Below are 50,170 nucleotides of genomic sequence, written 5' to 3' on the forward strand. Positions count from 1 at the left end.
AATGAAAAGTGTACCACCCCGGAACCGTGGTATTCCTCCTTGAGGAAAGGAGGGATGCCGATGATCGCCACGGAGGTGTACATGGACATTATTGCTCTCAAACGCCAAGGGCACAGTCTGCGCTGGATCGCCAAAAAGCTCGGCATCCACCGCAAGACGGTCAAGAAGCACCTGGAAAGCGAATCCTTTCCAGCCTACTCCCCCAGGACGGCCAAGCCGTCCGTCCTTGACCCGTACCACCAGGTCATCCGAGATTTCCTCGACGAGGACGATTACCAGGCCACCTGGATCTTTTCTCGCCTCAAGCGCATGGGATACGCCGGCAGTTACGAGACCGTCAAAATCTTCGTCCGCTCCATCAAGGAGCAGAAGTGCCGCATTGCCTATGCCCGCTTCGAAACGGAACCGGGCCTGCAGGCTCAGGTAGACTGGGGCGACTTCAAGATCGTGGAGGATTCCGGTGCCCTCTCCACAATCTACGCCTTTGTCATGGTACTCGGCTTTTCCAGAGCCATGCATGTCGAGTTCGTCGAACGCTGCACCCTGGAGACTTTCATGGACTGCCACGTGCGGTCTTTTCGGCGGCTGGGCGGTGTGCCGGCCGAGATCCTCTACGACAACATGAAGCATGTGGTTGTCGGCCGGGATCACGGCAAGCCAGCCTTCAACGTCGAATTCCTGCACTTCTCCAAGCACTATGGCTTCACGCCCCGGCTTTGTCCGCCGTATAGCCCTTGGGTCAAGGGGAAGGTGGAGCGCCCCATGGACTACCTGCGAGAAAGATTCTGGCGCGGATATGCGTACCGTTGCCTCTCCCAGGTCAATGAGGATGTCGCCACCTGGATTGCCGAAACCGCGCATCCACGGATTCATGGCACCTATCGACAACCGGTTCAGCTCCGGTGGGAACAGGAGATTCCTCATCTGGGGCGACTCCCGGCGGCCGATTATGACACGTCCCTCAAATGCTTCCGCAAGGTGTACAAGGATTGCCTGATCGCCTTCGACGGCAACCGCTACTACGTCGCACCGCAATTCGTCGGCACCAAGGTGCTCCTCAAGGTCAAGAACGGCCTTTTGCGCCTGTATCACGATGCCGATCTGCTCGGCACCTATAGGATTCCGGAGGGCAAGGGGCAAACCCTCGGCCTGCCGTTGCGGCCGTCCCGGACCTCCCAGCAGACTCCACGCTACGGGCGAGGCAAAGGCAAGGCAACCCGAGGCCTGGTTACCGGCACCCTCTATCCCGAGGTCGACCGTCGCCCGCTAAGCGAGTACGACCGCTACGCCGCCGGAGGTGTCTCATGGAACAACTGACCTTCGATCGCCTCCAGGACAATCTCAAGCGGCTCAAACTCTTCAAGGCGGTGGAGATCCTCGACGATGTCGCCACCCTGGCCCAGCAAAACGGCGGCTCCTACCTTTCCTTCCTCGACCAGCTTCTGGAGGAAGAAGTGGCGGCCAAGGACAAGCGCCGTGTCGATACCGCCATGAAGATCGCCGGCCTGCCCATGGCCAAGACCATCGAGGAGTACGACTTCACCTTTCATCCCCATCTGGACAAGAAGTCGGTCATGGAGCTTTTTGACCTGAGCATTCTCCCCAAGCACGAGAACGTGATCTTCCTTGGGCCGCCGGGTGTCGGCAAGACCCACCTGGCTATCGCCCTGGCCATCAAGGCCTGCTACCACGGCTCCCGGGTCTATTTCACGACCATGCATACCCTGATTGCCAAACTCAAGGAGAGCCAAGCCAAGGGCAAAGCCTATCTCAACTCCAGTCTCGTCATCGTCGATGAGGTCGGCTATCTGCCGGTCACCAGCCAAGAGGCCTATCTCTTCTTCCAATTCGTCAGTTACCGCTACGAGAAGAGCTCGACCATTATCACCTCAAACAAGAGCTTCGCCGACTGGCAGGAACTCTTTGGCGATCCGGTCATCGCCTCGGCCATTCTCGACCGCCTGCTGCACCATTGCCGGGTCATCAACATCAAGGGCCACAGCTATCGACTTCGGGACCATGCCTTTGCCAAACAGCTCTCTCAAAAAGGAGGTGACTCTACGATTTCCGCTTCTCCGGACTGAGTACGTTCTCTGCCGGGCAGTGGTACACCTTTCAATTACCGAAACTGGTACACTTTTCCGTTACCATTGACATTTTGGCGGGCCGGTTTTCGTTCCGGCGCCCGAACCCACCCAGGAAATCCGCTACCAGCGGCGCAAGCCGGTCAAAAACCGCGGCGCCGACACCCTGAGCTACCCCGACGACCTGCCGGTCAAGCGCGTGGAACTCGATGTGGCGCCGGAAGAGAAACTCTGCCCGGAAACGGGAGAGCCGCTGGTGCGTATCGGCGAGGAGGTCAGCCGCAAGCTGGCCCGCAAGGCCGAACAGTTCTACGTCATCGAGTATGTCCGGCCCAAATACGCCTCCCGCAAGAATCCCGACCTGGGTGTGCGCACCGCCGCCTTGCCCGATGCCATCATCGAGCGCTGTCCGGCCGATGAAAGCCTGCTGGCCTATGTGCTCAATGCCAAGTTCGCCGATCATCTGCCCCTGTATCGTCTGGTGGAAATCCTGGGGCGCGCGAAGGTCCGCATCAGCCGCCAAACCTTGTCCAAGTGGGTGGTCACCTTGGGCACGGCCCTGTCCCCGCTCTACGAGGCCATGAAGGGGGGCAGTGGGGTCAGGATAACTTGATTCAGAACCTACCGACCCCACTGCTCCTCGTATTACTGCTCCCCTCTACCCCCGAACACGGAAATTCAAGAACGACGAGCAGCGGTTGCCAGCCGTCTAAACACTCTACTATCAGCCAGGCTGGGAGCAACTGTGCGAACGTGAGCAAGCGCATCGGGCAAATCATGGGGAATAACAGCTCCTTCTGCTGTCCCAACCGTCAGATCGAGTAGGCGTAGAAACGCCTCTGCTTTTTCGAAGTTATCGATCCCATTAAGTGTGGGATTGTCATCGATTAAACCATAAAACCCATAATCGCTCATTGACCAGCAATTGAAGGGAACGAGGAAGCGTTCAACCGAAGATACAGCCTCCACAAAGGCCTCCCCAGTTAACGCTGGGAGACCAGAAAAGGCCTCGCTGACACTAGGTGTCACAAGGGACCGCTCCTGGGGCCAAACTTGTTCTAAGAATGGTTTAGCCGCAAATCGAAAAAGTGTCTCGGGTGCCGAGATAGGCTGCTCGCCATTCTCGGCTCTTGATAGGTCACGAACAAAGCGCTGAACTGCTTCCGCGGCAAATGCCCGGACTTCATTATCAAGAGCTCTGAGCATCTGTTGGACTTGAGAATATTGCACTGCAGGGCTGCGGGTCTCACGAAATGCATGGAGACACTCAACCACAAGGCTAAAAACAAGTGAACGCCTGCTCTCGCGATCAAGCCGTTGATCGGTCGTCCTTTCTGGGATTGAGTCGCCAACAATATGGAGCACATCTGAAAACAAAGTACGAAATGCAACCGCGCGCCAAAGGAGAATTGCTTCCAAACTGTCTGACATTAACGGAATAATCAAATTATTCCGAGTCCAAATATTATCAGCACTCAAAAAATAAGGTAATTCTTCAATCAAACAATGCTGAGCAATCAACAATGAACGCTCAGCTGTTGTAAAAATCTCAGATCGCATTCGATAAAGTTCGATATTGCTATCAAAAGGATTATTATCTATCTCAAGGCTTGGACAGGCGGATACAAAAACACGAACTAGTTTGCCTGCTGGTGTATTTAGCGTGTCAAGCTCCGGTATTTCGGAATCATCATCTAACTTCACAGCAGTGTTAAGTCGAGCCGATTCTTCAAGATTTTCCTGAGCATTGGTAACTTCGACTGCAATGGGCCAAAGCTTGAACCAAACCCCGAAAAATTCAGGGAATTCGACAACCTGCTCTCGCCAAGAAAAAAACCAGCTTGAAACTCCTTGAATGGCTGAACGGATTGTTTCAATTGGAAGTTTAAGTATAAGCTTTAGAACACGAAAAGCCTCTGGAAGAAAAACACTCTCAGATAAAGCAGCCCTTTGCCCAATGGGTGAGTGCGCCCAACCGAACCTCTCCCAGACTCTTGCATAAGCCCCACCACCATCAGCGGTCGATTCAAAATCGGCAAGAACTTTGAGGTCATTTCCGGCCTGCCGAATCCAATCCGAAGCACCCACAGCAGGATCGTTATTCCAGTCCCGTCCCGTTGAAAGTGCCATCTCTAAAGCTTTCAACCGTACAATTCCTCTCAACATGTCGTATTTTTCATCTGGACAGGGTGAGATAAACCTTGCCTTCGGGGATTCCGGAAATCCTTCATCAATTCGAGCCATTTGAACCAATTCAGGGAATTGATCAAATTTTTCCTCCAGCCACCTTTTATCCTTTTCCGTTAGATTGGCGCCGGCAACCTCTATGCGTCGCAGTTCTCGAAGGGCCCAGAAAAGCCGTGCGCTTTTTACACGATGGGCCTCTGCTTTTTTAGGCCATTGATTGCGGGGAGGGCGTTTGCGAATTCTATTTATTATTTCTGTTTTGTCATGCGAAGCGAACTCAACAAACCGTTTTGCTCGCAGCTCAGCGATCTCCGGATACGCGTACACATCCCAGAAAAACCAATCATCCAAGGCCAAAAGAAAATCCGCAACTTCGTCGGCTTGGGTTATATGAGGGTGATGTGACAGGGCCGCCCAAAGGCGCAAATGAACACAAGAATCCATTAATTTCCATTGCCCTGCAAATTCATTCGCGCACGCAAGGTCGATCTCAAGAATCCGAGAGACAACCTCGTACAGAAGCTTTACAGATGGGGCAAGCCCACGGTTATACTGATCAGGCTCATCTTGACCCTGTTGCCGCTGGTTTGCTGGTACATAATAAACACGGTTGAGTCGGCCAATTTTCCACGATAATTTCTCACCATCCCATCCTATGCGCCGAGCGATATCTAGCCCTTCATGAAGAGTTGCCTCGAGGGTATGGGCCAATGACAATAAAAAAGGCTTATCAGACAGAGTTGCCAACTTGAGCACGCCAGGATCTAATATTTTCCCACTAGTAAGCGATGAGGAGAAAAGATCCCCAATGTCTTTCGGTCGTTTAGGTGGCTTTCGATAAGCTAGATGCACTGAAGAAAACGGTTCCAACTTAAGCCGTGGCCTGACAAGATTAACTATTTTTTCGACAAGGGATCCCGTACGTTCTCCTGTGTTTAGCCGTATCTTAACTTCGTTTTCGCCATGTGATAAGTTCTCTTCATCTGCTGAATAATTCCAGCTCTCCGCTATCAGTAGCCAAGCAGATCGCCATGGCTCATTGGTTTTTACGCCAGAATGATTATCGATTATTTCGAGCAGAGCTAGACGCTTAACCGTTTCCTCAGGCTTGAGCCGCAACGCCCAGTCAACTGTTTCGCGCTCTTCAAGCCGGCCTTTCAAAAACTCTATTGTGACTCGGAAAGCCTCCCAATCCCTCTTGTTGAGTATTGCCCGGCGCGGCTTCACTAGAGACTCTCCAACTCTTTTTCTGTTGCAATTGTAGTAATTGCATCAAGCCACCCCAGATCAGCGCCCTGTTGGGAAACCAAGGCCGCAAAACGAACCCGTTCGTTATGGTCGCTTCGCCTTATCAAGTGGTCAAAGAGATCCCGCTCTGCATCGCTTGCTGCGCTTCGTCTTTTACGAACAATTCCCTTCATCTCAGTATCGACCAGGCTTCTTTTGCCGTTGTTCGGTGACAATTTTGCCCAGCGCTCCAGGGTACCAAGAAGGGCCTCATGCCCATTTTCTTCATCGTAAGGGATGGGTGTGATGCCCCGCCCCCTCCAATCCTCCAATGAAACGGAATCCGGGACGACTTTTCCTCCGATAAAAGTAAATCTCTCCTTCAGGTCTTTGAAGCGGGTTCCGTCTGCTGCAACAGCGTTGAAAAGATACCTCATAGGTGGATCATTTGCGCTATAACCGACAAGAACGATGTTGAACAGACGTGCGGAATCGTAGATAAAATCTGGCACAACACGCCTACGTAAATAAAACTCACCAAAGTCCTGATCAGTTAAAATCAGATTGGACGCCCGGGAAGGATCACGACCCAATGCCCCATGAATATGAAGTACACCAGAAAAATCCTCGCTATGTCCTGGTCTTGGAATCCCTCCAAGGGCATAAGACTGAACTGATTGTTTCAATGATCTGGCCGCATCTTCCAAAAGGAGATCAAAGTTGGTTGTTGCAATCGTGACTGTGCTACCACGGTCAGCGAGCCTAATCAATGCTCTATGAATAGACGCAGGCTTAGGAGAAGGTGTCCGAAATTCATCTGCTAACGCCTGCCTAACACGGCTCTTACCATGAGACTGCCCGTCCATTCGCCTTTCGAGCATACCCAGTACGACGTCATAATCACCGCTGATAAACCTATTGACCTCTGCGGATTGTTGATTTGTCAATCCGGAGTGGTTGGCTTCATATTGATTGTGGGCTCCAAGGGGAACTATAGATATGACAGCGTGGACAGCCGAGTCGAGTTTTTTATATATTTTAATAACCAGCTCACGAAAATTAGGCAATTTTGAAGGTTGAGAGATTCCAGCACCGGCAACGATGAGTACCTCTCCACGTGCATGCGCCAATAGGAGCCGCTCTGGGACAGAGGCGAGACCGGGCCCAAGGGATATGTCGCGATCACTACTCACAGTAATTTGAGATAATTGGTTTTTTGATGCTCCCATTGCTTCTTTGGTTACCTCAGCCAAATAATCCTGCCCCATTCTCCACTTTTTTTCGTGGTCGGCGTTTGCCTTTACCGACTTCTTTTACTCTGCGTTTCCCCCAAATCCCCGGCAAAACAGCATCCAGCCTTCCGAAGAACTATGCGAGCAGGAACAACGCCGCCGCATTCCTTTCCAACCAAAATCCAATTTTGCGCCGATAGAAAAATTAGTCAATCATTTTAATGTTCATGGCTTTAATGTTTACACCAGCGCCTCCTAAACCTTGCCTTCCCCGCCGAATTCCCGTATAGAAAACAGAGCCGTTTTGCCCGCCCCGAGGAGCCCGTAGCTACCCATGTTTGCCACCCCCCTGGAAACCCTCCGGAAAGTTTTCGGCTATAGCGCTTTCCGCCCCTATCAGCAGGAGATTATCGAGGGTCTGATCGCCGGGGAGGATGCCTTTGTGCTCATGCCGACGGGCGGCGGCAAATCCCTCTGCTACCAGATTCCGGCCCTGCACCGGCCCGGTACCGGCATCGTCGTTTCGCCCCTCATCTCCCTGATGAAAGACCAGGTGGATGCCCTGCTGGCCAACGGCGTGCGCGCCGCCTGCTACAACTCCTCTTTGGGTGCCGTGGAGGCGCGGCGGGTGCTGGCGCGGTTGCATGCCGGCGATCTGGATCTGCTCTATATCGCGCCGGAGCGCCTGATGAGCGAGGAGTTCCGGGCGCGTCTGGACGATTTGGACATCGCCCTGTTCGCCATCGACGAGGCCCATTGCGTCAGCCAGTGGGGGCATGACTTCCGGCCCGAATATATCCAGCTCGGCCGCTTGCGGGAACTGTATCCCGACGTGCCCATGATCGCCCTGACCGCCACCGCCGATCCCCAGACCCGGGACGATATCCGGCTGCGCCTCGGTCTGCAGAGGGCGGCCTGCTACGTGGCCGGCTTCGACCGGCCCAACATCCGCTACCTGGTGGTGGAGAAGCAGAAGCCCTTCGCCCAGCTGACGGCCTTTCTGGAGGGACACGCCGGGGAGGCCGGCATCGTCTATGCCCTGAGCCGCAAGCGGGTGGAGGAGATCGCCGGTCGTCTGGCGGCCCAGGGGGTGCCGGCGGCGGCCTATCATGCCGGACTGGCGGACGGCGAGCGGCGCCGGGTGCAGGAGGCATTTCTGCGCGACGACGTGCAGGTGGTGGTGGCGACGGTGGCCTTCGGCATGGGCATCGACAAGCCCAATGTCCGCTTCGTGGTGCACTACGATCTGCCGAAAAACATCGAGAGCTACTACCAGGAGACGGGCCGCGCCGGCCGCGACGGTTTGCCGGCCGAGGCTTTGCTGCTGTTCGGCTACGGGGATATCGCCATCTCCCGGGGGCTCATCGAAAAGGGCGGCAACGAGGAGCAGAACCGCATCGAGCTGCACAAGCTCAACGCCATGGTCGGCTTTGCCGAACCTTTGACCTGCCGGCGGCGGGTGCTGCTCGGCTATTTCGGCGAAAGCCTGGAGCAGGATTGCGGCAACTGCGATATCTGCCTCAATCCGCCGCAGCGCTACGATGCCACGGTGGCCGCCCAGAAGGCTTTGTCCTGCGTGTTCCGGGTCGGCCAACGCTTCGGCATGGGCCATGTCATCGAGGTGTTGCGCGGTTCGCGCAGCGAGCGGATTCAGAAGCTCGGCCACGACCGGCTGTCCACTTACGGCATCGGCGCCGACCTGAGCGGCGAGGCCTGGGGGCATCTGATCCGGCAGCTGGTGCATCTCGGCTACCTGCGCCAGGATGTGGGCAACTATTCGGTTCTGCAACTGACGGAAGCCGCCCGCCCGCTGCTGCGCGGCGAGCAGCGGCTGGAACTGATCCAGCCCCGGGTCAAGGCCCGGCCGGTGAAGGGGCGGGGGCCGCGCCGCGCCGGGGATATCCCCTGTGACGAGGGGCTGTTCCAGGCCCTGCGCGCCCTGCGCAAACGGCTGGCCGAGGAGGAAGGGGTGCCGCCCTTCGTGATCTTCGGCGATCAGACCCTGGCCGAGATGGCGGCCGTCAAGCCCGCCGACGAAGGGGCGCTGCTGGCCGTCAACGGCGTCGGGCAGCACAAACTGCGGCGCTATGGCGCCGACTTTCTGGCGGCCATCGCCGCCTACGAGGAATCCTGATTGCGCGTCGCGAAGCTGACCCTGGTCTCCATCCATCTCGAACCGTCCCCCCGCGCCGTGCCCCTGGCCGCCGGCCTGCTGAGCGCCGTGTTGAGGGAAGCCCATCCGGGCCGCATCGAAACCCGCCTGGTGGACGGTTTTCTGCAGCAGTCGGAGGGTGAACTGGTGGCGGCCATCCTGGCCGAGGAGCCCGATTGGGTGGGGTTTTCCATGTATGTCTGGAACCGCCACCGCATGCAGGCCGTGGCCCGGCGGCTGAAACGGCAGCGACCGGAGCTGATCCTGTTTGCCGGCGGCCCGGAGCCGACGGCGGCGCCGGACGGCCTGGTGGCTCCGGACGGGCTCGATTTCATCCTGCCGGGGGAAGGGGAGCGGGTCATCGCCGAGGCCCTGGGCATCCTGCTGGAGGGCGGCGCGCCGGCGACCATCGCCGGGCGCATCACGCCCGGTCCGATTCCGGATCTGAGCGGGCTGCCGTCGCCCTACCTGGACGGCAGCCTGCCGCCGGAGCAGCTGCCCGGCATCGTCTGGGAACTGTCCCGCGGCTGCCCCTTCCGGTGCGATTTCTGCTATGAATCGCGCGGCAGTCGGGGCGTGCGGCGCTTTCCCCGCCAACGCCTGGAGGCGGAACTGCGCCGCTTCGTATCCGCCGGCATCGAGGAGATTTTCGTCCTCGATCCGACCTTCAACTTTGAGCCGGAACAGGCCAAGGAGCTGCTGCGCCTGTTCCGGGATCTGGCGCCCGGCATCCGCTTCAGCATCGAAATTCGCGCCGAGTATGTGGACCGGGACATGGCGGAGCTGTTCGCGGCCGTCCACTGCTCCCTGCAGATTGGCCTGCAGAGCGCCGATCCGGCGGTTTTGGCCAACATCCACCGCAGCCTCGACCGGGAGGATTTCGAAAACCGCCTCCTGCTGCTGCACGAGGCCGGCGTCAGCTACGGCCTGGACCTGATTTACGGCCTGCCCGGCGACACCCTGGGCGGGTTTCTGGACAGCCTGGATTTCGCCCTGGCGCTGCTGCCCAACCATCTGGATATTTTCCCTCTGGCGGTTCTGCCGGGGACCCGGCTGGCGGAAACGGCAGCCGGCTTCGGTCTGGAATACGAGCCCCAACAGCCTTATCGGCTGCTCGCCTCGCCGACCTTCAGCGCCGCCGACCTGGCCGAGGCCGACCGGCTGGCCCGGGCCTGCGACCTGTTCTACAACCGGGGCCGCGCCGTGCCCTGGTTCGGGCTGGTGCTGGAGAACCTGGCCGTGGCGCCGTCCGTCCTGCTGCGTCGCCTGGCGGACTGGCTGGATGCCGCCGGCGCCTGGGCGGACACGGACCTGACGGCCCTGCAGCAGCGGTTCGTCAGCGACCGGTTCCTGGCCGAGGAACGCCCCGCCGTGGCTGCCGTGGCCGCCGATGTCATCGCTTATTTCGGCCACTCCGCCGCCCTGCTCAGCGGCGATTGCGGTTTGGATGGGGAGCCGCCGGCGCCGAGCGGCCTGCGCCTCCATCCCGACAGCCGCTGGGTGGACTTCAACCATGACCCTTCGCTGTTGTTGGAGAACCTCGAAATCGGCGTCACGGATTTCCAGATTCTGACCTGCCTGCTGCCGCCGGAGCCCTGCCGGGCCCTGCTGTACCTGTGCCGGGGCGAGGTGTCCCTGGGGGTGTTCGCCGACGAGGAAAGGGAACTGCTGGAAGCCATCGCCGAAGGGCGCTGCCAGGGGGCGCCGACGGGGCCGCTGGGCGAGTTTTTCGAGGCCGCGGTCGCGGAAGGGATTATTGATGATAACTATTCAGCATCGTGGAGCAGGGGCTCGCGCCGCCCACCCCGAGGGCCGCATGAACCCATCCCTGGGGCTTGACGGTTGCCATCCGGGCGCCAGACACCCTCGGGGAGGGCGCCCCGAGCCCCGGTGCTGAATGGTTACTATTATTGTAGACTGAACGGGAGGATCAAAGGCTGCCGCCGGGATGATGGTGCATCATGGCCGGGGCGGCAGGCCGGCGCGGCCAATGGGTGGCCGGACGGTGCTGTGTATTGGGGAAGACGGGGAAAGGAGCGAGGTATGTTTGCAGTGGTGGTCAAGGTACAGATCAAACCTGAAAATCGAACCGAATTTCTGGAAGCCATGTTCGACGATGCCCGCGGCTCGGTGGCCAACGAGCCCGACTGTCTGCAGTTCAACATCGTCCAGGATCAGAACGACATCAATCGGCTGTACCTGTATGAAGTCTACCGGGATGCGCAGGCCTTCGAGACCCACAAGCAGACCCCCCATTTCACCCGCTGGCTGGAGACCACCGCCGACTGGCTGGCCCAGCCCCTGGAAATCGCCACCGGCAGCCACCTGTTCCCGGCGGATGCGGTCTGGCAGAAACAGGGCTAGGAGGCTGTCGGACTATCCGAATTTGCAGCCAGCGCATGGATAGTCCGATAGCCTCCTGAGTTCCGAATTGTCACGGATTTGACGAAAAAAGGGCCGTACCCAGGGGGTGCGGCCCTTTTTCGATGTGCCTTAACGGTTCAACGCAGCGGGCCGGACCCCTGCGCCACCGATGCTGAACAGGTGCGATGGACCTGCTTCAGGCGCTCTTGACCCGGACCAGGTAATCCCGGGTTTCCCGGGGCAGGCGCTCCATGCCGTGGCGGTCGACGTTGCCCATGCCCCAGTTGTAGGCCGCCAGGGAACGATCCAGGTCGCCTTGGTAGCGGTCTAGCAGTTGGCGCAGGTAGCGGGTGCCGGCCATGACGTTCTGCTCCGGGTCGAAGGGGTTGCTCACCCCGAGATCCCGCGCGGTGCCGGGCATGAGCTGCATCAGGCCCTGGGCGCCGGCGGGGGACACGGCGCGCGGATTGAAGGCGCTCTCGGTACGGATCACGGAGCGGATCAGGCCTTCCTCGACGCCGTGGGCGCGGGCTGCGCGGCTGATGATGGCATCCAGATCGGCGGGGGCGTCGGCCCGGGTCGGTCCTGAAGCCGCGGAAACGTTGCGCTCCGCATCGGCCCCGTCGCGGCCGCCAATGTCAAAGTTCTGACCGGTGGGGGCCAGGGAGGGCAGGTCGGGCAGCGCGAAGCCGGCATCTTCCTGCTCGCTCTCGGCGGTCATGGCAAACAGTTTGCGGGCCACCTCGAGTTGCCGCAACTGCACCTGGAGCCCGGCCAGACGGGCGGCGCGGGCCTGTTCTTCCACGGGCTGTTCCGCCTGGTCGAGGTGGTCGGCAAAGGCGGGGGCGGACCCCGCCCTGGCCGGGGCCGAGGCGGCGCTCGGCCGGATGGTGTGGGCCGGGCCGCTGATCTTGATGCTCATCGGTGCCTCCGGAGCTCGAATGTTCTTCCTGCGAAACTATTCAGCATCGTAGAGCAGGGGCTCGCGCCGCCCACCCCGAGGACCGCATGAACCCATCCCTGGGGCTTGACGGTTGCCATCCGGGCGCCAGACACCCTCGGGGAGGGTGCCCCGATCCCCTGTGCTGAACAGTTACCTTCCCGCAAGGTTTTGCAGGGACCGTGCCGAACTATTCACCGGCCGCCGGCCGGATTTCGATCAGGGTGATTTCCGGCGGGGCGCCCAGGCGCATGGGCGGTCCCCAGCTGCCGGTGCCGCGACTGGTATAGAGCCAGCCGCCGCCGGCCAGGGGGTAGAGGCCGTTCTGCAGGGGGTAGACCAGGCGGGTGACGAGGTTGAAGGGGAAGATCTGGCCGCGATGGGTGTGGCCGGAGAGCTGCAGGTCGAAGCGACCGGCGGCGGCCGCATCGATGTGCGGGCGATGCTTGAGCAGGACGATGAACCGCTCCCGGGGCAGCCCGGCGAGGAGGGGGGCTTCTGCCTGGCCGGCGCCGCCGGCGGGATCGTCCACTCCGACCAGGATCAGGTCGGCGCCGACAGCGGCGGACTGGCCGCGCAGCACCGTAAAGCCGCTGGCTTCCAGGTAGGCCAGGGACGGCTTGAGTCCCGCATAGTATTCGTGGTTGCCGGTGACGGCAAACTTGCCCAGGGGCGGCTGGATCTCGTGCCAGAGGGAATGCAGACCGTCCAGATGATCGAGCTGGGCATCCACCACGTCGCCGGTGGCCACCAGCACATCGGGCTGCAGTTCCCGAATGCGGCTGACCACGGGCGCCAGGGTCTCGTCGCGGTGGAGCAGGCCGAGATGCAGGTCGGAAACCTGGACGATGCGCAGGGGCGGGCGGCCCGGCGCAAGTTTGTCGGAAACCAGGACGACCCGTTCCAGGCGCAGGTCGGTGGCTTCGAAGAACCCGTACAGGGCGCCGCCGAGGGCCAGCAGCAGCACCACGGCGGCACAGACCGGGCCATGCACGCTCAACAGGGGCATTCCGGGCCGCACGGCCCGCAGGCCCAAAGCCAGCAGGTGCCAGGCGGCCACCACGCTCAGCAGGCTGAAGGCCAGGAAGATCAGACCCATCCAGCTATAGCCTAGCCAGGCCAGGCCCCGCGCCATGGCCGGATAGCCGTTGCGATCCAGCAGCCGTATCAGGATTGGGGCGAGGATCATGACGCCCATGCAGACCTTGACCAGGCCCGGCAGCAGGGCGTGGCCGGCCAGCAGGGGCTGAATACCCCAATAAACCAGGGCGTGCATGGCGGTGTAGAGGATCAAAAACGTCAGCACGAACAACATGGTCCCCCCTTGCTTCCGGCGGTTTGGCCCCGCTCTCCGTTTCAGAGGGCTTCGAGGCCGGATACGAAGGCTTTGAACAGGTCTTTCCAGCTTAGAATGCCGGCCACGGTGCCGTCAACCGTCACCACCGGCAGGCAGGATACGCGGTTTTGCACCAGCAGCCGCGCGGCATCCTCGATGGAGGTCTCCGGGGTGACGGTGACCAGGGCGCGGGTCATGATCTGGTGGGCCTTGCGGTTCATGAGGGCCAGGTCGCGGGCCTGTTCGTTGACCGTATTCAGAAACGGGCTGCTGGCCTTGAGCAGGTCCCGGTCCGAGATGATCCCGCACAATTGTTTGCCTTCCACCACCAGCAGATGATGAAACCGGGCATTCTCGAAGATTTCGGCGATGATGCGCAGGGAGTCGTCCATATGGACGGTTGCCACCCGCGTCGTCATGATGGTTGCAATGGTTGGAGGCATGTGCTTTCCTTCCTTTGCGGAGAGTCACTATTCAACATCGGTGGAGCAGGCGCCCCGAGACCCTGCGATGAGCAGTGGCTGCGAATGAACGGTTGCCGGCGTCGTCCCCGGGCAGGAATGCAAGGCATGTTCCGGATTTTCCGGAGTTGGAGGTGGAATGCTGTCTGAACTGTTGCAGATAGTGCTGCGGGTAGTGCTGGTCCTGGTCGGGCTGCTGTCGGCCCTGCATGCCCTGCTCAACAAACGGGATCCGCGCTCCGGGCTGGGCTGGATCGTGACCATCCTGGCCCTGCCCGGTTTCGGAGCCCTGCTGTACTGGCTGCTGGGGGTCAACCGCATCCGTTCCACCGGCCGCGGCTGGCAGGAGCGCGGTCTCGGTCTGACCTGGCGCAATGCGCCGGTGTGCTCCTGGTCGGCCGAATTGGCGGCCACGGATCTGCCCTTTCGCCGTCACGGCTTTGCCAGTCACCTGGCCCTGGCCGATGCCGTGACGCGCCGACCGCTGGTGGGCGGCAACCGGGTGCGGCCCCTGATCAACGGCGAAGAGGCCTATCCCCCCATGCTGGCGGCCATCGAGGCGGCCCGGCACAGCGTTTACCTCTCGACCTATATTTTCGAAAGCAACGTCACCGGGCGGCGCTTCGTGCAGGCCCTGGCCGACGCCCGGCGTCGCGGCGTCGCGGTGCGGGTGCTGGTGGATGCCCTCGGCGCCCTCTATTCCTGGCCGCTCAGCCATCGCCTGCTGCGCCGGGCCGGGGTGCCGACGGCGCGCTTCCTGCCCCTCAGCCTGAGCGGCCGGGGCGCCTATTTCAACCTGCGCAACCACCGCAAGCTGCTGGTGGTCGATGGCCGCCTCGGCTTCACCGGCGGCATGAACATCGGCGACCGGCATCTGCTCTCCGGCAGCAATCCGCGCCGGGCCCGGGATCTGCATTTTGAGTTGGCAGGGCCGGCGGTGGCCCAATTGCACGCTTCCTTCTGCGAGGACTGGCAGTTCACCACCGGCGAGGTATTGCCGGAACCGTTCGGGGCGGAGGCCGTCGGCAGCGCTTTCTGCCGGGGCGTCAGTGCCGGACCCAATGAGGATTTTGAAAAGCTGCACTGGCTGATCCTGGGCGCCCTGGCGGCGGCCCGCAACCAGGTACGCATCATGACCCCCTATTTCATCCCCGATCGCAGTCTGATTGCAGCCCTCAACACCGCAGCTTTGCGCGGCGTCAATATTGAACTGTTGCTGCCGGGCTGCAACAACCTGCCCTACGTGGCCTGGGCGAGCCGGGCCTACTTCTGGGAACTGCTCCAGTACGGGGTGCGCATCGGCCTGCAGCCGGCGCCCTTCGATCACAGCAAGCTGCTGCTGGTCGACGAGGAGTACGTCATGGTCGGTTCGGCCAATCTCGACCCGCGCAGCCTGCGGCTCAATTTCGAATTCAACCTGGAAATCTATGATGCCGAACTGAACCGGAGTTTGAGCCTGCATTTCGACCGCTGTCAGCAGGCGGCGCATCCGGTCACCCTGGCGGAGGTGGACGGCCGGCCGTTGCCCGAGCGGTTGCGGGATTCCTTTGCCAAGCTGTTTTCGCCCTTTTTGTGAGCCGGCGGGTTCAGTCGCGCAACAGGGCGATGCGCAGACCGAGGGCCACCATCAGGCTGCCGAACAGGCGTTCCAACAGCAGGTGGCCGCGGGCCAGGGCCCGGCGCACCAGGCCGTTCTGAACCAGCAGCACGAACAGGGACCAGCCCAGCAGGGAGGTCAGGACAATCACCAGGCCGAAGCCCCCTTTGCGCCAGAGGGAGTCGCTGGGCGCGATGAACTGGGTGAAGACGCTGAAGATGTAGAGGGTCACCTTGGGGTTGAGCAGGTTGCAGAGAAACCCGTCCCGCAGCCCCTGGCGGCCGGTCCGGCCGGCGGCGGCCGACAGTGGGGACAGTTCCAGGCTGCCGCGGCAGCGCAGGGAGCGGATGCCGATATAGATCAGGTACAGGGCGCCGAGCAGGCGCAGGGCATGGTAGACGTAGTGGTTGCCGGTGAGCAGCCAGGCCAGGCCGGCCACGGACAGGGAGACATGGATCAGCAAACCGCCGACGATGCCCAGGACCGTGGCCAGTCCCGCCCGACGGCCGCCGGTGAGGCTGTTGCGAAGCAGCAGCAGCATGTCCGGACCCGGGCTGGCCATGGCCACCAGGGTGATGCCGGACAGAAGCAGATAGGTTTGCATGGTTACCTTCCCGTTTGGAACGTGGCCTGTCTTGCAGCAGAGGTCGCGGGTGGGCCGTCAGTCCTTGTCGCCGGTGGGTGCCGGTTGCCAGGGCCAGCGGCCTTCGACTTCCAGATGCAGGGTGAAGCTCATGAAAGAGCGGATCAGGATGATGAAGGCCAGGCTGGTGACGCCGGCCAAGTCACGGGCGACGACTACGGTACGGATAATGTCGCCGGCAATCAGGAACTCCAGGCCGAGAATGATGGAGCGGCCCAGGTTGCGGCGATAATAGCGGAAGGCATGGTTGCCCGGCTGGCGGCGGTGCTGCTGTAGCAGAAAGCGCCAGGTGGCGATGGCCAGCCCGATGAGGACCACCAGTACGCCGACGGCTTCGATGGCGTGAGCCGCGGTCTCGATGCTTTCGCGGAATGCGGTCATGGCTTCCAGCCCCCTGTCGGTCCTACCCGAGCCCCCACGCTGAATCTTGCCCGGTTACAAATCAATAAGGTTTCTGGCCGAGGATATTTCCGGCCGGGTGGTAGTTGCAGACCAGCATCATGCGCCCCTGGCATTGGGCTACGCCGCAGCCCAGTTCCCGGGTGCTGTGCCAGACCAGTTGGGTAAAATGCCCGACCGCCTGATAGTTGCGTTGCGTCAGGGGTTGGCCGTCATAATATTTTTTCTCGCTGTGCCAGAGCTGGACGGCGTCGGCCATGCCATAGTGGCCGAGGGTGCCGGTGTACAGATTTTCGCCGTATTGCTGCTGCCAGGGGCCGGAGGCCGGCCGATGGGCCATGCGGCAACCTCTGTCGGCCAGGCGTTCGGCCCATTGCTGGGCGTAGCGGGCCAGGTCGTCCGACCAGGCCAGGGGGGGGACGCCCACTTCGGCCCGATAGCGGTTATGGGTCTGCAGCAGGGCGGCCACATCCGCCTTGGAGAGCGCGGTGTTTTCCGTCGATGCGGGCGGGCGGGCCGCCGCCAGCGCCATGCCGGCGTTGGCGTCTGCAAGGCAGGTCAGGAACAACGGTTCCGTCCGGGCACCGGAAAGGCTCGGGCGATGGTGCTGCCCTTGGGCAAACTCGCTGCTGCCGGGGATGGCCGCCACGACCATTGAAGCGAGCAGGAACAATCCGGCCAGCATGAATCCCTTTTGCACCATGGATGTCATCCTTATAAATCGGGTTGAAAGAATGGCAAGGGTTAATATCACCCAGAAGCGGCTGGGAAACAAGCCCCCTTTTTTTACCAGGCGGCATGGCTTCCTCTTGGGGGAAAACTCGCATTTGCCGGATTTTGGGGTATATTTCAACCAAACTCCAATCCAGCGAGCGCTGCCAAGCGTCTAGCCAAACCATGGGAGGAACCAGCATGGACAAAATCGTACGCGTGAATATGACGGATCTGACCACCCGCACGGAAGCGGCTCCGGCCGCCTGGACCGGGCTTGGGGGGCGCGGTCTGACCTCGACCATCATCGCCGCCGAGGTACCGCCGCGCTGCCATCCCCTGGGACCCAACAACAAGCTGGTTTTCGCGCCCGGACTGCTCACGGGCACCCTGGCAGCGCAGTCGGGGCGACTCTCGGCCGGGGCGAAAAGCCCCCTGACCAAGACCATCAAGGAAAGCAACTCCGGCGGCACCGCCGCTCAGCAGTTGGCCAAATTGGGCATCAAGGCGCTGATCATCGAAGGACATCCGACCACGGAGCAGTGGCATCGGCTGCATGTGACAGCCGACGGGGTTTCCTTCGAGACGGCTGACGACCTGGCGGGCCGCAACAACCGCGAGGTGATTGCCGCCATGAATGAGGAATACGGCAATAAGGTCGGTGTACTCACCATCGGGGTCGCCGGGGAGATGCGCATGGCGGCGGCCGACATCTCCGTCAAGGATCCCGACCAGAACATCCGCAGTCACGGGCGGGGCGGCCTGGGGGCGGTCATGGGCGCGAAACGCGTCAAGTGCATCACCATCGAGGATCCGGGGGCGGCCAAGGTGCCGGTGGCCGATCCGGAAAAATTTCGCGCCGCCGCCAAGATATTTGCCAAGACCCTGCTCGATCATCCGGTCAGCGGCCAGGGCCTGCCCATTTATGGTACCGATGTGCTGATCAATATCCTCAACGAGGCCGGCGGCCTGCCGACCAAAAACTTCCGCTTCGGACGCTGCCCCCACCATGACGCCATCAGCGGCGAAACCATGCACGACGTGATTGCCGAACGCGGCGGCAAGGTCAAGCATGGCTGCCATGCCGGCTGCATCATCCAGTGTTCCCAGATTTATACCACCGAGTCCGGCGCCTTCCTGACTTCCGGTTTCGAGTACGAAACCATCTGGGGGTTGGGCGCCAATGCCATGATCGAAAATCTGGATGATATCGCCGAATGTGATCGGCTCATGGATGATATCGGCATCGATTCCATCGAAGGGGCGGTGATGCTCGCCGTCGCCATGGAAGCGGGCGTCATTCCCTGGGGCGATGGCAAGGAATGCCAGCGGGTGTTGCGCGATGAAATCGGCAAAGGCACTCCCTTGGGCCGGATTCTCGGTAACGGCACCTCCTCCGTAGGGAGGGCCTACGGTCTGGTCCGGGTACCGGTGGTCAAGGATGAAGGCATTCCGGCCTACGACCCCCGGTCCGTCAAGGGCATCGGCGTCACTTATGCCACTTCGACCATGGGTGCCGACCATACGGCCGGCTATACCGTGGCCACCAACATCCTCAAGGTCGGCGGCTATGTCGATCCCCTGAGCAAGGAAGGGCAGGTGGAACTGTCCCGCAACCTGCAGATCGCCACCGCCGCCGTCGACAGCACCGGCATGTGCATTTTTATCGCGTTTCCCATGCTCGATATTCCCGAAACCTTTACCTCCCTGATCGATATGATCAATGCCCAGTACGGTCTTGAGATGACTGCCGACGATTTTTTGAAAATGGGGAAGACCATTCTCAAAACCGAGCATGCCTTCAACCAGGGTGCCGGATTTTCCAAGGCTCAGGATCGACTGCCGGAATTTTTCAATTACGAGCCGGTGCCGCCGCATAACGCGGTCTGGGATTTCACCGACGAGGAACTGGATGAATTCTGGAATTTCTGAAGCAGGGGCATGGGTGCGATGCCGGTTTGGATCTGCCAAAGGAGGGCAAGATGAGTGAGGAAAATGCGGCTGGAACCCGTCATAAACAAACCTTTGTGGACAAACTCCGGGAAATTCGCCTGCCCCTGTGGGTGAGCCTGGTCTTGCTGGTGCTGCTGCTGGTGGTTTTCACCTGGCAGCGCATTGCCGTCGGCGCCGCCGAACGCCGTCTGGCGGCCGAAAAACAGGCCTGGACGGAACAGTCCGCCGCGGCTCAGGCCGCCTTCATGGCTCAGGCCCGCGAGGCCCTCGCCCGGCACAGCGAGGCCAATCACGTGCTGTTCGGCAACGCCCTGGCCTGGGCCGTCCGCGGTGAAATGATTCGCAACAATCGCGACCAGATCGATCAATATTTTACCGAACTGGTGCGCAACGAACGGATCCGTTTGGTGCTGCTGGCGGACGTCAATGGCAAGATCTTGCTGGCCAGCAACCGCAAACTGCAGGAGGGGAATTTTGCCGACGTCTTTCCGGCGGCCCTGCTGCAGGAACCCCAAGTCACGGTGCAGGAGGGCGAGGGCAATGAAAAGCGGCTGGTGCTTCCCATCCAGGGGTTGACCGCCCGGTTGGGCACGGTGGTGGTGGTCTATCTGCCCGAGGCGTTGCCCGAGGGATGAAACTGCAGGTAAAACAGGCATAACCGGCATCGGCCGGCCAGGTCGATGCCGGAATCATGGTGGCAAACAGAGGTCGCCTCAGGGCGTCCATCCTCAACGAAAGGGAGGTTTTCCATGCACATTAATGAAGTACGGTCCAGGGCCAAGGCCATGGGATTGCAGGGGCTCGGCCGCCAGACCAAGGCGGAGATTATTCGGCATATCCAGCGGGCGGAACTCAACACCCCCTGTTTCGGTTCAGAGCAGGCGGCGGATTGCCCTTATCCCGATTGCTGTTGGCGCTCCGATTGTCTGAAAGCATGATGCCTGTCGGTAGGTTGCTGGTCACCGGCCTCCCGGCAGTGAGTCTCGTTCCAGCCCTCCGAAGTTGACGGCTTTTATTGTTTTTCCCCATTCAATTCGGTTATGATGCTGGGCATTCGCGGTTTCTTCGGAAACGGAGGGATGCGTGCGGCCAACGCCGTTTTGATTGCCCCCCTTGACGGGGGGCGAATTCGGTATGAGCGGACAATCGGGGGACGGAAGTGAAAAAGATACTGTTGGCAGAGGATTCCGGATTTTTTGGCCGCATGCTGACCAAAAAACTCGAAGCCGAAATGGGCCTCGAGGTTTGCTGGACGGAAAGCATGGCGGCGGCGTGGGAGCAGGTCACGACTCCCGGCAATCAGTTCGCCGCCGGTATCGTCAACTTTCATCTGCCTGATGCGCCGGGCGGTGAGATTGTCACCAGGCTGGTGGAGCGCCAGATTCCGGTCATCGTTTTCACCAGCGTCGTCAACAAGGAAGTCCGGGATCGCATCTGGGCCGAAAAGGTGGTGGATTACGTCTACAAGGAGGGCATCCAAAGCCTGGATTACCTGGTCGGTCTGCTGAAACGCCTGGAACGCAATCCGAAAATCAAAATTTTGGTGGTGGACGATTCCGAATTCCAACGTCAGGCCATCGCTGATCTGCTGCGGGTCCATCGCTATCAGGTGCTGGAGGCCGCCGACGGTCTTCAAGCCCTGGCTCTGCTGAACGAGCACCCCGATGTCAGGCTGGTGATCAGCGACTTTCACATGCCGCACATGGACGGCTTTGAGCTGACCCAGACCATCCGCAAATCCCATTCCCGGGATGAAATGGCCATCATCGGCATTTCAGCCCTGGGCGACAATGTCATGGCGGCCCGTTTTCTGAAGTGCGGGGCCAGCGATTTCATTATCAAACAGCATTTTCTGACCGAGGAGTTTTACTGCCGCGTCAGCCAGCATATCGAGAATCTCGAGAACATACAGGCCATCCGCAAGGCCTCGGTGACCGACTTCCTGACCGGGGTATCCAATCGGCGGTTTTTCTTCGACCAGGGCGAAAAGCTCTACCAGCAGATTCTCGACAGCGGCGGCCAGATGTGCTGCGCCATCCTGGACATCGACCACTTCAAACAGGTCAACGATACCTTCGGGCATATCGCCGGTGATGAAACCATCCGCCGGCTGGCGGAGCTGTTGCAGGACAGCCTGCCGGACAACGCCATTCTGACCCGCATCGGCGGCGAGGAGTTCTGTGTTCTGGTTCCCGGTTCCCGGGACGAGGCGGTTCGGCTGTTCGAAGGCATTCTCAGCGAAATCGCCGCCATGGAGGTCTGGGTCCCCTTCATCCGCGCCACCATTCGCATCACCGCCAGTGTCGGCATCTGCGCCGAGCCGGGACGCAACCTGCTGGAGATGCTCAGTCGGGCGGATGCCTTTCTCTACCAGGCCAAGAAAGACGGCCGCAACCGGGTGATCTATTGAGCGGCCAGGTTCCCGTACGGTTTGTCCGCTGATGGATTCCGGCCTTTCCCAACGCCTGACCATTGTTCTCGTCGAGCCCCAACAGCCCGGCAACATCGGCATGGTGGTGCGCGCCATGGCCAATTTCGGTGTCGACGAGCTGCGTCTGGTCAATCCCTGCCCGCATCTGCACCCCGAGGCCCGCAAGTTCGCCGTCGGTGCCGCCCCGCTGCTGGGCCGGGCCCGGATTTATGACAGCCTGCCCGCCGCCTTGGGCGATTTGACCTTTTCCGTGGCCGCCACCCGCCGCACGGGTCGGCTGCGCGGCGAACTGCTCGACGTGGCCGCGGCCGCGCACCAGGTACGGCAGGGCGGCAGCCAGGATCGCATCGGCCTGGTGTTCGGTCGCGAGGACGCCGGTCTGACCAGCGAGGAGGTGGCGCTCTGCAGTTGCAGCGCGACCATCGCCACTGCGCCGGAGGTTGGCTCCCTCAATCTGGCCCAGGCCGTGGTGGTATTCCTTTACGAATTTACGCGCGAATTGGCAGCCGCCGGGGTTGCAGCCGAGGCAGCCTCGGAAAGGCTGCCGCAAGCCGAGCTGGAACCCCTTTTCGCCCAGATCGAGGCTCTTCTTACCCGCATCGCTTTTATCAATCCCAGTTGTCCCGAGGCGGTCCTCAATCGTCTTCGGCGTCTGCTGCATCGGGCCGCGCCGGATGGCGAGGATCTGAATCTGCTGCGGGGACTGTGCAGCCAACTCACCTGGAGCATCAATGATTGGCGGGGCCGCAAGCGGGGTGGGTGACAGTCCCTGACGGCACCAGCGGCGAGGTGCGCAGGGAGGCCGCGATGGGTTCCTGCCGTTTCAGATCCCAATCAAAGACCACCATGGCCGAGTCCGGGGAGCGAAAGGTCAGCAGCCGCTCACCGTCCTTGACCACCACGCTTTCCGCGGCCCGAAAGTCGAGGGTGCGATCCGGGCCGGTGCGATTGCAGACCAGCAGCGGCAGGCCGGTATCAAGGCTGCAGCGCTCCCATTCGCCGTCGGGACCATGGAACCCCGGCGCCCAGGCGGCGGCCGAAACCAGCAGGCGGGCACCCTGTTGCTTCAGGTGGCGGGCGATGCCGGGTGAAAAGGCATCGCCGCAGATCAGGATGCCGACGCTGCCGACGGCGGCCACCGGGACGGGAATGGCGCTGTCACCGGGGCTGGACCAGGCTTCGGAGCCCTGGCGCAGGGCATTGATCTTGCGATGCCGCCCGACTACGACACCCTGCTCGACGACCAGGACCGCATTATGCAGCAGGCCGGTCTGCGGGTCCCGTTCCGGCAGGCCGAGAAACAGGGTGAGATTATGCAGGGCGCTGTCCCGGCAGAGGGACTGCAGCCAGGCATCGGGCTGAACATCGATCCAATCCGTGCCGAGGCCGTCGGCGAAGGTGTAACCGGTGGTGCAGAGTTCCGGGCTGATGATCCACCCGGCGCCGGCTGCAGCCGCAGCCTGGATGGCGGCCTCCAGCTGTTGCCGGTTTTCGTCCAGCGCCCCGGGTCGGGGGGCGAGATGGAGCAGAGCGATGCGCAGTCGTCCGGTGGCGGTTGGATGGGGTCTGGTGGTCATGGTCTGGCCTTTCCTGGCGGCCGGTCCCGGTGTGCCGCTGAAACCGTATCATGGCAAAGCCGGGCGATCCCTGTCAACGGCCGGTCTGGTCGGGGCTGGCCCGTCGGTTGACCTGGGTTGGCGGTTTACGCTAAGATAATCTGTCCATCGGGCCCTTGCGGCCCGTTTTTTCATTTGCAGCCAGAGGTTTATATCGTGAGCAAGCATCATCGCAAGGAAGTCGACCGGCGCCGCACCTTCGGCATCATCAGCCATCCCGATGCCGGCAAGACCACTCTGACGGAAAAGTTGCTGCTGTTCGGCGGCGCCATTCAGATGGCCGGCGCGGTCAAGGCCCGCAAAGCGGCGCGCCACGCCACCAGCGACTGGATGGCCATGGAACAGGAACGCGGCATTTCGGTGACCTCTTCGGTCATGAAGTTCAATTACCGCGATTACGAAGTCAATCTCCTCGACACCCCGGGGCACCAGGATTTTTCCGAGGACACCTACCGGGTGCTGACGGCGGTGGACAGCGCCCTGATGGTCATCGACAGCGCCAAAGGGGTGGAAACCCAGACCCGCAAGCTGATGGAGGTGTGCCGGATGCGCAATACCCCCATCATCACCTTCATCAACAAGCTCGACCGGGAGGGCCGCGAGCCCCTGGAGTTGTTGGCGGATATCGAGGAAACCCTGCAAATCGAGTGTGCGCCCCTGTCCTGGCCCATCGGCATGGGCAAGCGTTTCAAGGGCACCTACAACCTGTACCGCAAACAGCTTTGTCTGTTCACCGCGGGCCAGGCAACCCGGGCTCAGGATCAGCTGCTCATCGAGGATCTGAGCGACCCGCGCCTGGACGAGCTGCTGGGCAGCCAGGCCGATGAGCTGCGGGCCGACATCGAACTGCTGGAGGGGGCGGCCAATCCCTTTGAGCTGGATGAATACCTCAAGGGCAACCAGACGCCGGTGTTTTTCGGCAGCGCCATCAACAACTTCGGCGTCCAGGAGATGCTCGACGCCTTCGTCGAAATCGCTCCCGGACCCCGATCTGCGCCGACCACCACCCGCGAGGTGTCACCCTACGAAGAGGCTTTCTCCGGCTTCGTCTTCAAGATCCAGGCGAACATGGATCCCGCCCATCGCGACCGCATTGCCTTTTTGCGGGTTTGCTCCGGCACCTTCCAACGCGGCATGAAGGTGCGCCACCATCGCATCGGCAAGGAGGTCAACCTCTCCAATGCCACCATCTTCATGGCCCAGGACCGCACCAACGTCGAGGAGGCCTTTCCCGGCGACATTATCGGTCTGCACAACCACGGCACCATCAAGATCGGCGACACCTTCAGCGATCGCGAACCCCTCAAGTTCACCGGCATTCCCAGCTTCGCTCCGGAACATTTCCGACGCGTGCGGCTGAAAAATCCCCTGAAGAGCAAGCAGCTGGAAAAGGGATTGCTGCAACTGGCGGAGGAGGGAGCGGTGCAGCTGTTCCGGCCGCTGATCAGTTCCGACTATATTCTGGGTGCGGTGGGGGTACTGCAGTTCGACGTCATCGTCTCCCGGCTGCAGAACGAATACGGCGTGGAAGCCCTCTACGAGGGGGTGGAATACGCCACCGCCCGCTGGGTGGAATGCGAGGACCGCAAGCTGTTGGCCGAGTTCGAAAAGAAAAACCAGGGCGCCCTCGCCCACGACGCCGAGGGCAACCTGGCCTACCTGGCCTCCAGCGAATGGCGCCTCGGCAACACCATGGAACAATGGCCTCAGGTCACCTTTCACAAGACCCGGGAGCATAACTGACACGGCCCCGTGGCGGCAACCCGCCCTCCGCGTCGGCGGCCTGCAGGCGGTATGAGGTTTTGCCTTTTGAAACGGATGCGGTTATGATGAAAACAGGTCGCAGGCCGGGCCGATCGGTTTTTTAACCATTGACCAGGAGGCGTCATGACCATCTATCGCAAATGGTACTGCACCTGCACCGGGGAACCGGTGGAGTTGACCTGCAACGAGTTCCTCGAGGATGAACCGGTGGAGTTGGTCTGCGAACTGTGTGGCGCCACCCCCTCCTCCGATCCGCGGCGGACCCTCATTTTTCGTGAGTTGGACGACTGGGAAGACTGATGCTCAGTCCTGGTGCGGACGGGTAAAGATGATGAAGGCCATGGCCGGCCGCTTGCTGGCGTCGCGCATGGCAAACTGGATGCCTTCGAACTGCCAGCCCTCGGCGGTCCAGGTGTTGAGGATATCTTCCAGGCTGTCGTCCGTCACCAAGCTGGTTTCCACGACTTTGTAGATCGGCATAGATAGACTTTTCCCCGGGCCGCCGCGCCATTGGCGCGGCGGCCCGTCTGGTTTTATATCGTCAGGCTTCGTGATGAGTGTCTTTACAAGCAGCGGTGGAGAAGGGCCTCGCGTCCCCCCCACCGAGGGCCGCATGAACCCATCCCTGGGGCTTGGCCGGCGCCATCCGGGCGCCAGACACCCTCGGTGGGGGGGCCCCGAGACCCTTTGCCGAACGGTTGCAGGTCTTTTCAATAGGCCAGGCCGGTTTTCTTGCGCACCTTGCGCAGGGTCTTGGCGGCGACGTAACGGGCCTTCTGGGCGCCGTCGGCGAGGATGCGGCGCACACCTTCCGGGTCGGCCAGCAATTCCGTGCGGCGGGCGGTGAAGGGCGCGAAATAGTCCCGCACCGTCACGAACAGTTCCTCCTTGACCTCCCCATATCCCAGCCCCCCTGCCACATAGCGGGTGCGCAGGTCCTTTTCCTGCTCCTTGTCGAGAAACAGACGAAAGATGTTGAAGACGTTGCAGCGTTCCGGATCCTTCGGATCCTCCACCGGCGTCGGATCGGTGACGATGCGCATGATCTGTTTGCGCAGGGACTTTTCGTCCTGGAACAGGTCGATGGTATTCTTGTAGCTTTTGCTCATCTTCTGTCCGTCCAGACCGGGGACCGTCGCCACTTCGTCATCGATGTCCGGTTCCGGTATCGCGAAAAGCTCCCCATACTCGTTGTTGACCTTGATGGCGATGTCGCGGGCCACCTCCAGATGCTGCTTCTGATCCTTGCCGACGGGCACCAGTTCGGACTGAAACAGCAGGATGTCCGCCGCCATCAGCACCGGATAGGCGAACAGTCCGTGGTTGGGGGCGATGCCCTTGGCGACCTTGTCCTTGTAACTGTGGCAGCGCTCCAGCAGGCCCATGGGTGTGAAATTGGACAGTACCCAGGCCAATTCCTGCACTTCCGGCACATCGGACTGGACCCAGAACAGGCTCCGTTCCGGGTCGAGGCCCAGGGCCAGGAAATTGGCGGCGGCTTCCAGGGTGCCCTTGGCCAGGGACTTGCCGTCGGGTACGCTGGTCATGGCATGGTAGTTGGCGATGAAACAGAACAACTCCTGGTGCTCCTGGTAGTCGATCATCTTTTTCATCATGCCGAAATAGTTGCCCAGGTGCAGGGCGCCGGAGGGCTGGATGCCGGACAGAACGCGCATGGTCGAATCCTCGTCGTGGAAAATAAAAAAGCCGCGGTCCAGGGGGCCGCGGCTTTGGGTTGTTCAGGTTCCGCGGACCGTCAGGTCCGCGCTGCCCATGGAGAGACACTGGCATGCGAACCGGAGATGGATTCGGACCAGCGCCACCAGCGACGGGCAAGCAGCATGCAGGGGATCATGAAGGTTTCCATAAGCGCCAAACCTAGCAGCTCGACAGCTTTTCGTCAATGGTGAAATCAGTCCCCGGTGCCGGCCGGCTGCAGCAGGCTGGCCATCTGCAGCAGCTGCGAGAGCTGGATGCCGCTGTCCTGAAGAATGCCGAGAAACACGGGGAACAGTTGCAGCAAAAAGCCGCTGTCCTGCATGGCCTCCCGGGCCAGGCCGGGCAGGGTTTCGATGATGAAGGCCTGCTTCTCCTCGGTGCTGAGGGACTCCAGGGCGGTTTTCAGTTCTTGTACGGTCATGACGGGGGTTGTGCCTCCTTGGGATTTAATGAGTCGGATGCCTTAACAGCAGCCAAGCAACGACCTTTTTCAGGGTTGACCGAAAGCTACCCGGTACACGTCGCGATAGTCGCGGGCAAAATGCACCGCCAGACCCTCGCGCAGATAGTCGGGGAGTTCCTCGAAATCCTTGCGGTTGGCTTCCGGCAGGATGACGGTCTGCAGGCCGGTGCGGCGCACGGCGATGATCTTCTCCTTGACGCCGCCGATGGGCAGCACCCGTCCGGTCAGGGTCAGCTCCCCGGTCATGCCCAGCTTGCGGATCACCGGCCGGCCGGTGATCATGGACAGCAGGGCGGTGGCCATGGTGACCCCGGCGGAGGGGCCGTCCTTGGGCGTGGCTCCCGCCGGCACGTGCAGATGCACGAAGTGCTTGTCGAAAAACTCCGGGTCGGCGCCGTATTCGGCCAGGTGCGCCATGACATAGGAATAGGCGATGTCGGAACTCTCCACCATCACCGCGCCGAGTTGGCCGGTCTGTTTGAAACCCTTGCTCTTGCTGGGCATGGCCGCGGCTTCGATCTGCAGGGTGGCGCCGCCCATGCTGGTCCAAGCCAGGCCGGTGACCACGCCGGCCACGTTCTCGAACACCTCCTCGGCGGTGAACACGGGCTTGCCGAGGTAGCCTTCGATATCCTTGCGGGTGATGGCGATCTTGTCCGTGCGCCCCTGGGAGAATTCCATGGCCGCGCGCCGCATGATCTTCTTGATGCGGTTTTCCAGGTTGCGGACCCCGGCTTCCCGGGCATAGCCGTCGATGATGGCCTCCAGGGCATCCTTGCGGATGGTGACCTGGCCCTTTTCCAGGCCGTGGCTTTCGAGGGCCTTCGGAATCAGGTAGCGGCGGGCGATCTCCAGCTTCTCCTCAAGGATATAGCCCGCCAACCTGATGACCTCCATGCGGTCCAGCAGGGGTGCCGGGATGGTGTCGAGCTGGTTGGCGGTGGCCACGAACAGCACGTTGGACAGATCGAAGGGCACGTCCAGGTAATGGTCGCGGAAGGTGGCGTTCTGTTCGGGATCCAGCACCTCCAGCAGGGCCGAAGCCGGGTCGCCCTGGAAGGAGGCGCCGATCTTGTCGATTTCATCCAGCATCAGCACCGGATTGGCGGTGGCGGCGCTCTTCATGGCCTGAATAAAGCGGCCGGGCAGGGCGCCGATGTAGGTGCGGCGGTGGCCCTTGATTTCCGCCTCGTCGCGCATGCCGCCCAGAGAGAAACGGTAGAAGGTGCGGTTCAGGGCGCTGGCGATGCTTTTGCCGATGGAGGTCTTGCCGACCCCCGGTGGACCGACCAGGCAGAGGATGGAGCCGGAGATGTCGCCCTTGAGTTTGCCGACGGCGATGAATTCGAGGATCCGCTCCTTGACGTCCTTGAGGCCGTAGTGGTCGCGGTCCAGCACCCGCCGTGCTTTCTCCAGGTTGTAGTTGTCCCGGCTGAATTTGCCCCAGGGCAGAATGGTCAGCCAGTCCAGGTAGTTGCGGGATACATTGTACTCCGGCGACGAGGGCTCGATGAGCTTGAGCTTTTCGATTTCCTCGTCGATGGTCTTGCGGGCCTCCTCGGTCAGGGTCAGGTCCGCCAGGCGCTGCTGGAATTTTTCGATTTCGCTGACCTTGCCTTCTTTTTCCAGACCCAGTTCCTTCTTGATAGCCTTGAGTTGCTCGCGCAGGAAGAATTCCCGCTGGTGGGCGCTGACCTTCTCCTCGATCTGTTTGCTGATGCGGGTCTGCAGGCGCGAGACCTCCAACTCCTTTTTCAGCAGCACCAGCACCTTGTCGATGCGCTTGCGGACGTCGAGGGTTTCCAGGATCTCCTGCAACTGCTGGCCGTCGCTGGAGGTGAGGTTGGCGGCAAAGTCCGACAGGCGGGCCGGATCGTTCATGCTCTGCCGGTTGAGGAACATCTTGATTTCCTCGGAGTAGAGCGGGTTGATCTGCACCAGTTCCTTGAGGGCGGAAATGATGGCCATGGAATAGGCCTGCAGTTCCGGATTGACGGACAGTTCGGCGGCATAATGGTATTCGACCAGCCCGAACATGCCTTCGGCGGTTTTGCTGATCTCCTTCACGGAGAACCGCTCCTGGCAGCTGACCAATAGGTGGATGCTGTCGTCGTCCGACTGGAATACTTTCATGATGCGTCCGGCCACGCCGATGCGATGCAGGTTGCCGGGATCGTCGGGGCCTTCGACGTCCCGCACCAGCACCAGTCCCAGGGTTTTGGTCGGGCTGTCCACCGCCTTTTGAGCCATGGCCACGTGGGGACGACCGGTGAAAATCATCGGCGTCAGGATGCCGGGAAAGGCCGGCCTGGGCCGCAGTGGGATGATGGGCAGATTGACGGGCAGCAGATCCGCGGCCAACACCAGACCTTCCGCCTGGATTTCCGGGCGGGTCGATTCCGCATCGGCTGCTTCGTTGTCCTGATCCGTCAGGTTCTCCTCGGGGAGTTCCTGTATGTCCCGATCGTCACTCATGGAGTATCTCCTTGGATTGCGGTAGTTGGTCAGTCAACCTAATCACTGGCCGGCCGGTTGTCAACCGGGCCGGATGGCACCTTGCGCAGTCGCGGGTTGGCCGGAGACCCCGTGAGGCTGAGGTAGAACCGGCCATCCGGTGCCGGAGGGAACAGTCGGGCGAGGAGCTGCCGCAGGGGTGGCGGCAGCATGGGCGTGGGTTGCAGGCTGAGGAGCAGTTCGAGTCGCCCGTCGAGCCAGGGGCGGGTCAGCTGCAGGCTGCCGGAACCCTCCCCCTGCAGGGCGCCGCCGTTGAGAGTCAGCCGGGTGAGACGCAGTTCCGGCCCCAGTCCTTCGGCGGCCAGGATGATCTCGCCGAGGGGCAGGCCGCGGCTCAACCCCAGTCCCTGCAGTCCGGTCAGAGAGGCGCCGGTCACGGCCAGTTCCAGGGTTCGCGCACTGTGCACGGTTGCGGCGGCGCCGGACAGGGGGCCCCGGTAGCGTCCTTCCGACAGAATCCCGTCCAGACCCAGGCCGGTGGAGGCCGGCAGCAGGCTGCTCAGGGGCAGGTCGACGGCCCGGATTTCGCCGAATCCGCTGCGCCGCAGATACCCACGCAAGCGACCGCCCTGATAGCGGGCGCTGACCCTCAGGCCCGGGTCACGGCTGAACAGGGAGCGCCAGTAGGGCGCCACACGCACCTGTTCGAACTGCAGTTCGTTCCAGGGCGGCCGGCCTCCGCGCAGGATGGCCCGTTTGAAATGCAGTGCCGCCGGCAGCCGCAGGGACGGATCCTCGAGGCTGACCTGCAAACCGGTCCGCCGGCTCAGTGCCTGCTCCAGTTCAGCCGCAATGCGACCTCGAGGTATGGCCAGGAACAGGACGGCAACCAGGCCCAATAGCACCCATATCGTCCAACCGATCCGGCGTCGACGGCCGGATGGGCGTCGGCTGGAAGTTTCTGCAAGGCGGGATGTCATGGCCGGTGCTCCCTGGCGCGGAAAGGGTTTGGCGGGACGTGCCGGAATCCCGCGATCCGTTAGAGAATATTTGCAACCGCTCGAAAATGCAAGGTTCGAAAGCTGCGGCAGGTTTGCTTTTTGCGACGGCGTGGGATAATGTTAGCAGGCCGACTTTGCCATCGGCGGCAATTCCAAAATGACCCGGAACCCCGGTTCCATACCCACTTTTTTCATGAGGCACGTCTGCATGAACGATGCTCAACCCCAACGTCTGTTTCTCATCGACGGTTCATCCTATATCTACCGGGCTTATTACGCCATTCGCCACCTCTCCAATTCCCGGGGCGAGGCCACCAACGCCGTGTACGGGTTCACCAACATGCTGCTCAAGGTGATGCGCGATTACCAACCGGATCATCTGGCCGTGGTCTTCGACGCGCCGGGCCCTTCCTTTCGCAAGGAACTCTATCCGGAATACAAGGCCAACCGGGCGGCCATGCCGGAGGATCTGCGGCCGCAGATCCCCATCATCAAGGAGGTGGTTCGGGCCTTCAACCTGCCGGCCCTGGAACTGGCCGGCTACGAGGCCGACGACATCATCGCCACCCTGGCGCGCCGTTTTGCCGAGCGGGGCCTGGCCATCACCGTGGTCACCGGCGACAAGGACCTGATGCAGATTGTCGATGAGCGCATCGGTCTGCTCGACACCATGAAGGAGCTGCACATCGGCCCGGCTGAGGTCGCCGAGCGCTTCGGTTCTCCGCAGCAGGTGGTGGAGGTGCAGGCCCTGGCGGGAGACAGTTCGGACAACGTGCCGGGGGTGCCGGGCATCGGCGAAAAAACCGCCCGGGAACTGATTCGGGAGTTCGGCACGGTGGACAATCTGCTGGCCCACATCGACCGGGTCAGCGGCAAAAAACGTCAGGAAAACCTGCGTGCCTATGCCGAGCAGGCGCGCCTGTCGCGGGAACTGGTGCGGCTGCGCGACGATCTGGCCCTGGAGGTGGATTACGGACAGTTCGCCCTCGGCGAGCCCGACCGGGAGGCGTTGACAACTCTATTCAAGAGCCTCGAATTCCACAAGCTGTTGCAGGAGTTCTCCAGCGACGAGCGCACCAGCGATGCCGGCTATCTGGCGGTTCTGAACCAGAACCAGCTCGATGAACTGCTCGCCGAACTCGGGCGCGCGCCGCGCTTCGCCTTCGATACGGAAACCACCAGCCTCGACGCCACCCGGGCCGATCTGGTCGGGCTGTCCTTTGCCGTGCAGGCCGGCCGGGCCTGGTATCTGCCCGTCGGACATCGCTATCTGGGAGCGCCGGAGCAGCTGGATCGAGCCCTGGTGCTGGAGCAGCTGCGGCCGCTGCTGGCCGATGCAGCCCGGCCCAAAATCGCCCAGAATGCCAAGTACGATGTGCTGGTGCTGCGCCGGGCCGGAATCGACGTGGCGGGCCTGGAGTGCGATACCATGATCGCCTCCTACCTGGCCAATCCCGCCGGCAAATCCCACGGCCTCGACAGCTTGGCGGCGGAGTTGCTCGGGTACCGCACCATCAGCTACGGCGAGGTGGCCGGCCAGGGCAAAAACCAGGTCTGCTTTTCCGCCGTGGCCGTCGAGACGGCGACCCGCTATGCCGCCGAGGATGCGGATATCACCCTGCGTCTGGCCGATAAACTGCTGCCGCAGGTGATCGCCACGGGGCAGGAACGGCTGTTCCGGGAGGTGGAGCTGCCCCTGGTCACGGTGCTGGCGGACATGGAATGGCACGGGGTCGGCATCGACCGCGAGCTGCTCGGCGAAATATCCGCCGAAATGGCCGGCCGCCTGCGGGTCCTGGAAGAGGAGATTTACCAGCTGGCCGGGTGCCAGTTCAACGTCGGTTCGCCCAAGCAGCTCGGCGAAGTGCTGTTCGAACACCTCAAGCTGCCACGGGGCAAAAAGACCAAAACCGGCTGGTCGACGGATGTCGAGGTGCTCAACGCCCTGGCCGAGGAGCATCCCATTGCCGAGCGCATTCTCGATTACCGCACCCTGGCCAAGCTCAAGAGCACCTATTGCGACGCCCTGCCGAAGCTGGTGCATCCGGAGACCGGCCGTATCCATACCTCCTTCAACCAGGCGGTGACCGCCACCGGCCGGCTGTCGTCCAGCGACCCCAACCTGCAGAATATCCCCATCCGCACCGAGGAGGGGCGTCGCATCCGGGCCGCCTTCGTGCCGGCACCGGGCAACATACTGCTGGCCGCCGACTATTCCCAGGTCGAACTGCGGATTCTCGCCCACCTCGCCGACGAACCGGCCCTCAAGGACAGTTTCGCCCGCAGGGAGGACATCCATGCCCGCACCGCCAGCGAGATTTTCAATGTGCCCCTGGGCATGGTGCCGCCGGAGTTGCGTCGCCAGGCCAAGACCATCAACTTCGGTGTGCTGTATGGCATGAGCGCTTTCGGTCTGGCCAAATCCCTGGGCATCGGCCGGGCCGAGGCCCAGGAATATATCGATCACTATTTTGCCCGTTATCCGCAGGTGCGGGAGTTCATGGCCGCCAAGGTCGAGGAGGCGCGCCGGCAGCGCTACGTCACCACCCTCCTCGGTCGGCGCTGCGCGGTGCCGGAAATCGACAGCAGGAATGCCGCGGTGCGCGGCTTTGCCGAACGCAACGCCATCAATTATCCCATCCAGGGCTCGGCCGCGGACATCATCAAGGTGGCCATGGTCAACATCCATCGCCGCCTGCAGGAAAAGTCGTTCCAGTCCCGGATGGTGCTGCAGGTTCACGACGAATTGGTGTTCGACGTTCCGCCGGCCGAACTGCCGGCCATGACCGAACTGGTGCGCCGGGAGATGGAGGGCGCGGTGACTCTTGATGTACCGCTGCTGGTGGAGATGGGCAGCGGCGCCAACTGGCGGGATGCCCACTGATGCTCTGTAAGCCTTGACGGACCCGTGGTATTCCATGGCCGATCCGGAGGAGCCGTGAAAAGGTTGCCCATCCGCACGCTGATCTGGCTGCTGGTGCTGGTGCCGCTGGTAATGGCGGCATTGCTGGTGGCCGGTTTGCGCTCGGAACGGGTACTCAACTCGGTACTGGTGCCCCGCTTGGAGCGCATGGCCGGAGCGCGCCTGCAGGCGGAGCTGAACATCGGTCGATTGCGCTGGCAGGGGTCGACCCTGGTGGTGGAGGAACTGCGCCTGGTCCGCAACGGCCGTTATGCCGTGGCTTTGCCGCAAACCCGCCTGACCCTGGGCCTGGCCGATCTTCTCGCACGGCAACTCACCGCCTTGGAACTGGACACCCCCGAAATCAGCTTCTGGCCCACTGCCGAAAAAGCCCCGCCTCCGCAGTGGCCCGAACGCCTGCCCGTGACCGCCCGCCGGATCCGCGTCAACAACGGTGCTCTGAGCCTGGCCATGGGTGAAACGCCGCTGGTGGTGCGGAATTTTCAGGCCGAACTCCGTGGCGGCGAGGTATTCATCTTCGAGATTCGTGCCGAGGTCGGGCAGGGGCAGCCGCTGGCCATCCGCGCCGCCGGTCATGGTGCCTGGCAGCGGGGTCTGGAACTGGTGTGTGATGTCCTCGACTGGGAGGAGCGCGCCTTGCTGCGCCGTCCTCTCAGGGTCAGCCTGCCTTCCGGCCAGGGCGTCGAAATCCGGGTCGGGTTGGGGATGGAACTGCTGGATCGGGGTGATGTCGAGCGGATGATGGTCGTGTTGCCCGAGCCGGTGGCCCTGCCGGAGAATTGGGATTTTGTGCTGCGCGACCTGCGACTCGATGTGCTCTGGTCGCCGGACGGCCTGTCCATGCAGGTCGTTCTTGACCAGGGCCGGGTGCGGGGGCCCGGCCTGACCCTGCCTTTGGAACGAACTGCCATGTCCCTTAAGAGTACCGCCGCCGGTTGGGCTGGAGAGGGACGCTTTGCCTTGGTCGGGGCGCCGAAGGGCACCCTGGAGTTCCGCAGTTCCGCCGAGGTCCTCAGCGGACAGCTGGCCATGGACGTGCCGGACCCCAACCTGTTGCAGCGGTCGGTATTGGGCGAGGTGCCCCTGCCCGTGGCGGGAGCGGCAGGGGTGCGCCTGTCGGCGACCCGGCAAGCCGGCACGACCACCGCGCAGGTGGCGCTGAGCGGCCGGCCGGGGGGGACTCCCACCGCCGCCCGGTTGGATCTTTCGGCCCTGGCTTTGCAGGCGGAGCTGCGGCAGCAGGCTTCCGGCTGGGGCGGGCAGGCGAATCTGCAGTTGGCCGGACAGCGTTTGGGTCGGGTCCGTTTCGATGCCCGGCAGTTTCAGGCCGAGGTGCCGCCCATCTGCTGGCAGCGACTGCGCCGGCTACTGCCGGCATCCCGTCGTCCGGCCGCCCTGCAGGGCGGCGAAGGAATGGCCGGAACCTTGACCATGCAGCGCCGAGGCGCCGGTTGGGGCGGTCGTTTCCAGGCCCGCGCCGGCCGCCTGCAATGGCTCCAGGGCGAGGTTAGCGAGGCCACGGTATCCGGCGGGGTGAATCTCGCCGCCGGCCGCCTGTCCCTGGATCAGGGCGTTCTGGCGGCCAAGGTGGCGGCCCATGACGGGCAGGGGCGGCTGCAGGTCCGGACCACGGGCCATTGGCAGGAGGGCCGCTGGCAAGCTCGGATTGCCGACCTGCAGCTCCAGGAAGTGGAGTGGATGTCCCCCGACGGTCAGGGCGGTCTGGTGGATGGGCGATTGCAGCTGGCAGGCACCCTGGCCACGGACCAAGCCGGCAGCATGACCTTCGATCTCGACGGCCGGCTCGGTGCCGGGGAGGCGCTGTGGGGAGCCTGGTACGCGGAACTGGCCGATTGGCAGGGGCAATGGTCGGTGCGCGGTCGCTGGCAGCCGGAACCGGCCGCTCTGCAGGTGGATGCCGCGACCCTGGCGGTTCCGGAGGCCCTGCAGCTGTCAGGGCGGGGGCGTTGGGGCCAAAACCCGGAATGGATTGGGAGGCTCGAGCTGACGGATCTGGACCGGCTCTGGCAGGGGCTGGCGCGGGATCTGCTGGCCGCGCTGCGTCCCGGCTTTGCCGGGCTGCAGCTGGCCGGCAGGATGACGGCGGACCTGCAACTGGAGGCCGCACCGGACGGTTGGCGACTGACCGGTGAACTGGCCCCGCAGGATATGGACCTGGTTTGGCCCGAACTGCAGTTGGAGGGTCTGAACGGCACCGGCCGGCTGCCCTTGGCCCTGACCCTGCCGACCACGGCCGCCGCCGGTTGGCAGCCGGCGGCCCGGTCGGGCCGGCTGCGTTTCGACCTGCTGCGCATGGGACCGGTACAACTGGGCAACGAGACCTTGCCGGTACTCGTCACCCGCAATCGTTTCCGGTTTGAGGAACCGCTGGTGCTGTTGGCCGGCGGCGGGCAAATTACCGTTGCCGATCTGCAGCTCGGTCGGGATGCCGCCGGTCCGGAATTCGGGGCCCGTATCGGCATTACTGAAATCGATCTGGAGAGATTGACACGGGAACTCGAGCTGACGCCCATGGCCGGCACCCTGAACGCCGACCTCGGTCAGATCCGGTTTGGCGACGGGGTCTTGAGTTCCGATGGCGAGGCGCTGTTCGAGGTGTTCGGCGGCCGCATCCGGCTGCGCAATCTGAGGTTTCGCCCCGGTGGCCTGGGCCGTCCGCAAACCTTCGCCGACATCGATTTTCAGGGCATCGACCTGTTTCAGCTGACCCAGACCTTCGAATTCGGCGCCATCAACGGCGTGGTGGACGGCGCCGTGCAGAACTTGCGGCTGTTCGGCGCCACCCCGTCGGCCTTCAGCGCCTGGCTGGAAACCCGCCTTTCGGGCCGCCGCAATATCAGCGTCAAGGCTTTGAACAACCTGGCGATTATCAGCCAGGGGGGTTTTTCCGGCATCCTCTCCCGAGGCCTCTACCGGTTTATCGATTTTTATCGCTATCGCCGCATCGGAATTCGCTGCGACCTGGAAAACGACGTTTTCCGTCTGCGCGGGAGCGCCCGCAAGGGCAGCGACCGCTACCTGGTTTATGGCGGATGGCTGCCGCCCCGCATCGACATCCTGGCACCGCAGCAGCCGATTTCCTTCCGCGAGATGCTCAAACGCCTGGAGCGCATCGACCGGACCGGGGGCGGCAGCGGCGGCAAGGCCGATTGATTTTCGCCGCCGGGAACGGTATAGTGTCCCTGACAGACAGAAAAGTCCACGAAATTGCATGGAAAATCAACCTGGAGGATGGCATGAGAAAGAATCTTCTGCTTGCTTCGCTGACCACCGTGATGATGTTGGCGGCCTGTGTCACCATCAATATCTATTTCCCGGCCGAGGAGGTGCGCAGCGCCGCCGACCGCATCGTGCAGGAGGTCTGGAGCGAGCGCAATGGAGCACCGGCGCCGCAGCCGGTCGCGCCTCCCGCAGCCCCGGCGGCACCGGCGGCTCCCGCCGAGAAGCAGGGACCGACCAGCCTGTTGCGGCAGTTCTGGGGAGCGTCCACGGTCCATGCCGCTCAGGATATCAACGTCACTACCCCGGAAATTCGCGCCATCAAAGAGGCCATGAAGGCGCGGACTACCGAACTGCGGCCGTTTTTGGACGGCGGGCAGGTCGGCATCGGCCGCGACGGCCTGCTCAAGGTCCGCACCCTGGATGGGTTGGACCTGCGCGCCCGCAGCCAGGTCAACCGGCTGGTGACCGTCGAGAACCAGGATCGCCTGCGCCTCTACAAGGAGATCGCCAATGCCAACAAGTTCCCTGACCGGGCCCATGAAGTGCAGGCGATTTTTGCCGACTCTTGGCGGGAACAGGCCGCTTCCGGCTGGTATATCGAGGATGCCGCCGGCGCCTGGAGCCGACGCTGACGCCTCCGGTCGATCTCTGCTGGCCGACCAGCGCGGGGCCACCCTGCTGGCGGTACTGGTCGCCGTGACCGTCATGGGGTTGGCGGCCGGCATCGCCGGCAGCACCTGGCGTACCATCCTGCAGCGGGAACGGGAGGAGGAACTGCTGTTTCGGGGCGAGCAGTATCGCCGCGCCATTGCCGGCTATTTCGCCGTCGGCGGCGGCTATCCCCGGCGGCTCGAGGAACTGCTGAAGGATACCCGGACGCCGCTGCCGTCCCGTCATCTGCGGCGGTTGTATCCCGACCCCATGACCGGCGGTCCGTGGCAGTTGGTACGCGATAATGCCGGTAATATCCTTGGGGTGCGCAGCGACAGTGCTCTGCGGCCCTTCAAGAGTGACGGTTTCCCCGAAGGGTACGAAGGCTTCGAACAGGCGGAAAGCTATCGCGAATGGGAGTTTGTTTTTCAGCGACCCCAGGTCGCGCCTGAAACCTGAATCCCGGTTTGAATCTGACAGCAGCGGCCGCATACGCGGCCGTTGCTGTTTGACGCGGGTCGTGTGCCTGTTGACAGTGACGGCCCGGCGTTGGTAGCATGCTCTGTTTCCAATTCGCCTTTGCCCGCGGGATGTTGTCATGGATCAGAAACTGCAGCTTCTGTTGGACACCGTCAAGCGGCTGATGCGCCGGGGCGCCACGCCCAACCTGGCCAAGGTGCTGACTAAATCCCACCCCGCCGATATCGCCCACCTGTTTCCCTTTTTGTCCCGCAAAGAACAGCACACCCTGTTTCGGCTCATCGAGGATAATGAGGTGGCGGCCGGCGTCCTGTCCGAGCTGGACCATGCCACGGGGGCACAACTGCTCGAGGAAATCGGCCATGAGGCCATGACCGAGGTGTTGCAGGAAATGCCCTACGACGACGCCGTCGAGCTGATCCGCAACATGCCCGAGGAACTCGCGGAAGAGATTCTCAACACCATGAAGGATGAGCACTCCGACGAGATCGAGCAGTTGCTGCAGTACGCCGAAGATACTGCCGGCGGCATCATGTCCACGGAGATCTTTTCCCTGACCGAGGACCAGACCGTGCAGCAGGCCATTGTCGCTCTGCAGCAGGCCTGTGACGTGGAAATGGTCTTCTATATCTATGTGACCGACCGCCACAACCATCTGGTCGGAGTCCTGTCCCTGCGGCAGCTGCTGACGGTGCCGCCGGAAACCCGCCTGAAGGAGATCATGGCCACGGACGTGATCAGCGTGCGGACCGACAAGGACCAGGAAGAGGTGGCCCATCTGGTGTCCCGCTACAATCTTCTGGCCTTGCCGGTGGTCGACGAAACCAACAAGCTGGTCGGCATCATTACCGTCGACGATGTCATCGACGTGTTGCACGAGGAGGCCACCGAGGACATTTACAAGATGGTCGGTACCAGCGAGGAAGAGCTTCTGTACGGCTATCGGGCGGTCCGCATCGCCCGCTTGCGGCTGCCCTGGCTGATCACCAATCTGTTCGGCGGCATTATCACCGGCTACCTGATGTGGCTGTTCAAGGTGACCCTCAAGGAGGTCATCGCCCTGATTTCCTTCATCCCGGTCATCACCGGCATGGGCGGCAACGTCGGCGGCCAGTCGGCGACCATCGTGGTGCGCGGATTCGCCACCGGCAACATCGATTTTTCGAGCATGCGGCAGGTGTTTTTCAAGGAACTGCGGGTCGGCATGTTCATGGGGGCCGTCTGCGGCATGACCGTCGGCCTGGTGGCCATCGCCTGGCATCATAACGGTTACCTGGGGCTGGTGGTGGGTCTGGCCATGGTTTCCGCCATGACCGTGGCGGCGACCATGGGGGTGCTGGCGCCGGCGTTTTTCAAACACATCGGCATCGATCCCGCCATCGCCTCCAGTCCCTTTGTGCAGACCGCCAACGATATCACCGGCATTCTGATCTACTTTGGCACCGCAACCATATTCCTGCAATATCTGCGCTAAACGGATGTCATTGCCTGCGACATGTCAGGGAACGGGGTGCGAACATGAGCAACTGCGCTTCGGAGGCCATAATCCTGCGGCGCTGCGATTACGGCGAGGCGGATCGGATCGTCACTTTCTTCTCCCTCGAGCAGGGCCTGGTCAAAGGCTTTGCCCGCCGGGCCCGCAACAGCCGCCGTCGTTTCGGAACGGCCCTGGAGCCCTTTGCCAGGGTGTGCCTGCACTGGACGACGGTGCGCGGCGGTGAACTGGTCAGTCTGTGCGATGCCGAATTGCTGGACCTGCGCACGGCCCTGCGCAGGGATGTGACGACCCTGGCTTTGGCCGCCACGGGGGGCGAGCTGGTGGAGGCTCTGTTGGCTGAACGCCAGCCGCAGGCGGAGGTGTTCGGGCTGCTGGAAGCTTTTCTGGACCACCTGGCGCGCCGGGGATTCAGTGCCGAAGCCCGCCTGCTGTTTGAATTGCGGCTGCTGAACCTGGCCGGCTATGCTCCGCACCTGGCCCACTGCGCCCTTTGCAGCCGGGGGCTGAGTGGCAGCATGGTGGCCTTCGATATCCGCCAGGGTGGGGCCCTCTGCCTGGGTTGCGCCGAGCCGGAGCAGGGGCTGCGCCTGTCGCCCCTGACCCTGGGCACCCTGGCGCGTCTGCAGCGATCGCCTCTGACCGCCTTCGACGGCCTGCGGCTCTCTTCTCAGACCCTGCAGGAGGGCGGCCGCCTGCTGGCCGCGGCTCTGCGGCCGCAGCTCGGACGGCCGTTGCGCAGCGCGGCATTCCTGCAGCAGGTGCTGGCCGCCCGCACCGATGGCGGCGCGGCTTGCCGGCCGGCGGAAACCGGTTGACAGGGTAGGACAAAAGATCTACCCTTGGCTGCCCTACGCAGCGCAGAGCCCTGATTCCGGCTGGGGCGTTGCTCGACAAGCAAAGTGGCGCCCGGCGCCTGGAGGCATTGTGACTTTTCAAGAATTGATCCTCGGATTGCAGAACTACTGGGCCCGGCAGGGGTGCATCATCCAGCAGCCCTATGACCTGGAAAAAGGCGCCGGAACCTTCAATCCCGCCACCTTTCTGCGCGTACTCGGGCCGGAGCCCTGGAATGTGGCCTACGTCGAGCCCTCCCGTCGGCCCACGGACGGTCGGTACGGGGAAAACCCCAATCGCCTGCAGCACTATTATCAGTTTCAGGCGATCATGAAACCGTCCCCCATGAATATCCAGGAACTGTACCTCGATTCCCTCAAGGAGTTCGGTATCAGCCCTTCCCGGCACGATATCCGGTTTGTCGAGGACGACTGGGAATCGCCGACCCTGGGCGCCTGGGGACTCGGTTGGGAAGTCTGGCTGGACGGCATGGAAATCACCCAGTTTACCTATTTTCAGCAGGTCGGCGGCATCGATCTGAAACCGGTTTCGGCGGAAATCACCTATGGCTGCGAGCGCATCGCCATGTACCTGCAGGGCGTGGACAACGTCTATGATCTGGAGTGGGTCAAGGGAATTCGTTACGGCGACGTGCACCATCAGACCGAAGTGGAATTCTCGACCTACAATTTCGAGGAAGCCGATGTGACCATGCTGTTCCAGCTGTTCGATATGTACGAAAAGGAATGCACTCGCCTGACCGGGAAAGAACTGGTGTTCCCGGCCTATGATTTTGTTCTCAAGGCCTCCCACGCTTTCAATCTGCTGGACGCGCGCGGCGCCATTTCGGTCACGGAGCGCGCCAATTACATCGGTCGCGTCCGCAATCTGGCGCGCCTGTGCGCCGAGGGCTATGTCGCACAACGGGAAAAGATGGGATTTCCGCTCCTCAAGGGGCGGTGAATCGAGCTTTTCGGTAACCGCGCCACGGAATCAAGGATTTCCGTGGCTTTTACATTTTATGGAGAAGGACGGAGCGCCGCCATGTCTGCAGAACTGTTCCTGGAAATAGGCACCGAAGAAATCCCGGCCGGCTTTTTGCCCACCGCCATGGCCGATCTGGAGCGGCTGGTGCGCAAGGAACTGGACGATGCCCGTATCGGCTTCACCGAGATTCGAAGCTTTGCGACGCCGCGCCGCCTGGTGCTGGCCGTCTCCGCCGTGGCTCGTCATCAGGAGCGCCGAGAAATTTCCGCTCTCGGTCCATCGGTCAAGGTTGCTTTCGATGCCGACGGCAATCCGACCAAAGCGGCTCAGGGTTTTGCCCGCAGCAACGGTATCGAGGTCGCGGATCTGCAGCGGCGTCAGACCGACAAGGGAGAATATCTCTATTTCTCCAAGGTCGAGGAAGGCCGCGACACCGCCGCTCTGTTGCCGGAAATGCTGCCGCGTGTCATTGCCGCCATCCCGTTTCGCAAGTCCATGCGCTGGCAGGATCTCGACGTGCGTTTCGCGCGGCCCATGCATTGGATCGTAGCCCTCTTCGATGGCACCGTGGTGCCTTTCAGCTTTGGCAATCTGACCAGCGGCAACCTGTCCCGGGGGCATCGCTTCATGGCCCCGGAGCCCTTTGCGGTGGAGAATCTGGCCCAGTATCTGGCCGCCGCCGAGGCCCGCTATGTGGTGGCCGATCCCGCTCGGCGTCGGGCCATGATCGCCGAAATGGCCGCCGCGGCGGCGGTCCGGGCCGGCGGTCGGCTCAACGACGACGAGGCCCTGCTGGATGAAGTGACCTTTCTGGTCGAGCATCCCACAGCCATCGTCGGCGGTTTCGAGGACAACTACCTGCAGTTGCCCCCGGAACTGCTCATCACCACCATGCGGGAGCACCAGCGCTACTTCACCGTGGTCGACGAGCAGGGGCGGTTGCTGCCCCGTTTCGTCACCATCTCCAATACGCCGGTTACGGATCCGTCCGTGGTCCAGCGGGGCAACGAGCGCGTATTGCGGGCCCGTCTGGCCGATGCCATGTTCTTTTGGAACGAGGATCGCAAGGTCAAGCTGGAAAATCGCCTCGAAGCTCTGAAAAACGTGGTGTACCAGGCTCGCCTGGGCACCAGCTACGAAAAAGTCATGCGCTTTCGGGAACTGGCCCTGCACCTGGCGCAGCAGTTGGCCTCCGACCTGGCGCCGCTGGTGGACCGGGCCGCGCTGCTGGCCAAGTGCGACCTGGAAACGGGCATGGTTTTCGAGTTTCCTGAATTGCAGGGCATCATGGGGCGCGAATACGCCCTGCTCGAGGGCGAGAACCCGCGCGTGGCCCGCGCCATCCACGAGCATTATCTGCCGACCCAGGCCGGCGGCCGTCTGCCCGGCGACGATGTCGGGGCCCTGGTCTCCATCGCCGACAAAATCGATACCCTTTGCGGCTGCTTCGGGGTCGGCCTGATTCCCACCGGGACAGCCGATCCCTTCGCCCTGCGGCGCAGCGCCCTCGGCATTTTGCAGATTATGCTGGATCGGGAGTACCGGTTTTCCCTGCGGGACCTGGTGGGCCGCAGCGTCGCCCTGCTGGCCGGCAAATTGAACCGCTCGACGGAGGAAGTCGCCGCCGATGTGCTGGAATTCATCCGCCTGCGCTTTTTGCATCTGCTGACCGGCCAGGGCTTCCCCCAGGACGTGGTGGATGCGGTGCTGGCGGTTTCCGCCGACGATCCGGTGGATGCGCTGCGGCGCATCCAGGCACTGGATGCGCTGCGCCAGCAGGCGGACTTCGAACCACTGGCCGTGGCCTTCAAGCGGGTGGTCAACATCATCAAGGGCGGCCTGGACCGGGCCGTTGAGGCAACCCTGTTCGAAGCGCCCTGCGAGCAGGCCTTGCTGACGGCCCTGCAGGACGTGGAGCAGGGTTTCCGACAGGCGGTGGCGGTCGGTGATTATGCGCGGGCGCTGCGAACCGTTGCGACCCTGCGCGGTCCGGTGGACGCCCTGTTCGACGGGGTCATGGTCATGGCTCCGGAGCAGCGGGTGCGCGACAACCGTCTGGCCCTGCTCACCTCCGTGGCACGGCTGTTTCAGGGCCTCGCCGATTTTGCCCGCATCGCGGCCTGAGTCGAGCCTGCGAGGAAGGTTTTTCTTGTTATAATCTGCCCGAACGGCATCCGGACCCGGTCCGGTCCGGCATGGCGGGCAACGGGGTAATTGGGAGACAACAGGGGACCGGTGGCCGCGCAACCGGCACGGCATCGTTCCGTGGGGCACACGATAGAAAGCGTCCGGGCATGGAGCCGACGCAAATCCTTCAGGAGGAAGAGTTAATGGCTGTAAAATATGTCTATTTCTTCGGTGCCGGCCAGACCGAGGGCAACGGCGGGATGCGGAATCTGCTTGGCGGCAAGGGCGCCAACCTGGCGGAGATGACGGCTATCGGGCTGCCCGTTCCGCCCGGCTTTACTCTTACCACCGAACTCTGCACCGAGTTCTACCGCAACAATCGGCATTATCCCGAGGGCCTGCAACAAGAGGTCGCCGATCATCTGGCCCGGCTTGAACAGGCCATGGAGAAAAAGTTCGGTGACCCGGACAATCCCCTACTGTTGTCGGTGCGCTCCGGCAGCCGCGCTTCCATGCCCGGCATGATGGATACGGTGCTCAACCTGGGTCTCAACGACGTGACGGTTCAGGGGCTCATCGCAGGCAGCGGCAATCCCCGTTTCGCCTGGGATTCCTATCGTCGCTTCATCCAGATGTACTCGGACGTGGTCATGGGCATGGACAGTGACCTGCTCGAGGATATTCTGGAGCAGACCAAGGAACTGCGCGGGGTCAAACTCGACACCGAATTGACCGCCGAAGATCTCCGGCAGTTGGTGATCCGTTTCAAAAACAAGGTCCAGGAGACCCTCGGTCGGCAATTCCCCAGCGATCCGGAAGAGCAGCTGTGGGGCGCCATCAATGCGGTGTTCGGATCCTGGATGAATCCCCGTGCCGTCACCTACCGCAAGCTCAACAACATCCCGGCCGATTGGGGCACGGCGGTCAATGTGCAGGCCATGGTGTTCGGCAACATGGGCAACGATTGCGCCACCGGGGTCGCCTTTACCCGCAATCCTTCCACCGGGGAAAACCGCTTCTTCGGCGAATTTCTGCTCAATGCCCAGGGCGAGGACGTGGTGGCCGGCATCCGTACTCCGCAACCCATCGACAAGGCCAGCAACGACGGCCATCTGCCGTCCCTGGAAGAAGTGATGCCCGCCTGCTATGAGCAACTGCTGCAGATTCGCAGTACTCTGGAGCAACACTACCGGGACATGCAGGATATTGAATTCACCATCGAAAAAGACCACCTTTACATGCTGCAGACCCGCAACGGCAAGCGGACCGCCAAGGCGGCCGTGAAGATTGCCGTCGACATGGTCCTGGAGGGCTTGATCAGCAAGCAGGAAGCCGTGTTGCGCGTGGCCCCCGAGCAACTCGACCAGCTGCTGCATCCCTCCCTGGATCCCAAGGCCGACAAGGACGTAGTGGCCACCGGCCTGCCGGCTTCCCCCGGGGCGGCCAGCGGTGAAATCGTTTTCTCCGCCGAGGATGCCGAGGAAGCGGCCAAGCTGGGTCTGAAGGTGGTCCTGGTGCGCATCGAAACCAGTCCCGAGGACATCCACGGCATGCATGCCGCCCAGGGTATTCTGACTGCTCGAGGCGGCATGACTTCCCATGCCGCGGTGGTGGCGCGGGGTATGGGTAAATGTTGCGTCGCCGGCTGTGGCGGCATCAAGGTCGACTACAAAGCCCAACAGTTCACCGACGAATCCGGGCAGGTGTTCAAAAGGGGGGATGTCATTACCCTGGATGGCTCCACCGGCGAGGTCATGAAGGGGTTGGTGCCCACGGTCGAACCGGAATTGACCGGCGATTTCGGTCAATTGATGGAATGGGTCGATGAGTTCCGGCGGCTGCGGGTGCGGGCCAACGCCGATACCCCCAACGATGCGGCGGTAGCGCGCCAGTTCGGCGCCGAGGGCATCGGCCTGTGCCGCACCGAGCATATGTTTTTCGAAGCGGATCGCATCATGGCGGTGCGGGAGATGATCCTGGCCGACGATGTGGAGGGCCGTAAACGGGCGCTGAGTAAAATTCTGCCCATGCAGAAGGGCGATTTCCTGGGGCTGTTCCAGGAGATGAAGGGCCTGCCCGTCACCATCCGGCTGCTGGATCCGCCCCTGCACGAGTTCCTGCCCCATACTCGGAGGGAAATCGACGAACTGGCCGCGGTCATGAATGTGTCGGCCGAGGTGCTGCAGCAGAAAGTGGATCATCTCCACGAAGTCAATCCCATGCTCGGCCATCGCGGCTGCCGCCTCGGCATCACCTTCCCGGAGATCTACGACATGCAGGTGCAGGCCATCATGGAGGCGGCCTGCACTCTGGTCCGGGAGGAAAATTACGAAATCGTTCCGGAGATCATGATCCCTCTGGTCGGCCACGTCAATGAACTGAAGCTGCTGCGCAATCGCGCCAGTCGGGTGGCGGACGAGGTTGTCCTGCGCAGCGGCGCCAAGATCGACTATCTCATCGGCACCATGATCGAACTGCCGCGGGCCGCCCTGACCGCCCACGAGATAGCCGAGGAAGCGGAATTCTTCTCTTTCGGTACCAACGATTTGACTCAGACCACCTTCGGCCTGTCGCGGGACGATGCCGGCAAGTTCCTGCCGTTCTATGTGCAGCGCGAACTGCTGCCCTGCGATCCCTTCGTCATGCTCGACCAGAGCGGCGTCGGCGAGTTGGTGCGCATCGGCTGCGAAAAGGGCCGTCAAACCCGGCCCAACATCAAGCTGGGCATTTGCGGCGAGCACGGCGGTGAGCCGTCCAGCATCATCTTCTGCCACCGTCTCGGACTCGACTACGTGTCCTGCTCGCCCTACCGGGTGCCCATTGCCCGTCTGGCCGCGGCGCATGCCGCCCTGCTGGAAAAAAAGGCCTAGCAACCGTCCTTCGGGGCCGCAGCTGGTTTTGATAATGGCGTAAAGGCATTTAAAAACAAGTGATTATAGTAGGTTTGGAACGGCAGCGGCCCCCGGATGGTTCCGGGGGCCGCTGCCGTTCCTGTCTGGATACAGGCTCCTGTTCGGTCCTGGATCCGATTCTTGACAGTGCCGGCGGGTCGATGGTACAACTCCCTCCCCTATGGACTTCATCGCCGCAGCAGGGTTTTGCCTGTGGCTTTTTCGTTATCTTCGAGGAATTATGGCTCACAAGCAATTAAGCGCCGGCGATTACGTCGAAAGCCGCTGCACCCGTTGTCGGACGGTAACCAACCATACCATTATTGCCATGGTCGGCGACACGCCGGCCCGAGTGCGCTGCAATACCTGCGCCAGCGATCATAAATATTATCCGGTGCGGCCGGCGGCGCCGGCGAAGACGGCGAAGACCGGCGGGGAGCGGGCCAAGCGGGTCGGCGAACCGCGTTCAACCTCCCGCTCCTCGGCCGGCGCCGATCAGGAGCAGTGGCTCAGGTGGTCCCAGGAAGGCGTTGCAGATCAAGCGATTCCCTACAGCATGGAACGTGCCTATGCCTTTCGCCAGGCCGTGAACCATCCCCTCTTCGGTCTAGGCATGGTCACCGCGGTGCTGCCTCCCAACAAAGTGGAAATTCTTTTTGCCGGCGGAAAAAAGCTGCTGCGCTGCAAGACCTGACCTCGGACTTGAGATCCGGCCGGCCTGTTGCGCCCACGGCGCTGGTGGCCCCGGGACCTCAAGGGGGGAATGGGATCCGGCGGAAGGGACGGCAATGGAGGCAAAATGGACTTTGCCGAACTGCATGGTTGGGATTTGACGCCAACCGAGGCCATCGCTCTGCAGAAACGACTGGCGCGCCGGGTCCGCCCCGAATCGGCCGGGGGCGGTGCCGGTGCCGTGCGACGGGTCGCTGCCGTGGATGTATCCTGCCGACGCGGGGACGCCCTGTTGTTCGGTGCGGTTGTAGTGCTGGAATTGCCGGAAATGGTGGTTCGGGAGGAGATCGGGGTCTGTCGGCAGGAAACTTTTCCCTATGTGCCGGGTCTGTTGTCCTTTCGTGAACTGCCGGTGCTGCTGACGGCCTTTCGTTACCTCTCCTGCCTGCCGGATGCGGTGCTGGTCGATGGTCAGGGCATTGCCCATCCACGTCGACTGGGATTGGCCAGTCATCTCGGTCTATGGCTGAATCTGCCAACGGTGGGTTGTGCAAAAAGCCGGCTTTGCGGCGAATACGCCGAGCCGGATGGTCGGCGCGGCGCGCGTTCGCCCCTGCTGCTGGACGGACAACCCGTCGGTGCGGTGCTGCGCAGCCGGCATCATGTCCGTCCCCTGTTTGTCTCTCCCGGTCATCTCATGGACACCGAACAGGCGGTCGCCCTGGTGGAACGCTGCCTGACCCGCTATCGATTACCCGAGCCGCTGCGTCAGGCCCATCAGCTGGCCAACTTCTGCCGTCAGGCCGGCCTGGTACCAGGCCAGGTGCATATCAGCGGATCCTGATATGCACCGCGCCGACGCCCTTGATGCTGGCGGTAACCTGGTCTCCCGGTCGGACCGGGCCGACCCCGGCCGGGGTGCCGGTCAGCAGAATGTCGCCTCTTTCCAGGGCAAAGATACGCGAGGCGGCGCTGATCAGGGTCGCCGGGGGATATATCATGTCCGCGCTGTTGCCGCTTTGGCGCAGTTCCCCATTCACCATCAGGGTCAGGTGCAGGGCTGACGGATCGGCCACCGCCGCCGCCGGCATGAAGTCGGACAGGGGACAGGAGGTGTCGAAGCCCTTGGCCTTGTCCCATGGCAGGCCCTCGGCCTTGAGCTGCTCCTGGACGTCGCGCAGGGTCAGGTCGATGGCCACCCCATAGCCGGCGATATGCTGCATGGCTTCTTCCTCGCGAATGTTTCGGCCCCACTTGCCGATGAGCATGGCCAGTTCGACTTCATGATGACAATTTTGGGAGTAGGGCGGAATGACCGCCGTTTCCCCTGAGCGGATGATGCTGCTGGCCGGTTTCAGGAAGAATACCGGTTCATTGGCCGGCCGGTTATGCAGTTCTCGCACATGTTCGCCGTAGTTGCGGGCCACACAGACGATTTTGCCGACCTGGAAAAGTCGTGAGCTGTGATGCAATCGGACGGTGTGCATGGTTGCCTCCTTGCGCCGGGACGGAGGGTCGGCTGCGGCCTTTTGGCTGGGGGTGAAGAATGAAAATTATGTTAACATGTTACCAGCAATCAGCGGCTGCAGCGAGCCATTATCCCCATCCTTTCTCGTGAGGAGCCTGCATGTTCCTGCCTTATGGCGACACACCCAATCCGCCCGGCTTCGCGGTGGTCAACTGGCTGCTCATCGGCGCGAATGTCGCGATTTTTCTGTTTCTTTCCGTGCCGTTGATGGCCGGTCGCCCGGATCTGGCCGATCCCCTGCTGGAGGAATATCTGCGCACCCTTGGGGTTCGAACCATTCCCGCGGCCCAGGAAGTGCTGGCGCGGACCAGTGCCTACGACCTGTTCGTGTTCCGCTACGGATTCCGACCCGTGGCACCTTCCCTGTCCACCCTGTTCAGCTGCATGTTCCTGCACGGCGGATGGTTTCACCTCGCCGGCAACATGCTGTTCCTGTGGATTTTCGGCAACAACGTCGAGCATCGCCTCGGGGCGGTGCGCTATCTCCTGGTCTACCTGGTCTGCGGCATCCTGGCCACGGTGTTCTTTGCCCTGTTCGTACCCGGTTCCGGCATCCCTCTGGTTGGTGCGTCGGGGGCCATTTCCGGCATCCTGGGCTGTTATTTTGTGTGGTTTCCCCGCAACCAGGTCAAAGCCTTGGTTTTTCTGTTTCCCTTTCTGGTCACCACGGTGCTGGTCTCGGCCCGCCTGGTGCTGGGATTTTATCTGATCATCGACAACCTGCTGCCCTTTCTCCTGGACGGCGGACGCGGCTCGGGTGTGGCTCATGGCGCCCACATCGGCGGTTTCCTGGCGGGGCTGGGGCTGGCGTGGTTGTTTGATCGAGGGAAAGGAGGGCCACGGCGCTCGCAACGGGCCTGGTAGTTGCTCTCTGCCCTGCTTTACAGAGCGGCCAGCAGGGCGCGGGTCGCCTGTTGCGGGTCCGGTGCCGCCAGGATGGCTGAAATCAGCGCGACTCCGTCGGCACCGCAGGCCAGCACGGCCGGAACGCGTTCCAGGTGGATGCCGCCCAAGGCAAACACCGGCAAGGGGCTGGCGGCGCACACGGCCTGCAGGGGCGCCAATCCCTGGGGCGGGCCAAAAGGGGCTTTGGAGGGGGTAAAGTAGACCGGGCTGAAGGTGATGAAGTCAGCGCCGCCGACCGCGGCCTGTTGCGCATCGGCCAGGCTGTGGCAGGAACAGCCGATCAGTCGATTTGGTCCCAGGATGCGGCGCGCGGCTGCCGTCGGCAGGGATTTGCCGCCGAGTTGGACGCCGTCAGCTTCTACCGCCAGGGCCACATCGAGGCGATCATTGATCAACAGTCTGGCCCCATAGCGACGGGTCATGTCCCGCAGTTGCTCGGCCAGGCGAAACAGGTCGCGGGCCGGCAGATCCTTTTCCCGTAGCTGTATCGCCGGGAGTCCGCCATTCAGGGCCTGCTCCACGCTGTTGAGCAGGCTGAGTCCGGGGGGCAACAGGTTCCGGTCGCTGATGAGGAGGAGTCGGAAATCGACACAGCGGTTCGGTTCCATTCAGCAGCCCGCTTCCCGTTCCAGAAACGCCCGGTCCCAGTCCTTCCAGACCGGGTCATAGCCCTGAGCCTGCAGCATGGCGCAGATC

42 protein-coding genes are annotated in these 50,170 nt (G+C 62.2%); 26 read left to right on the forward strand and 16 right to left on the reverse strand.

What is annotated here, in order from left to right:
- The first annotated feature begins 81 nt into the window (after nucleotides 1-81).
- The 3 genes from istA (at nucleotide 82) to JQN68_RS03495 (ending at nucleotide 2,697) form a co-directional block, all read left to right on the forward strand.
- Nucleotides 82-1,317 carry an IS21 family transposase gene (gene istA, locus JQN68_RS03485; protein ID WP_225072615.1) on the forward strand — a complete coding sequence of 412 codons (1,236 nt, stop codon included), beginning with the start codon at nucleotides 82-84 and terminating at the stop codon, nucleotides 1,315-1,317.
- Nucleotides 1,305-2,084, forward strand: a complete 780-nt coding sequence (gene istB, locus JQN68_RS03490; protein ID WP_225072571.1) for an IS21-like element helper ATPase IstB — start codon at nucleotides 1,305-1,307, stop codon at nucleotides 2,082-2,084. Before istA ends, istB begins: the two co-directional genes overlap by 13 nt.
- Before the next feature lie 199 nt (nucleotides 2,085-2,283).
- Nucleotides 2,284-2,697, forward strand: coding sequence for an IS66 family transposase (locus tag JQN68_RS03495; protein ID WP_225072575.1), 414 nt, complete (start codon nucleotides 2,284-2,286; stop codon nucleotides 2,695-2,697).
- Between the two features lie 65 nt (nucleotides 2,698-2,762).
- On the opposite strand, the gene JQN68_RS03500 is transcribed toward JQN68_RS03495, so the two are convergent.
- Both JQN68_RS03500 and JQN68_RS03505 read right to left on the reverse strand, forming a co-directional pair.
- Entirely contained in the window at nucleotides 2,763-5,498 is a 2,736-nt protein-coding gene (locus tag JQN68_RS03500; RefSeq protein ID WP_225072576.1) for a hypothetical protein, read from the reverse strand.
- Nucleotides 5,498-6,766: an SIR2 family protein gene (locus tag JQN68_RS03505; RefSeq protein WP_225072577.1), complete on the reverse strand. Its 1,269-nt coding sequence runs from the start codon at nucleotides 6,764-6,766 to the stop codon at nucleotides 5,498-5,500. Before JQN68_RS03505 ends, JQN68_RS03500 begins: the two co-directional genes overlap by 1 nt.
- A gap of 298 nt (nucleotides 6,767-7,064) precedes the next feature.
- Here JQN68_RS03505 and recQ point away from each other — a divergent pair, with 298 nt between their 5' ends.
- From recQ to JQN68_RS03520, 3 genes are all read left to right on the forward strand, one after another.
- Nucleotides 7,065-8,864, forward strand: coding sequence for a DNA helicase RecQ (gene recQ / locus JQN68_RS03510; RefSeq protein ID WP_249621017.1), 1,800 nt, complete (start codon nucleotides 7,065-7,067; stop codon nucleotides 8,862-8,864).
- The gene (locus JQN68_RS03515) at nucleotides 8,865-10,721 is read left to right on the forward strand and encodes a B12-binding domain-containing radical SAM protein (RefSeq protein ID WP_225072579.1); all 1,857 of its coding nucleotides are present in this window, start codon (nucleotides 8,865-8,867) and stop codon (nucleotides 10,719-10,721) included. It begins immediately after the preceding gene.
- A 204-nt stretch (nucleotides 10,722-10,925) separates the two neighbouring features.
- Entirely contained in the window at nucleotides 10,926-11,246 is a 321-nt protein-coding gene (locus JQN68_RS03520) for a putative quinol monooxygenase (RefSeq protein WP_225072580.1), read from the forward strand.
- A gap of 196 nt (nucleotides 11,247-11,442) precedes the next feature.
- Here JQN68_RS03520 and JQN68_RS03525 read toward each other — a convergent pair whose 3' ends face one another.
- The 3 genes from JQN68_RS03525 to JQN68_RS03535 form a co-directional block, all read right to left on the reverse strand.
- The gene (locus JQN68_RS03525) at nucleotides 11,443-12,168 is read right to left on the reverse strand and encodes a lytic transglycosylase domain-containing protein (RefSeq protein WP_225072581.1); all 726 of its coding nucleotides are present in this window, start codon (nucleotides 12,166-12,168) and stop codon (nucleotides 11,443-11,445) included.
- A 208-nt stretch (nucleotides 12,169-12,376) separates the two neighbouring features.
- Nucleotides 12,377-13,501, reverse strand: a complete 1,125-nt coding sequence (locus JQN68_RS03530) for a metallophosphoesterase (RefSeq protein WP_225072582.1) — start codon at nucleotides 13,499-13,501, stop codon at nucleotides 12,377-12,379.
- Between the two features lie 41 nt (nucleotides 13,502-13,542).
- Entirely contained in the window at nucleotides 13,543-13,965 is a 423-nt protein-coding gene (locus tag JQN68_RS03535) for a CBS domain-containing protein (protein ID WP_225072583.1), read from the reverse strand.
- Between the two features lie 157 nt (nucleotides 13,966-14,122).
- Between JQN68_RS03535 and cls the strand changes: the two genes are divergently transcribed.
- Nucleotides 14,123-15,559, forward strand: a complete 1,437-nt coding sequence (cls, locus tag JQN68_RS03540; protein ID WP_225072584.1) for a cardiolipin synthase — start codon at nucleotides 14,123-14,125, stop codon at nucleotides 15,557-15,559.
- A gap of 10 nt (nucleotides 15,560-15,569) precedes the next feature.
- Here cls and JQN68_RS03545 read toward each other — a convergent pair whose 3' ends face one another.
- The 3 genes from JQN68_RS03545 to JQN68_RS03555 all read right to left on the reverse strand — a co-directional run bounded on the left by JQN68_RS03545 (nucleotide 15,570) and on the right by JQN68_RS03555 (nucleotide 17,325).
- On the reverse strand, nucleotides 15,570-16,184 hold the full coding sequence (locus tag JQN68_RS03545) for a LysE family translocator (protein WP_225072585.1): 615 nt from the start codon (nucleotides 16,182-16,184) through the stop codon (nucleotides 15,570-15,572).
- 57 nt (nucleotides 16,185-16,241) lie between these two features.
- Entirely contained in the window at nucleotides 16,242-16,604 is a 363-nt protein-coding gene (locus tag JQN68_RS03550; protein ID WP_225072586.1) for a DUF1622 domain-containing protein, read from the reverse strand.
- A 61-nt stretch (nucleotides 16,605-16,665) separates the two neighbouring features.
- Nucleotides 16,666-17,325: a CAP domain-containing protein gene (locus tag JQN68_RS03555; RefSeq protein ID WP_225072587.1), complete on the reverse strand. Its 660-nt coding sequence runs from the start codon at nucleotides 17,323-17,325 to the stop codon at nucleotides 16,666-16,668.
- Between the two features lie 209 nt (nucleotides 17,326-17,534).
- Here JQN68_RS03555 and JQN68_RS03560 point away from each other — a divergent pair, with 209 nt between their 5' ends.
- The 5 genes from JQN68_RS03560 to JQN68_RS03580 all read left to right on the forward strand — a co-directional run bounded on the left by JQN68_RS03560 (nucleotide 17,535) and on the right by JQN68_RS03580 (nucleotide 22,480).
- Entirely contained in the window at nucleotides 17,535-19,265 is a 1,731-nt protein-coding gene (locus tag JQN68_RS03560; RefSeq protein WP_225072588.1) for an aldehyde ferredoxin oxidoreductase C-terminal domain-containing protein, read from the forward strand.
- A gap of 50 nt (nucleotides 19,266-19,315) precedes the next feature.
- Nucleotides 19,316-19,921, forward strand: a complete 606-nt coding sequence (locus JQN68_RS03565; protein ID WP_225072589.1) for a hypothetical protein — start codon at nucleotides 19,316-19,318, stop codon at nucleotides 19,919-19,921.
- A 114-nt stretch (nucleotides 19,922-20,035) separates the two neighbouring features.
- The gene (locus JQN68_RS03570; protein ID WP_225072590.1) at nucleotides 20,036-20,224 is read left to right on the forward strand and encodes a Rho termination factor N-terminal domain-containing protein; all 189 of its coding nucleotides are present in this window, start codon (nucleotides 20,036-20,038) and stop codon (nucleotides 20,222-20,224) included.
- Nucleotides 20,225-20,445: 221 nt separating this feature from the next.
- Complete coding sequence (locus JQN68_RS03575) at nucleotides 20,446-21,696, forward strand: diguanylate cyclase (RefSeq protein ID WP_225072591.1); 1,251 nt, start codon at nucleotides 20,446-20,448, stop codon at nucleotides 21,694-21,696.
- A gap of 31 nt (nucleotides 21,697-21,727) precedes the next feature.
- Nucleotides 21,728-22,480 (forward strand): RNA methyltransferase, encoded by a 753-nt coding sequence (locus JQN68_RS03580; protein WP_225072592.1) that lies wholly within the window; start codon nucleotides 21,728-21,730, stop codon nucleotides 22,478-22,480.
- Here JQN68_RS03580 and JQN68_RS03585 read toward each other — a convergent pair.
- Nucleotides 22,446-23,294 (reverse strand): carbon-nitrogen hydrolase family protein, encoded by an 849-nt coding sequence (locus JQN68_RS03585; protein ID WP_225072593.1) that lies wholly within the window; start codon nucleotides 23,292-23,294, stop codon nucleotides 22,446-22,448. The two genes, JQN68_RS03580 and JQN68_RS03585, sit on opposite strands and share 35 nt — an antisense overlap.
- A 195-nt stretch (nucleotides 23,295-23,489) precedes the next feature.
- Here JQN68_RS03585 and JQN68_RS03590 point away from each other — a divergent pair, with 195 nt between their 5' ends.
- Both JQN68_RS03590 and JQN68_RS03595 read left to right on the forward strand, forming a co-directional pair.
- Entirely contained in the window at nucleotides 23,490-25,076 is a 1,587-nt protein-coding gene (locus JQN68_RS03590) for a peptide chain release factor 3 (protein WP_225072594.1), read from the forward strand.
- 144 nt (nucleotides 25,077-25,220) lie between these two features.
- On the forward strand, nucleotides 25,221-25,397 hold the full coding sequence (locus JQN68_RS03595) for a hypothetical protein (protein WP_225072595.1): 177 nt from the start codon (nucleotides 25,221-25,223) through the stop codon (nucleotides 25,395-25,397).
- A 3-nt stretch (nucleotides 25,398-25,400) separates the two neighbouring features.
- On the opposite strand, the gene JQN68_RS03600 is transcribed toward JQN68_RS03595, so the two are convergent.
- From JQN68_RS03600 to gspN, 5 genes are all read right to left on the reverse strand, one after another.
- Nucleotides 25,401-25,577, reverse strand: a complete 177-nt coding sequence (locus JQN68_RS03600) for a DUF4177 domain-containing protein (protein WP_225072596.1) — start codon at nucleotides 25,575-25,577, stop codon at nucleotides 25,401-25,403.
- A 230-nt stretch (nucleotides 25,578-25,807) separates the two neighbouring features.
- Complete coding sequence (trpS, locus tag JQN68_RS03605) at nucleotides 25,808-26,773, reverse strand: tryptophan--tRNA ligase (protein ID WP_225072597.1); 966 nt, start codon at nucleotides 26,771-26,773, stop codon at nucleotides 25,808-25,810.
- A 236-nt stretch (nucleotides 26,774-27,009) separates the two neighbouring features.
- On the reverse strand, nucleotides 27,010-27,237 hold the full coding sequence (locus JQN68_RS03610) for a hypothetical protein (RefSeq protein ID WP_225072598.1): 228 nt from the start codon (nucleotides 27,235-27,237) through the stop codon (nucleotides 27,010-27,012).
- 69 nt (nucleotides 27,238-27,306) lie between these two features.
- Complete coding sequence (lon, locus tag JQN68_RS03615) at nucleotides 27,307-29,754, reverse strand: endopeptidase La (protein WP_225072599.1); 2,448 nt, start codon at nucleotides 29,752-29,754, stop codon at nucleotides 27,307-27,309.
- Nucleotides 29,755-29,792: 38 nt separating this feature from the next.
- Nucleotides 29,793-30,713, reverse strand: coding sequence for a type II secretion system protein GspN (gspN, locus tag JQN68_RS03620; protein ID WP_225072600.1), 921 nt, complete (start codon nucleotides 30,711-30,713; stop codon nucleotides 29,793-29,795).
- A gap of 229 nt (nucleotides 30,714-30,942) precedes the next feature.
- Between gspN and polA the strand changes: the two genes are divergently transcribed.
- The 11 genes from polA (at nucleotide 30,943) to nfi (ending at nucleotide 47,884) form a co-directional block, all read left to right on the forward strand.
- Nucleotides 30,943-33,618 (forward strand): DNA polymerase I, encoded by a 2,676-nt coding sequence (gene polA, locus JQN68_RS03625; protein ID WP_225072601.1) that lies wholly within the window; start codon nucleotides 30,943-30,945, stop codon nucleotides 33,616-33,618.
- A 54-nt stretch (nucleotides 33,619-33,672) separates the two neighbouring features.
- Nucleotides 33,673-36,831, forward strand: coding sequence for a hypothetical protein (locus JQN68_RS03630; RefSeq protein WP_225072602.1), 3,159 nt, complete (start codon nucleotides 33,673-33,675; stop codon nucleotides 36,829-36,831).
- Nucleotides 36,832-36,914: 83 nt separating this feature from the next.
- On the forward strand, nucleotides 36,915-37,532 hold the full coding sequence (locus tag JQN68_RS03635) for a DUF1318 domain-containing protein (RefSeq protein ID WP_225072603.1): 618 nt from the start codon (nucleotides 36,915-36,917) through the stop codon (nucleotides 37,530-37,532).
- Nucleotides 37,504-38,010, forward strand: coding sequence for a type II secretion system protein (locus JQN68_RS03640; RefSeq protein WP_225072604.1), 507 nt, complete (start codon nucleotides 37,504-37,506; stop codon nucleotides 38,008-38,010). Before JQN68_RS03635 ends, JQN68_RS03640 begins: the two co-directional genes overlap by 29 nt.
- 139 nt (nucleotides 38,011-38,149) lie before the next feature.
- Nucleotides 38,150-39,505 (forward strand): magnesium transporter, encoded by a 1,356-nt coding sequence (gene mgtE, locus JQN68_RS03645; protein WP_225072605.1) that lies wholly within the window; start codon nucleotides 38,150-38,152, stop codon nucleotides 39,503-39,505.
- 44 nt (nucleotides 39,506-39,549) lie between these two features.
- Nucleotides 39,550-40,344 carry a DNA repair protein RecO gene (gene recO, locus JQN68_RS03650; RefSeq protein WP_225072606.1) on the forward strand — a complete coding sequence of 265 codons (795 nt, stop codon included), beginning with the start codon at nucleotides 39,550-39,552 and terminating at the stop codon, nucleotides 40,342-40,344.
- 109 nt (nucleotides 40,345-40,453) lie between these two features.
- A complete protein-coding gene (gene glyQ, locus JQN68_RS03655) occupies nucleotides 40,454-41,326 on the forward strand; it encodes a glycine--tRNA ligase subunit alpha (RefSeq protein WP_225072607.1) in 873 nt (290 codons plus the stop codon).
- An 81-nt stretch (nucleotides 41,327-41,407) separates the two neighbouring features.
- Nucleotides 41,408-43,474: a glycine--tRNA ligase subunit beta gene (gene glyS / locus JQN68_RS03660; protein ID WP_225072608.1), complete on the forward strand. Its 2,067-nt coding sequence runs from the start codon at nucleotides 41,408-41,410 to the stop codon at nucleotides 43,472-43,474.
- Between the two features lie 206 nt (nucleotides 43,475-43,680).
- Nucleotides 43,681-46,347 (forward strand): pyruvate, phosphate dikinase, encoded by a 2,667-nt coding sequence (ppdK, locus tag JQN68_RS03665; protein WP_225072609.1) that lies wholly within the window; start codon nucleotides 43,681-43,683, stop codon nucleotides 46,345-46,347.
- 262 nt (nucleotides 46,348-46,609) lie between these two features.
- Nucleotides 46,610-47,062 carry a hypothetical protein gene (locus JQN68_RS03670; RefSeq protein ID WP_225072610.1) on the forward strand — a complete coding sequence of 151 codons (453 nt, stop codon included), beginning with the start codon at nucleotides 46,610-46,612 and terminating at the stop codon, nucleotides 47,060-47,062.
- Nucleotides 47,063-47,167: 105 nt separating this feature from the next.
- Entirely contained in the window at nucleotides 47,168-47,884 is a 717-nt protein-coding gene (gene nfi, locus JQN68_RS03675) for a deoxyribonuclease V (protein ID WP_225072611.1), read from the forward strand.
- Here the strand turns inward: nfi and JQN68_RS03680 are convergent.
- Nucleotides 47,871-48,527 carry a fumarylacetoacetate hydrolase family protein gene (locus tag JQN68_RS03680; RefSeq protein ID WP_225072612.1) on the reverse strand — a complete coding sequence of 219 codons (657 nt, stop codon included), beginning with the start codon at nucleotides 48,525-48,527 and terminating at the stop codon, nucleotides 47,871-47,873. The genes nfi and JQN68_RS03680 overlap by 14 nt on opposite strands.
- Before the next feature lie 140 nt (nucleotides 48,528-48,667).
- Between JQN68_RS03680 and JQN68_RS03685 the strand changes: the two genes are divergently transcribed.
- The gene (locus JQN68_RS03685) at nucleotides 48,668-49,432 is read left to right on the forward strand and encodes a rhomboid family intramembrane serine protease (protein ID WP_225072613.1); all 765 of its coding nucleotides are present in this window, start codon (nucleotides 48,668-48,670) and stop codon (nucleotides 49,430-49,432) included.
- A gap of 17 nt (nucleotides 49,433-49,449) precedes the next feature.
- On the opposite strand, the gene thiE is transcribed toward JQN68_RS03685, so the two are convergent.
- Complete coding sequence (gene thiE / locus JQN68_RS03690; protein ID WP_225072614.1) at nucleotides 49,450-50,082, reverse strand: thiamine phosphate synthase; 633 nt, start codon at nucleotides 50,080-50,082, stop codon at nucleotides 49,450-49,452.
- Nucleotides 50,083-50,170 lie beyond the last annotated feature (88 nt).

This window comes from Desulfuromonas sp. CSMB_57 (assembly GCF_020194955.2).
GTDB lineage: Bacteria > Desulfobacterota > Desulfuromonadia > Desulfuromonadales > Syntrophotaleaceae > JAFCIY02.

Bases quoted from the DNA above. Each gene is read 5' to 3' on its own strand.
- istA (WP_225072615.1), top strand. From the start codon at position 82: ATGGACATTATTGCTCTCAAACGCCAAGGGCACAGTCTGCGCTGGATC.
- nfi (WP_225072611.1), top strand. From the start codon at position 47,168: ATGGACTTTGCCGAACTGCATGGTTGGGATTTGACGCCAACCGAGGCC.
- JQN68_RS03570 (WP_225072590.1), top strand. From the start codon at position 20,036: ATGCACATTAATGAAGTACGGTCCAGGGCCAAGGCCATGGGATTGCAG.
- JQN68_RS03595 (WP_225072595.1), top strand. From the start codon at position 25,221: ATGACCATCTATCGCAAATGGTACTGCACCTGCACCGGGGAACCGGTG.
- recQ (WP_249621017.1), top strand. From the start codon at position 7,065: ATGTTTGCCACCCCCCTGGAAACCCTCCGGAAAGTTTTCGGCTATAGC.
- JQN68_RS03505 (WP_225072577.1), bottom strand. From the start codon at position 6,766: ATGGGGCAGGATTATTTGGCTGAGGTAACCAAAGAAGCAATGGGAGCA.
- JQN68_RS03585 (WP_225072593.1), bottom strand. From the start codon at position 23,294: ATGACCACCAGACCCCATCCAACCGCCACCGGACGACTGCGCATCGCT.
- JQN68_RS03560 (WP_225072588.1), top strand. From the start codon at position 17,535: ATGGACAAAATCGTACGCGTGAATATGACGGATCTGACCACCCGCACG.
- JQN68_RS03555 (WP_225072587.1), bottom strand. From the start codon at position 17,325: ATGGTGCAAAAGGGATTCATGCTGGCCGGATTGTTCCTGCTCGCTTCA.
- JQN68_RS03670 (WP_225072610.1), top strand. From the start codon at position 46,610: ATGGCTCACAAGCAATTAAGCGCCGGCGATTACGTCGAAAGCCGCTGC.
- JQN68_RS03535 (WP_225072583.1), bottom strand. From the start codon at position 13,965: ATGCCTCCAACCATTGCAACCATCATGACGACGCGGGTGGCAACCGTC.
- JQN68_RS03640 (WP_225072604.1), top strand. From the start codon at position 37,504: ATGCCGCCGGCGCCTGGAGCCGACGCTGACGCCTCCGGTCGATCTCTG.
- JQN68_RS03600 (WP_225072596.1), bottom strand. From the start codon at position 25,577: ATGCCGATCTACAAAGTCGTGGAAACCAGCTTGGTGACGGACGACAGC.
- ppdK (WP_225072609.1), top strand. From the start codon at position 43,681: ATGGCTGTAAAATATGTCTATTTCTTCGGTGCCGGCCAGACCGAGGGC.
- JQN68_RS03580 (WP_225072592.1), top strand. From the start codon at position 21,728: ATGGATTCCGGCCTTTCCCAACGCCTGACCATTGTTCTCGTCGAGCCC.
- JQN68_RS03635 (WP_225072603.1), top strand. From the start codon at position 36,915: ATGAGAAAGAATCTTCTGCTTGCTTCGCTGACCACCGTGATGATGTTG.
- JQN68_RS03550 (WP_225072586.1), bottom strand. From the start codon at position 16,604: ATGACCGCATTCCGCGAAAGCATCGAGACCGCGGCTCACGCCATCGAA.
- JQN68_RS03545 (WP_225072585.1), bottom strand. From the start codon at position 16,184: ATGCAAACCTATCTGCTTCTGTCCGGCATCACCCTGGTGGCCATGGCC.
- JQN68_RS03685 (WP_225072613.1), top strand. From the start codon at position 48,668: ATGTTCCTGCCTTATGGCGACACACCCAATCCGCCCGGCTTCGCGGTG.
- istB (WP_225072571.1), top strand. From the start codon at position 1,305: ATGGAACAACTGACCTTCGATCGCCTCCAGGACAATCTCAAGCGGCTC.
- glyS (WP_225072608.1), top strand. From the start codon at position 41,408: ATGTCTGCAGAACTGTTCCTGGAAATAGGCACCGAAGAAATCCCGGCC.
- trpS (WP_225072597.1), bottom strand. From the start codon at position 26,773: ATGCGCGTTCTGTCCGGCATCCAGCCCTCCGGCGCCCTGCACCTGGGC.
- mgtE (WP_225072605.1), top strand. From the start codon at position 38,150: ATGGATCAGAAACTGCAGCTTCTGTTGGACACCGTCAAGCGGCTGATG.
- thiE (WP_225072614.1), bottom strand. From the start codon at position 50,082: ATGGAACCGAACCGCTGTGTCGATTTCCGACTCCTCCTCATCAGCGAC.
- JQN68_RS03525 (WP_225072581.1), bottom strand. From the start codon at position 12,168: ATGAGCATCAAGATCAGCGGCCCGGCCCACACCATCCGGCCGAGCGCC.
- polA (WP_225072601.1), top strand. From the start codon at position 30,943: ATGAACGATGCTCAACCCCAACGTCTGTTTCTCATCGACGGTTCATCC.
- JQN68_RS03530 (WP_225072582.1), bottom strand. From the start codon at position 13,501: ATGTTGTTCGTGCTGACGTTTTTGATCCTCTACACCGCCATGCACGCC.
- JQN68_RS03610 (WP_225072598.1), bottom strand. From the start codon at position 27,237: ATGACCGTACAAGAACTGAAAACCGCCCTGGAGTCCCTCAGCACCGAG.
- cls (WP_225072584.1), top strand. From the start codon at position 14,123: ATGCTGTCTGAACTGTTGCAGATAGTGCTGCGGGTAGTGCTGGTCCTG.
- JQN68_RS03565 (WP_225072589.1), top strand. From the start codon at position 19,316: ATGAGTGAGGAAAATGCGGCTGGAACCCGTCATAAACAAACCTTTGTG.
- JQN68_RS03520 (WP_225072580.1), top strand. From the start codon at position 10,926: ATGTTTGCAGTGGTGGTCAAGGTACAGATCAAACCTGAAAATCGAACC.
- JQN68_RS03680 (WP_225072612.1), bottom strand. From the start codon at position 48,527: ATGCACACCGTCCGATTGCATCACAGCTCACGACTTTTCCAGGTCGGC.
- gspN (WP_225072600.1), bottom strand. From the start codon at position 30,713: ATGACATCCCGCCTTGCAGAAACTTCCAGCCGACGCCCATCCGGCCGT.
- recO (WP_225072606.1), top strand. From the start codon at position 39,550: ATGAGCAACTGCGCTTCGGAGGCCATAATCCTGCGGCGCTGCGATTAC.
- lon (WP_225072599.1), bottom strand. From the start codon at position 29,754: ATGAGTGACGATCGGGACATACAGGAACTCCCCGAGGAGAACCTGACG.